Source organism: Rhodoferax sp. LS1R11 (genome assembly GCF_056521395.1).
On record NZ_JBWMAW010000004.1, the window covers coordinates 1 to 56,469 of the forward strand.

The window sequence follows — 56,469 nt, forward strand, 5'->3', positions numbered from 1 at the left end:
CTTGCGGTACTGCTCGTATCCTGAGCCTTGATCGGCGGCCATCGCCAAGGTTTGTTGTTTCATTGACATGTAACGTTTCACCCTCGGGTGGCGTGGACCTTAATCAGCATTGCCTTAGGGTAATCAGCGACCAGCTTTTCCGCCTTGCGCAAGGCATCACGGGTGTTTGCACTACCAATCAGGCGGTAAATGTCAATCAACCGCGTCTCAGCCACGCCGTCACTGGCTTGCGGGGTTCGCACAGGCGGTTTGACGCCTGGTGCAGCCCACACGTCAATCCCTGGGTATCCAAGCAGCAAAGTCGCCATGACGGGTACCCACAATCGGCGTTGAAAGTGTTTCACCAACCCATGCTTCATCTTCAGACCACCATTCAGCACGATATGTGACCTTCCCATAGGAAGTGACGTCATGGCTGTTGCGCTCATGCTACTTTTTGATCTTGGCAACTTGTTCCGCTACCAGTGAAGCAAGTTGATCGGGTCCCAAGCTTGACAAGCCTTTGCCGTTGACAAAGAGCGTCGGTGTTTTGGTGACTTCCAGGGCAGTGAGATCCTCTACGTCTTGCTTCAGTGCCGCCTCCACCTTCGGCGCTTGGGCATCCGTCAGCGCCTTTTTTATGTCCAGGCCCACTTCAGATGCGGCCTGGTAGGCCAGATCAATGTTCGGCTGGCCGTGGGAGGCCCAGGCGGGTTGTGCAGCCAGGACGGCCTCAAGGACTTGCCAGTATTTGCCCTGAAGTTTGGAGGCCTCCAGCAATTTAATGACTTTGTCAGAGCCCGCATGAAAGGGTGCGTACCGTAGCACCAGACGAACATCGTTCGGGTATTTCTTCATCACGTCTTTGACAATGGGATAGAACTCTCGGCATGTTTCGCAAGCCGGATCAAAAAATTCAACGATGGTGACGGGTGCATCGGCGGGGCCAAGAACAGGAGAATGCATACGAACCAAGCGATTTTCTGCATGACTAACTTTGTCCATTTGTGAATTTTTGACACGCTGGTTGTAGGAATACATGCCAAATGCAAAGAAGGCCACGACGATGACCAGAAGGATAGAGACGGTGAGTTTTTCGGATTTCATTTGGAAGTTTTTTTGAGAAAAAAAGTAAGCAAGCTCAGGACGGTGGTGAAGGCAATGACCGAAAGCCAGGGAATTTGTATGCCATCCAAAATTTCAAGCTTTTGGTCTGTGCACGACACACCGGTGCCACAGGGAATCCACCCTTTGGGAATGACCCCTGCAATCAGCAGGGTGTGGTAAGCGGCAACAGCCCAGCCACCCAACGCAAACGGCATGGCATACACGGCGCCGCGCCGGTCGTCGCTAAAGCATGCCAATCCGAGAATGATCGCCATAGGAAACATGAAAATCCGTTGGTACCAGCATAAATTGCAGGGTGGGATCATCATGACTTCGCCTATAAAAAGCGCCCCCATGGTTGCAACCACGGATACCAGCCATGCGAGCAGTAGCGTGTTCCACCCAGCTTTCATGACTCAGTCTCCGTTGTGCGATGACTTTGTCTGGATTGGATGGACATTAATAGAGCGACGACCGAAAGCCACCACAAGCGCGGGAAGGGAGTAAACCCAAATTGATACATAGCCAGCCATTCCAGGAGTTTCTTGCAATGCCAGCTTTATGGGCTGACCCGTTGCATTCCGTGCGTACAGACTCTTGTACGCTGACCGGCAGTGCTGATCAGCACGGCATTGGGGATATTGAATGCGTTCCGTTCGTTGGCCAATAGCAGCGTGAGGCGACGTGCACCCTGGCGACAAATGAACGCTAAAAACGAAAGATTAGCCCCCGGTCAGGACCGGGAAATCCATTGGGGGCGATCTGGTACTTTGAGAGGAGGAGATGTCCGAAGGCGTTCGGTACTGGCCTCAATCTCAGCTGAGGTCGAAAGCACCGAGTTACCCACAACAGATGTCACGGCAAATGAACAACCCGCGTGGCAAGTGCCACAGTCCAAATCGAGACCGCCGGGCTTGGCCTGATCCGGAGCGGAGCGTTCACTGGACAGCTTTTGATGCTGATGACCATGATGCCCCACATGCTGAATGGAAACCCCCTTTTCATGCTGACAATAAGCACTGGTTGCAGCCCATGTGAACTGCAACGGGATCATCATCAACAGAAGGATGGCTAGCCATTTGCGCATGGCTGAGATTGTAGTAGCTTCAGCTTTTGGCCGACTTCCCCACTCATGGAGCTTGTCAACATCTATTGAAGCTGATCTGGTTACACAACGTCGACATCTGTACGGTCGGTATCTTTGACAATGGGCGTTAACAAAAACGCAGGATGCTGATGCGTGAGCAGCAAGAACAATGCATAAACCGGGCCTGGCATATTTCGCTCATCGGTCAAACTCTCCAGCGCCTGCCAGGTCCGTGACTGCATCCCGCCCCTGCTGCCGGCTTGAACCGGGTAGCCCATGAGTTCTGCCGCTTCAACCTGATTCAATCCAGCATGCAGTCGTGCCGCCTTCAGTTCGGCACCGCTGGGCGTGGGCAATTCTATTTTGGTTATTTTTGACATGCGGGTCACGTGATTTTGAAGACGGTTCGAATTGTTTTTGAACCGGCTCTTTCCTCAAACACAGCCCATTGTTTGATGCCTTTCACAAGGACGGAGGTGCTGATGTCTTTAACAGAAGCTTTGGCCTTGAGTTTTACTGTCACCCAATCCTGAACGTGTGGAAAGAAGCTGCCTTGCTTGCCGGTTGGAATCAACATTTCCTTGTCGCCAACTTTGCCGACAGAGGTGACGAAGATTTCGGTTGCGGGCATTCATTTACTCCCGGTTGATGGGGATGTGACCAAGGCGCCATAAGCACGCCGTGTCTCGGGGGCCACCGACGCCAACACCTGCGCATACGTGGTCTTATGCCGCGCGAGCAACCGTGCCGAAGCCAGTGTTTTGGAGCGGCAGTACCAATGACAGGTGTGCTGCATCAAAAAAAGCTCAGCAGACAAGGTGAATGCCTTGTTTTTTGGCGTTTGATTCAGACTGTTGTTCGCGGCGTTGGCGATACCGTGCGCGTGGATGCTCAAGGCTTTGCGCACGTCAAACGTGGCGTCGGGAAACAGCTTGTCGGCAAAGGGAATGGCAAAAGCAAACTTGCTCACCCGCGCTTGTGCCTCGTCCACCTCGGCAAACTCCGCCACGAAACGATTGAACTGTGTGCTCAGTGCCGTCTCCGCGGTCGTCAAATGGTTCCAGACTTGCTCCTGGCGTTCGGGATCGTTCTCGCTCAGCGCCCGCAGGTAGCCCTCGGTCAGGCTTTCCATCAGCTTTTCAATCTGGTGTTTGCCGAGGTAACGACCTAGGAGGGCAATGCGTCGGTTCTGGTCTATTTTTTTGAGGGTAAAAGTACCCATGGCCATCAGGGCCAGCAGCGTAAAGAATTCCATTTTTTTCGATTAATACAAGGGTAGCATTGAGGTAAGACTGAAGTGTAGTGGTCAGGCCAGCGGCGCCAGCAAGGCTTCCAGGTCATCTTGGTTGAATTTGATGGCGGTCGCAGCATCAAAACCCAGCACCCCCTCTGTCAGGGCCTGTTTGCGCGCCTGCAGTTCCAGCATGCGTTCTTCAATGCTACCGTCCACCACCAGCTGGTAAACAAACACCGGTTGCTCCTGCCCCAGGCGGTGGGCGCGGGCCGTGGCCTGCTCCTGCACGGCGGGATTCCACCAAGGGTCCATATGAATAACGGTGTCGGCAGACGTCAGGTTCAGGCCAACCCCCCCCGCTTTCAGACTGACCAGAAAAACAGGTGCCTGTCCGGTCTGAAACTGCTGCACAACGGCGCCGCGTTGGCGGGTTGGTGTCTTGCCGGTGAGGCTCAGAAAAGGCAGGTTCAGGACCAACAACTCGTCGGCAATGAGGTCCAGCATTTCCGTGAACTGCGAAAACACCAGCACACGGCGGCCCTCCTCCACCATCACGGGCAGCATATCGCTCAACCAATCAAGCTTGGCACGCTCCATGGTTTCGGGTGTGTTGCGGCCCTTCAGAAGCCAGGGGTCGCAGCAGACCTGGCGCAGCTTGAGCAGCGCATCCAGAATGGTGATTTGCGCGCCTTTGAAACTCTGGCGTTTCAGGACGCGGCGCACTTGCTCATCGGCCGCCGCACGCACACCCTCGTAAAGCTCACGCTGCTGGCCCTGCAGTTGTACGCGAACAATGGCTTCGGTCTTGGGCGGCAGCTCGGCGGCCACGTCCATTTTTCGGCGCCGCATGATGAAGGGGCGCACGCGCTGGGCCAGCAGTTGGGCACGCAGGGTCTCGCCATTCTCTTCAATGGGCTTGCGCCAATTGCGGGCAAAGCTGCGCGCATCGCCTAAAAAGCCAGGCATCAAAAAATCGAACTGGGCCCACAGTTCACCCAAGTGGTTTTCCAGCGGTGTGCCGGTCAGGCACAGGTGGTGTCTGGCCTGCAAACGACGCAAGGCGCGGGCACTGCGGCCTGCGGCGTTTTTCACCATTTGCGCCTCATCGAGAATCAACAGGTGGTAGCACTGGGCGCGCAGCCGCTCCATGTCGCGCCACAGCAAAGGATAGGTGGTGAGCACCAGGTCATGTTCGCCGATGCGGACAAAGTCCTCGTCCCGGGCCGGGCCATGCAAGGTCAGCAACCGCAAGTCAGGCGCCATGCGCCGGGCTTCCTGTTGCCAATTGAAGATCAGCGAGGTGGGCACCACCACCAGAGCGGGCAAGTCCAGGCGACCCGCCTGCTTCTCCAGCAACACATGGGCCAGCGCCTGGGCGGTTTTGCCCAGCCCCATGTCGTCCGCCAGAATGCCACCCAGGTGCTGTTCCCGCAGGTATTGCAACCAAGCCACTCCATGCAATTGATAGGGGCGCAGTTGAACCCTCAGCCCCTGTGGCGCCAAGACGGGCTGGGGTATACCGGTGGTTTTGAGACGCTGCGCAAGGCTGCGCAGACCCTCTTCGCCCTGCAACTGCCACGACTTGTGCGCGCCTGCCGATTGGCTGCTCTGCAAGTTCGCGCGCAGTGCGTCCAGGCGCTGGGCGTCCCAGGCGTTCAGGTGTAGCGGGCCGGCCGGGTTGTGTGCCCGACGCGGATCGGTCAGCAGGTCCACCATGGCGCCAATGATGGCTTTCAGCGGCGCGGCGGGCGCATCGATACGCTTGCCGCCGGGGGCGCGCAGCACGATGACGGCCAAGTCATCAATATCCGCAATTTGCTGGGCGCTCAGCCAGCGGGCGTCACGCCGCAACAGATCGGCCAGCATCGGGGCCAGGTCCAGCGTTTGACCATCAATGTCAATACCCAGGCTCAACAACCAAGCGCCTTCTCGCGCCGGCAACTGCAGTTTTTCAATGTCGCGCGGTGCTGGCGCCAACTGGGCGCCCGGCTCTTTGCCAAGCAGCTCACCCGTGTCGGGGTTCACGACAAGTCGCCACGCCAAGACCGGCACACTTTCATGCGCGAAGCCGGGTTTCACCACCACCGCCCAGCCCAGGGCCTGAAGGCGTGGCACTTGTTCGGCCCAAAAATCGCCAAAAAAGTCTTCCTGCACCAGCGTCCAGCCATCCAGAAAAGTGGCGCCGCTTTCCGGATCGCGCCACTGAAAGGCGGATGCAGGAACCGGCGTCAGGCCCAACTCCCACACCAGGTCCATGGCATCCGACTCGGCAGCCAGATTGCGTCGCATCCACACGACCTCAGCATCGGCACCTGGCACCGATTGGGTCGTCGGGGGGCGTTTATGAAGCACCGAGTTAGGCGCGGGCGTTTGCCAGGGAACGCCTGTCTCCGTGACGTAGGTCCAGTCGATCTGGGCCAGGGTCACGCTGTCGCCCCGTGGCCCGAGTTTTCCAACAGGCATCAACCCCAGCAAACCGTCGCCACGACCTAGGGTTTGCAGTGTCAGGCACGGACGGAAATGGCCGAGCACAATGATTGAAGTGGTGTTTTTGGCAGGCCAGGAGGGGGGACTGCGGTCGGATGGCATGGGGCATATTATCCCGCGGGCAAAACGGACGCCCATAAAAAAGGACAGTTTGCACTGCCCTGATCTTTCAAACGCCGTGAAGCGACATGACGTTACATCAGTAGCTCGTCAAAGGCACGGCCACCGCATTTTTGTAGTTGTAGACCGTGACGGGGGCCTGCTTCAGGTTGCCTTTGTCGTCGTAGGCGTATGTACCAGCAACGCCTTTGTAGCTCGACTTGTGCATCTCTGCACCGACCTTGACCGGGTCAACCGAGTTGGCTTTCTGCATGGATTCGCCGATGAACATCATTTGGTCAAAAAACGAGACCGCGTAAACATCGGCATCCAGGTTGAAGCGCTTTTTGTATTTCGCCTTGAACGCCGGGCCATCGGTGGTTTTGTCGAGAATGGAGCCACCTTGTGCGCAGAACACGACGTCGTTCACCGCCTCGCCGCCAAGTTTGCCCATCTCCGGGCTGCACAAGGTGTCGCCACCCAGCAGTTTGGCGGAGAGTGCGAGTTGTTTCATCTGGCGGACCATGGGAGCAGCTTGGGGCGCATAGCCACCAAAGAAGATCACTTCGGGCTTCTTCGCCTTCAGGTTGGTCAGGATGGCGGTGAAGTCTGTCGCCTTGTCCGTGGTGAACTCTTGCCCCACAACGGTAAGACCCAGGTTCTTGGCTTCCTTGACGAACTCCTCTGCCACACCCTGACCGAAAGCGGTGCGGTCATCAATCACGCCGACGGACTTGACCTTGAGCACTTTGGCCGCGTAGGCCGCCATGCTGGAGCCAATTTGGGAGTCGCCCGCCACGATGCGGTACAGGTTTTTGTAGCCGCCCTGGGTAACTTTGGGGTTGGTGCCCACGGTGGACATCATCACGTCGTCGTTGCTGTAGACCCTTGAGGCGGGAATGGCAACACCGGAACAGTAAGGCCCCATGACGAACTTGACGCCACTGTCCACAAACTTCTGCGCCACGCTGACGCCAGACTTGGGGTCACACTGGTCATCTTCGGACTGCAACTCAAACTTGACGGTCTTGCCCGACACGGTAATTTTCTTGCGGTTGAGTTCTTCAATCGCCAGACGCACGCCGTTTTCATTGTCTTTACCAGCAAACGCATTGGAGCCGGAGAGAGGCCCACTATGACCAATTTTCACCACCAGATCGTCAGCGTACACACCGGCTGACAGTGCCAACAATACAGCACCACTGAGTGGCATCATTGCATTCTTGAATCGCATGAAAACTACTTTCAACTTAAATATATAAGTTAATATTATGCAAGGACCTCCCTAAGGCGTGCAACATAGGGGATACCCTATGTAATTTTCATCTCAGCACAGCAACTGCTTTCTGGCGCGGTACAAGCGTACAAAGAGGCTGGCTTCGCTGATGTCCAGGCGCTGGCACACCGCCTCTGACGACTCGTCCTGCAACACGCGGAATTCCATGACATCGCGCAGGCCTTTCGGCAGGGTGGCAATGCGCAGCATGGTCTGGTTCAGCAACTCGCGTTGCTCGGCCAACTGGTCGGGGCGCGCCTGTGTGCATTCAATCTGTTGCATGGCATCATCGCCTTCCCCGGTATCCCAGGCGTGGGAGCCGCGGCCCCATTGGCAGCGGTAGATGTGCAGTTGTTTGAGCGTGCCATTGCCAACCTGGTCGATAACGCCCTGAAATTTTGCCCTGCCAACGCCACCATCACGCTGGATGCCGTGCAAAGTGGCGCCTAGGTTCTCAGGTGTCGGTCAGCGACACCGGGCCCGGCATGGCGCCGGCCGACTTACCCCACCTCTTCGACCGTTTCTACCAGAGCCGGCAAAGTGTCGCCCCTGCCACAGGTGAAGGTGGCAAGGGCCTGGGATTGGCCATTGTCAAACGCATTGTGGAACTGCATGGCTGCGAGGTTCAAGTCAGCAGCTCGCCAGAAACCGGAACCCGGGTCACGCTCACCCTATCCGCCGCGACGTATTGACGCTCAGCAGCGGACTGCTTGGAACCGGTCAGCCGACCACGCGCTCAAAGCTGAATTGCCCCGGCGAGCGGATCGGGTCCACATTGACCGGAATGACGTCTTTGGGCAAAAATCTGCCTTCCAGCAGCAATTTGGACAAAGGGTTTTCAATCCGTTGCTGAATCGCACGTTTCAACGGCCGCGCGCCAAACACCGGATCAAAACCGACCTTGGCCAACTCGGCCAGCGCCGCAGGTGACACCTCCAGCGTCAGGTCCATCTTGGCCAGGCGGGCCTGCAACACCTGAATCTGGATACCCGCAATCTCGGCAATATGGGTCGCGTCCAACGCGTGGAACACCACGGTTTCATCAATGCGGTTCAGGAACTCGGGCCGGAAGTGGTTACGCAACTCACCCGTCACAGCTTCCTTGATGTCCTCCGGGTCCTGGCCCACCATGCTCTGGATCAGGTGCGAACCAATGTTGCTGGTCATCACAATCACGGTGTTCTTGAAGTCAACGGTGCGGCCCTGTCCGTCCGTCAACCGGCCATCGTCCAGCACCTGCAACAGCACGTTGAACACATCGGGATGGGCTTTTTCCACCTCGTCCAGCAGCAACACGCTGTAGGGCTTGCGACGCACGGCTTCGGTCAGGTAACCGCCCTCCTCGTAACCCACATAGCCCGGCGGCGCGCCAATGAGACGGGCGACCGAATGTTTCTCCATGAACTCGCTCATGTCGATGCGAATCAGGTGGTCTTCCGAGTCAAACAGGAAACCGGCCAATGCCTTGCACAGCTCGGTCTTGCCCACGCCTGTAGGCCCAAGGAACAGGAACGAGCCGGTGGGGCGATTCGGGTCGCTCAGGCCGGCGCGTGAACGGCGAATGGCATTGGCCACGGCGGTGATGGCTTCATCCTGCCCGACCACGCGCTGGTGCAGCTTGTCTTCCATCTGCAGCAACTTGTCACGCTCGCCCTGCATCATCTTGCTCACGGGAATGCCGGTGGCGCGACTCACCACTTCAGCGATCTCTTCCGCGCCCACCTGGGTGCGCAGCAGGCGCGCAGGTGCGCCCTCGCCCCGTGTTGCTTCTTTGGCCTGCACTTCCTGCAGGCGCTTTTCCAGTTCGGGCAGCTTGCCGTATTGCAGCTCGGCCACCTTGTTGAAGTCGCCCTTGCGGGTCAGCTCTTCGATCTGGAACTTGAGCTTGTCAATGTCTTCACGCACCTGGGCGCTGCCCTGCGCACTGGCTTTTTCGGTTTTCCAGATTTCGTCGTAATCGGCAATCTCTTTTTGCAGCGTGCCGATTTCTTCATTGATCAGCTCGAAGCGTTTTTGCGACGCCTCGTCCTTTTCCTTCTTGACGGCTTCGCGCTCGATCTGCAGTTGAATCAAACGACGGTCCAGCTTGTCCATCACCTCGGGTTTGGAGTCCATCTCGATCTTGATCTTGGACGCCGCCTCATCAATCAGGTCAATCGCCTTGTCCGGCAGGAACCGGTCGGTGATGTAGCGGTGGCTGAGCTCGGCGGCCGCCACGATGGCCGGGTCGGTGATGTTCACGCCGTGGTGCAACTCGTAACGCTCTTTCAAGCCACGCAAAATGGCGATGGTGGCTTCCACGGTGGGCTCACCCACCAGAATTTTCTGGAAGCGGCGCTCCAGCGCGGCGTCTTTTTCGATGTACTTGCGGTACTCATCCAGCGTGGTGGCGCCCACACAGTGCAACTCACCGCGAGCCAGCGCGGGTTTGAGCATATTGCCGGCGTCCATCGCGCCTTCAGCCTTGCCAGCGCCCACCATGGTGTGCAGTTCGTCAATGAACACAATGGTCTGGCCTTCGTCCTTGGCCAAGTCCTTGAGCACGTTTTTCAGGCGCTCTTCAAACTCACCACGAAACTTGGCACCCGCCAGCAGCGCTGCCATGTCCAATGACAAGACACGCTTGCCCTTGAGTGAGTCCGGCACCTCGCCAGCCACGATGCGCTGGGCCAAGCCTTCCACAATGGCGGTCTTGCCCACGCCGGGCTCGCCAATGAGCACGGGGTTGTTCTTGGTGCGGCGCTGCAGTACCTGAATGGCACGACGAATTTCATCGTCCCGCCCGATCACGGGGTCCAGCTTGCCCATGCGGGCGCGCTCGGTCAGGTCAATACAGTATTTTTTGAGCGATTCGCGCTGGTCTTCGGCATCGGCACTGTCCACGTTTTGTCCTCCACGTACGGCATCAATCGCGCTTTCCAGCGACTTGCGGGTCAGGCCGTTTTCCTTGACGATACGCCCGATGTCCTGCTTGCTGTCGGTCAACGCCAGCAGGAACAACTCGCCCGCCACAAACTGGTCACCGCGTTTGATGGACTCCTTCTCGGCGGCCTGCAGCAGCGTGACCATGTCGCGGCCCACCTGCACCTGCTCATGGCCCTGCACCTGGGGCAGTTTCTTCATGGCGGTCTCGGCAGCGGCCAGCAGTCCCGCCACGTTCACCCCGGCGCGCTGCAACAGGGCTTTGGGACCATCGTCCTGGCGCAGCATCGCCACCAGCACATGGGCGGGTTCGATGTAGGCGTGGTCATTGCCCAGCGCCAGCGTTTGGGCTTCGCCCAAGGCTTCCTGAAATTTGGTGGTGAGTTTTTCGATTCGCATGTCGGTCCCTTTGAATTAACCTGCAGCTTGAGGCTTGCAGCAGGTTTTCAAGGCCGTGGCCCGCGCCAATCTGTTGATAAAAGTCAAGAAAAGCGCAGGTTGGAACCTGCCGGCGCCTTCAGCCGTTGCGGGCTTTGATGCCCCATTTGGCAAGCGCGGCGTCATCCGTCACGCGCGCATCGACCCAGCGGGCGCCGTCGGGCATCTGTTCTTTTTTCCAGAACGGGGCTTGGGTCTTGAGGTAGTCCATCAAGAATTCGCAGGCCTGAAAACTCTCACCCCGGTGCGCCGAGGTCACCGCCACCATGACGATCTGGTCCAGCGGCTGCAACACACCAATGCGATGGATGACCCGGGCGCCAAAAATATCAAAGCGCTGGAGCGCCTCGTCAATCATGGCCTCGATGGATTTCTCGGTCATGCCGGGGTAATGCTCCAGCTCCATGCTGCTGATGCTGCCTGGTGTGCCCGCCGTGCGGTCACGCACCGTGCCGACAAAACTGCACACGGCGCCCACGTGGGGGTCATGGGCGCGCAAGGCGGCAATCTCGGTGCCAAGATCAAAGTCACCGGTTTGAATCACTACCCGGACCGCAGGTGCTTTGGTGTCAATCATGGGAGACTCAGCCGCCTGTGACTGGCGGGAAAAAAGCAACTTCAGCGCCCTCCACCAGGGCGGCCGACTCGTCGCTCATGACCTGATTGAGGGCCATGCGCACCGCGCGCCCCCGCGCCAGGCTCTCGGCATACACGCCCCCCAGGGCGATCAACTCGTCCCGCAACGCGGTCAGGTTCGCGGCCGTGGTGGCGCGCCGCTCACTGGACACCCCCACGGCCTCGCGGATGGAGGCAAAGTATTTGACTGTGACGTTCATCCCAGCATCTCCGAAAAGGGAATAAAGCGAACCAGATCGCCATGCGCAATGGTTTGGCCGGACGGATTGTCCACCACACCATCGCCCCACACGGCTGACGTCAACACACCAGAGCTTTGGTTGGGGAACAGATCAAGACCACCGGCGGCATTGCGTCTGACCCGCAGGAATTCACGACGTTTATCGGCTCTAGCCCAGGTGAAATGTGCGGGAGTAGCTACTGAATTAATAGCAACCTGCGAAACACCTTGCAGCTTGAGCAGAAAAGGCCGCACCAACAAGAGGAAGGTGATGAAGCTGGACACCGGGTTGCCCGGCAGCCCGATGAAATGGGTTTGATCGACCCGGCCATAGGCAAACGGTTTGCCGGGTTTGATGGCAATCTGCCACAGGTTCAACGCACCCAGGGCCTGCACGGCGGGCTTGATGTGGTCTTCTTCTCCCACCGACACACCGCCGCTGGTCAGAATCAGGTCATGACTTTGCGCCGCGTTCTTGAGCGCATCGACGGTCGCATCCAACCGGTCCGGCACGATGCCCAGGTCGGTCACCTCGCAGCCCAGGCGCACCAACAAAGCCCGTAAAAAGAAACGGTTCGAGTTGTAAATCGAACCGGGTTTCATCTGCTCAGGCGCCACCGCGCCCGGCATCATCAGCTCATCACCCGTCGAAAACAAGGCCACGCGAGGACGGCGGACCACCGGCAAGTGACTAAGACCAATACTGGCTGCCAGCCCAAGCGCAGCGGGCGAAAGGCGCTCTCCTTTTGAGAGCACGACAGCACCCAGCGCCACGTCTTCCCCTGCACGGCGAATCCACTGGCCCGCAGCGGGGGTGGCCTGCAAACGCACAGCGCCACCGTCCAGCACTTCGCACTCTTCCTGCATCACCACAGCGTCGGCGCCCGGGGGAATCGGCGCACCTGTGAAGATGCGGGCGGCGGTCAGCGGCCCCAGCGGCTCGCCAGCGGACCCCGCCGCGATGCGTTGCGTGACCTGCAGCACGGCAGGCTGCCCTTGTGACTGCGCCTGCAGCACATCCGCGCAGTGCACGGCATAACCATCCATCGAGCTGTTGTCCTGCGGCGGCACATGCAAGGCGGAGACCAGGTCTCGCGCCAGCACACGGCCATCGGCATCAAAGGTCGAGACCGATTCAACCCCGTCCAGCACCACGGCAAAGCCCAGCAACTCGGCCAAGGCTTCATCCAGGGGCTTCAAGGGTGAACGGGGTGCATTCATACAAAATTCTCCAGACGGTACTCAAACCGCTCTTGATGAGTCGTCAACCAGTGCGCAACCGCCCCGGGATCATTCAGATCCAGCACAGGCCGCAAGGTTTCATCGGGCAGCGCCTGGGGCGAGTCCGTGGCGATGGCAACGACAAAGTCGTCTTCCATGTAGCGCGCAGGTTTGTTGGACTCGGCGCGCCACACTTCGATCTTGAGCAGATCGGACTCCTTGAAGCCTTCAACCAGCACCCAGTCCACCCCCTCATACAGCTCGGCAATGAGTTGATGCACCGACAGTTGCATCGGGCGCTCAAACTCGCGCATCAGGGCCAACCGCTGGTCTGACGCCACTACGACCTCAAACGCCCCGGCCTCGCGGTGGCGAAAAGTATCTTTGCCAACATGGTCGATGTCAAACCGGTGGTGGGCATGCTTGACGACGGAGACGCGCAGTCCCATCAACCGGAAAACCGGAATCAGCCGCTCCACCAGGGTGGTTTTGCCGGAACCGGAATACCCGGCAAAACCGACCACCTTCATGCGCAGTGATGCGAAATGTAGGCTTTCACCGCATCCGCATCGGCAGCCATGCGGGTGACGCGTTTGGGCAAGTCTTCAATGCCTTCGAATTTGGCGGGCCGGTCGGGCTCACGCCCCAGTGCTTCGACGATGGTGGATGCAAACTTGATGGGCAAGGCCGTCTCCAGCACGATCATCGGAACACCGGGCTGCAGGTGCTCACGCGCCACTTTCACGCCGTCCGCGGTGTGGGTGTCGATCATCACGCCAAAACGCTCAAAGGTATCTTTGATGGTCGCCAGGCGGTTGGCATGGGTACTCTTGCCACTCGCAAAGCCATAGCGCGCAGCCGCCTGACCGAAGGCCGGGTCACCGGCCAGGTCAAAGCGGCCATCTTTGGCCAAAGCATCGCCAAACAGCGCCTTGACCCGGTCACCATCGCGCCCCAGCAGGTCAAAAACAAAGCGCTCGAAGTTAGAGGCCTTGGAGATGTCCATCGACGGGCTGGAGGTCTCGTGCGTATCTGCACTGCCGCGCACGCGGTACACGCCCGTGCGCAAAAATTCGTCCAGCACGTCGTTTTCATTGGTCGCCACCACCAGCTTGGCAACAGGCAAGCCCATCATGCGAGCCACATGCCCCGCGCAGACGTTGCCAAAATTCCCCGACGGCACCGTGAAGCTGACTTGCTCGGCATTCGACTGCGTCGCCTGAAAATAGCCGGCAAAATAGTACACCACCTGCGCCATCAAACGCGCCCAGTTGATGGAGTTGACCGTGCCAATCTTGTACTTGCGCTTGAAATCGAGATCGTTGGAGACCGCCTTGACCATGTCCTGGCAATCATCAAACACGCCGTCCACGGCGATGTTGTGGATGTTCTCGTCCATCAGGCTGAACATCTGCGCCTGCTGGAACGGGCTCATGCGGCCGTAGGGACTGGTCATGAAGACGCGCACGCCTTTTTTGCCGCGCATGGCGTATTCCGCCGCACTGCCCGTGTCGCCACTGGTCGCGCCAAAGATATTGAGTTCTTCACCCCGGCGTGCCAGCTCGTACTCAAACAGGTTGCCCAGCAACTGCATGGCCATGTCCTTGAAGGCCAGCGTGGGACCGTTGGACAGGGCCTCCAGCAGCAGACCCTCTTCGAGCTTCTTGAGCGGCACGATGGCTTGGGTGCCAAAAACTGCCTCGGTGTAGGTCTTGTTGCAAATGGCTTTGAGATCGGCCGAAGGAATGTCGTCAATGTAGAGCGACAGCACCTCGAACGCGAGTGCGGCGTAGCCCTGGTCGCGGTAGACCGCACGCCACTTCAGGAGCATGGAGGCGTCCACCTGCGGATAACGCTCCGGCAGGTACAGGCCCCCATCGGGGGCCAGACCTTCAAGCAGGATTTCGCAAAAATTTTTGCGGTCAGCGTGGCCGCGGGTGGAGATGTACTTCATCAGGCCAACTCTTCCTTGCGAATGCGGGTGATCGGCTCCAGCACAGTTGGCAGACCTTGCATGTGCACCAGCGCCTCGTTCATCTTGGCCTCGACACAGTCGTGCGTGAGGATGATGAGGTCCGTAGAGGTTGCGCCTTCGCCGCCCACCTCGTCAGCCTCGCGCTGCAACACCGCGTCAATGCTGATGCCCGCATCCGCCAGGATGCCGGTCACCTTGGCCAGCACACCGGCCTCGTCGGCCACGCGCAGGCGCAGGTAATAGCTGGTGACCACCTCGCCCATGGGCAGCAAAGGCAGATTGCTCATGGCATTGGGCTGGAAGGCCAGGTGCGGCACGCGATGCGCCGCATCCGCCGTGTGCAGGCGCGTGATGTCCACCAGATCCGCAATCACCGCGCTGGCTGTCGGCTCGGAGCCCGCACCTTTGCCGTAATACAGCGTCGTGCCCACGGCGTCGCCCTGGACCATGACGGCGTTCATGGCGCCTTCGACATTGGCAATCAGGCGCTTGGTCGGCACCAGGCTGGGGTGCACGCGCAACTCAATCCCCTTGTCGGTACGCTTGGTGATACCCAACAGCTTGATGCGGTAGCCCAACTGCTCGGCATATTTGATGTCGGCGGCGCCCAGCTTGGTGATGCCTTCCACATAAGCCTTGTCAAACTGCACCGGAATACCAAAGGCAATGGCCGACATCAGGGTGACCTTGTGCGCAGCGTCCACGCCTTCGATATCAAACGTCGGGTCCGCCTCGGCGTAGCCCAGGCGCTGGGCTTCCTTGAGTACCACGGCAAAGTCCAGGCCCTTGTCGCGCATTTCGGACAAGATGAAGTTGGTCGTGCCATTGATGATGCCCGCCACCCACTGGATGCTGTTGGCGGTCAGGCCTTCGCGCAGCGCCTTGATGATGGGAATGCCACCCGCCACCGCGGCTTCGAACGCCACCATCACGCCTTTGGCGGAGGCCGCAGCAAAAATCTCGGTGCCATGCACGGCCAGCAAGGCCTTGTTGGCCGTGACCACGTGTTTGCCAGCCGCAATGGCTTCAAGCACCAGCGTCTTGGCAATGCCGTAGCCGCCAATCAGTTCGATCACGATGTCAATGTCCGGGTTGGCGATCACGGCGCGGGCGTCGTTCACCACCTTCACGCTGTCGTCCACCAGGCTTTGCGCGCGCGCCACATCCAGATCAGCCACCACGGTGATCTCGATGCCACGGCCAGCCCGGCGCTTGATTTCTTCCTGGTTGCGCTTCAGCACATTGAATGTGCCCGAGCCCACAACACCAATGCCCAGAAGGCCAACTTGAATCGGTTTCATATAGTCTTTTAAGTTAAATTAGCCTGTAGCCCCCGTGCTACTTGCGCAGGCAGCTATCAATTAAATAGCAAATTAATTACTGTGCCGTTTGCGATAGCCTTCAAGGAATTTGGCAATTCGTGCAATGGCCTCACGCAGATCATCTTCATGGGGCAAAAACACAATCCTGAAATGGTCAGGATCCGGCCAGTTGAAGCCCGTGCCCTGCACCAGCATCACGCGCGTTTCCTTGAGCAACTCCAGGAAAAACTGCCGGTCATCGCTGATCGGATATACCACCGGATCGAGCTTGGGAAACATGTACAAAGCCGCGCTCGGCTTGACGCAGCTCACCCCCGGAATAGCCGTAATCAACTCATAAGCCAGATCCCGCTGGCGGCGCAGGCGTCCGCCCTCGCACACCAGGTCATTGATGCTCTGGTAGCCACCCAGTGCGGTCTGAATCGCCCACTGGCCCGGCACGTTGGAGCAGAGCTTCATGTTCGAGAGCATGTTCAGGCCCTCGATGTAGTCACTCGCGCATTTCTTGTCGCCTGACACCACCATCCAGCCTGCGCGGTAACCGCAGGAACGGTAGCTTTTGCTCAGGGAATTGAAGGTCAGTGTCAGCACGTCGGTCGACAAACTCGCCATGGCCGTGTGCTTGATGCCGTCATACAGCACCTTGTCGTAGACCTCATCGGCAAAAATCACCAGACCGAATTCACGCGCAATCCCGACAATGGCGACCAGCAACGCATCGGCGTACATCACCCCGGTCGGGTTGTTGGGGTTGATGACCACGATACCCTTGGTGCGCGGCGTGATCTTGGCACGGATGTCGTCCAGGTTGGGCATCCAGCCATTGGCTTCGTCACACAGGTAATGCACCGGCGTACCGCCGGACAGGCTGGTTGCAGCGGTCCACAAGGGGTAATCGGGCATCGGCAGCAACAACTCGTCACCCGTATCGAGCAAGGCGTTGGTGGCCATGGTGATCAGTTCACTGGCGCCATTGCCCAGGTAGATGTCGTCAAGCGTCACGCCCACGATGCCCTGCTTCTGGGTTTCGTGCATCACGGCCTTGCGGGCGGCAAAAATGCCTTTGCTGTCCGAATACCCGGCCGAATTGGGCAGGTTGCGGATCATGTCCTGCTGGATTTCTTCCGGCGCGTCAAAGCCAAACACCGCCAGGTTCCCCAGGTTGAGTTTGATGATCTTTTGGCCTTCGTCTTCCATCTGCTTGGCGGCATCCATGATGGGACCACGGATGTCGTACAGAACGTTGGCAAGCTTCGCAGATTTCTGAATGGTTTTCAAAGTCCCTCCGGGAGTCAGCAGTACAGGGCGAAACCTATAATTTGACCACATTTCCACGGTAGACCGCGGACTCCTGACGCACTGCAGCATCCGCAATCTAACTTTTACAACATGAAGATACAGCCCGACGTCATCTCCGTGCAGTCCATCAGAGGGTACGGCCCCGGCTGGATTGGCATCGGCAACGAAAAAATCACCACCAGCGTGATCATTGGATCCGGCGGAGAACGCTTCGACTGGGTCTGCGATCGCTTCGAGGACCTGACAGCTGAACACTTTGCCCAATTGGCCGCGCTGAACACCGAACTGGTGATTTTCGGTAGCGGCAACCGAATCCGCTTCCCGCAAGGTGCGTGGATCAAGCCGCTTATTGAACGCCAGATCGGGATTGAGACGATGGACACACAGGCGGCCTGCCGCACCTACAACATTCTTGCCGGTGAAGGACGCCGTGTCGCCGTCGCCCTGCTGCTCGAAATCAACGCCATTTAAAACTATCAGCCCTGCGCAGGGCTGACAACCGTTTTCAGAGTAAAATCATGGGTTGCAGTCGGGGGCTACGGAGAGCTGTCACAGGATATTGCCCACGACTTGAGAGAACGACGCATCCTGTCCAACGAGATTTAAGAACTATGGCGATTGTTGTCAATAAACCCATCCCTGAATTTGAATCCAATGCCACCAGTGGCATCAAAGTCTCCAACACGTCTCACCTCGGAAAAACGATCATCCTGTACTTCTACCCGAAGGACAACACCCCGGGCTGCACCACTGAAGCCATGCAGTTTCGCGACAAGTACAAAGACTTTGTCAAAGCTGGCGCCACCGTGTTTGGCGTGTCACGCGACAACATGAAGTCTCACGACGAATTCAAGGCCAAGCTGGAATTACCGTTTGAATTGATTGCCGACACCGAAGAGAAAATGTGCCATATGTTTGGCGTCGTCAAAAACAAAATCATGTACGGCAAAAAGGTGAAGGGCATTGAGCGCAGTACCTTTTTGATTGGCGCCGACGGCATGCTCAAAGAAGAGTGGCGCGGCCTGAAAGTGCCAGGCCATGTCGATGACGTTTTGATAGCCGTCAAGGCATTGCACAAAACCGCCGCACTGGTCTGACGAGGTATTTGGGCGGTGTGCGGCAAGGCCGCACACATTGACTTTTGGTTTATGCATAATGGCTACATGCCGTTGAAAATGACCATCGTGCCCCCCATCAAAGCCGCCCTGGTTTCAAGGCGGCTTTTTCGTTTCTGAAGCCCGGACCTTATCCACTTTTTGCGAGCAACACACCCTATGCCATTGCCCACTGCCCCCGCCAAACGTGCCGCACTGCTGTCTGATCAGGACTACGACGTGCCAGCCCGGAATCAGCCCAAAGCACGCAAAGCCGAGACCCCGACGGCAAAGGAAGCGCCATCTGCCAAACCCCTGGCCCGCAGCGCGCCAGAGCATTTAAGTGAGACCAGCAATCCCTCGGCCTATTTGGAAAAAGCGCCGGTTGAAGCCCGCGCCAAGACAGCCCGGGCAACCCCTTCCGTGGTGAGCAAACGCCAACCGGAGCCCGATGCGCCCGCCGAAATCAGGACAAAGAAGGTCAAACACACGGGTCCCACCAAACTGTTTGTACTGGACACCAACGTCCTGCTGCACGACCCTATGTGCCTCTTCCGCTTCGAAGAGCACGACATATTTCTTCCCATGATTGTTCTGGAAGAACTCGACGCCCATAAAAAAGGCATGACAGAGGTCGCTCGCAACGCACGTCAGACCAGTCGCACGCTGGACGCGCTGGCCGGCAATCAAGGTGCAGACATCACGACAGGCTTGCCTTTGAACAGTACCGGACACCGTGAAGCCGGAGGAAAGCTGTTTTTCCAAACGACCCTGTTGAACTACACCTTGCCAACCAGCCTGCCACAAGGCAAGGCAGACAATCAGATTCTGGGCGTCGTTGAAGCCTTGCGCCAACAACATGCCCCGCGTGAAGTGGTTCTGGTTTCCAAAGACATCAATATGCGTGTCAAATCACGCGCATTGGGACTCGCCACCGACGACTACCAGAATGACAAGACACTGGAAGACGGTGACTTGCTCTACGCCGGCGCCATCGCCCTGCCTGCGAATTTTTGGACGACTCATGGAAAAACAGTGGAAAGCTGGCAGCAAGGAGCCCACACTTTCTACCGGATCACGGGACCGATTGTTCCCAATCTTTTGATCAATCAGTTTGTGTACTTTGAATCCCCGGGAGAGCCGAGTTTGTATGCGCGGGTTACGGAAATTCGCGGCAAAACAGCTGTTTTCAAAACGCTGAAAGACTTCACACATCTAAAGAACTCGGTATGGGGAATCACAACTCGAAATCGTGAACAGAACTTTGCGATGAATCTGTTGATGGACCCCGAAATTGACTTCGTGACCTTAACCGGCACCGCGGGCACAGGCAAGACCTTGATGGCCCTGGCATCCGGATTGACGCAGGTGCTGGATGACCGCCGTTACACGGAAATTATTGTGACCCGTGCCACGGTCAGTGTTGGCGAAGACATCGGGTTTCTGCCTGGCACAGAAGAAGAAAAAATGGGCCCCTGGATGGGTGCGCTCGATGACAACCTGGAGGTTCTCGGAAAAACCGATACCAGCGCTGGCGAATGGGGACGTGCAGCCACCAGTGAACTGATTCGGAGCCGTATCAAGATAAAAAGCATGAATTTCATGCGCGGTCGCACCTTCCTCAACAAGTACGTCATCATCGACGAGGCCCAAAATTTAACCCCTAAACAGATGAAAACCTTGATTACCCGAGCTGGCCCGGGTACAAAGATCATCTGCATGGGCAATCTGGCCCAGATTGATACACCTTACTTGACGGAAGGCTCCTCCGGATTGACATTTGCTGTGGACAAATTCAAAGGCTGGCCGCACGGCGGGCACATTACCCTCGCTCGTGGCGAGCGCTCAAGGCTCGCTGACTTTGCCAGTGAAGTTTTGTAGACTCAATAGTCCCCGCTGCCACCGCGGGCAAGGGACTCAAACTTGGTAATGTTATTCAGGAACGTGAGCTTCACCGTGCCGGTGGGGCCATTTCGCTGTTTGGCAATAATGACCTCGGCCACGCCAGGTTCTTTGCATGCATCCTTGGTGTAGTACTCATCCCGATAAATAAACATGATGATGTCTGCGTCCTGCTCAATGGCACCTGACTCGCGCAAATCACTCATCATGGGGCGTTTGTCCGGGCGTTGCTCTACGCTTCGATTCAACTGAGATAGAGCGATTACTGGACATTGCAACTCACGGGCCAACATTTTCAAGCCTCGGGAGATCTCGCCCAGTTCCGTCGCGCGGTTTTCGCCGTCGCCAGATGAGCCACTCATCAACTGCAAGTAGTCAACCACGATGAGGCCTAACTTACCGCATTGGCGCGACAGGCGTCGTGCGTTCGCGCGCAATTCGCTGGAGGTCAACCCCGCCGATTCATCAATATGCAGGGAAATAGTGCGCAGCTTCTCTATCGCTTCAGTTAGACGTGGCCATTCTTCATCGGTCAGTTTGCCAGTGCGCAAGTGCCCCTGGTCAATTCGCCCGATCGAACCCACAATACGAACTGCCAGTTGGGCGGCGCCCATTTCCATCGAAAATACAGCAACCGGTAGCCCCTCATTCAAAGCAACGTGTTCTGCAATGTTGATGGCCAGGGCCGTTTTCCCCATGGAGGGGCGCGCAGCCAGAACGATCATGTCACCCGCTTGAAAGCCGGACGTCATCCGATCGAGGTCATAAAAACCAGTTGGTACGCCTGTCACGTCGTTAGCGTTGTCAGCCATTTCCTGGATTCGATCCAGCAGATCAACGACCAAGGTATCCATACCCTGAAAGCCTTGCTTTGTGCGTGCGCCCTCTTCACCAATGTTGAAGATTTTTTGTTCAGCCTCATCCAGGATGGCAGCTACCGGCCGACCTTTTGGATTGAAGGCATTGGTCGAAATCTCATCACTGGCACTCACCAGTTTACGCAAGATGGAACGCTCGCGGACGATTTCCGCATATCGGCGAATATTGCTGGCGCTCGGTACATACTGTGCAAGCGAATTGAGGTAGCCCAACCCGCCGATTTCCTCCGCCTTACCGTGCGTTTGAAGTTGCTCGAACACGGTGATAACGTCCGCAGGCTTCGAGCCATTGATCAAGGTCCCAATGGCACCAAAAACAAGACGATGCTCATATCTGTAGAAATCACCATCAGTCAACAAGTCGCCTACTCGGTCCCATGCTCCATTATCCAGAAGCAACCCTCCCAACACGCTGGATTCAGCCTCAATTGAATGCGGGGGAATGCGTAATTGTGCCACCTGTCGGTCTTGACCGAAGTCATCACCCGTACCCGAAAATACTGCAGCCATTGAGATTTCCTTTTAGCCATTGATCCTACGCAAGCGCCTGCTGGGCGTCGAGTGAAAGGCTGGGCATAATTTGCCCATTTCCTGTGTACAAGCTGTGGGTAGCGCGGGATAAGTAACGCCACCAATACAAAAGCCGCCAAGGCTTGCACCCCGGCGGCTTTTTATCGGAGCAACAGGCAATTAAGCTGTTTCGCCGTATACAGAGACCGTGATGTCAACCACTACGTCTGTGTGCAGTGCCACACTAACCGTGCTGTCACTGACAATTTTGATGGGTCCATTAGGCATACGGACTTGAGCTTTACTCACTTTGAAGCCATTTTTCGTCAGCTCTTCAGCGATGTCAGCATTGGTTACCGAGCCAAACAAGCGGCCATCAACGCCAGCTTTTTGTGTCAACTTGCAGGTGGTGCCGGCAAGCTTTTCACCCACAGCCTGCATTTCCACCAATTTGGCGGCCGCAGCCTTTTCAAGTTCGGCGCGTTTGACTTCGAACTCTTGTTTTGCGGACGCCGTGGCGCGACGAGCGCGGCCAGTAGGAATCAGAAAATTGCGGGCGTAACCATCTTTAACACGAACGATTTCACCGAGGTTGCCAAGGTTCACGACCTTGTCGAGCAGAATAATTTGCATGGTCGTATTCCTTAGATCTTGTGCTGATCGCTGTAAGGCAACATCGCGAGGAAACGCGCGCGCTTGATAGCGGTGTTGAGCTGACGCTGGAAAATGGCACGAGTACCAGTCAGGCGAGCGGGAATGATTTTACCGTTTTCGGCAATGAAATCACGCAAGGTGTCGATGTCTTTGTAGTCGATCTCTTCGACGCCAGTCACTGTGAAGCGGCAAAAGCGCTTGCGCTTGAACAGCAAATTTTGGGCTGGGCGCTTGGGGCGCTTATCTTTGTTATTGAAACGTTTTGGTCCGGCCATGATGGACTCCTTAATTTTTTACAAATTCGTTAATCTTGCTGAAACTCTTGAATGTGAAGCACAACGTGCTTGCCATTTCGAGGAGTCGCCAGAAAACCGTTGAATCTCCAGGTACTGCCAACCGCTTGTTTAACAAGCCGTTCAGCCATAGCACCAAAAGCAACCGCCTTCATCGCTGCCTTAACTTGTCTTGCCTGACCGGCCTCTTGAACCTCAGACTCATGTTCGAGCCGCATATTCAAGGCAGGTAATCCAGCAGGCGTGTAACGCAGAGCCTCAAACTCAGCGATGCAAGCAGTTAGAACAAGTTGATTGGCAATTTGACTCACACTCTCCGTCAGCAGCTTTGTCTTTACGCTTGGTACTCAGCCTGTTGGGCTTTGCGGGCGTCTTCGCGTTCTACGGTTTTCATCATGGAAGATGGGCCCGTATCGGCTTTTTTCTTCAAAACTGTCAAATGACGCAAAACTGCATCATTGAATTTGAACGCGTGTTCCAATTCAGCCATCACAGCTTGATCCGCTTCGATATTGACACAGAGGTAATGAGCTTTGGCCAGCTTATTGATCATATAGACCAATTGGCGACGACCCCAGTCCTCGACACGATGGACTTTACCGCCGCCAGCAATGATCATGCCCTTGTAACGCTCAAGCATGGCAGGAACTTGCTCGCTCTGATCCGGATGGATCATGAGAATAATTTCGTAATGACGCATTGATACTCCTTATGAATGGCCCGATTTGAGCAGAAAAAGCCACCCTCAGCGTCTAATTGAGGTGTGGCAAGGCGAAGCCCATGATTATATGCCATCGTAAGGTGATCTGTGCACCCGCTTTACCGTCGGTTGTTGTGGGGAAGGCAGCATGCTCATCACCACAATCACAATTGATCCGGCCAACACGCCAAATACCCCAGCCGAAACGGGCTGAATCCCGAACCATAATCCGCTACCACTCAAACCCAAAGCCATCCTAACGGGCGCTGAATTGACACCCATGTAATAAATAGTCAACCCAAGCCCTGCCATCATGCCGCTGGTAGCCGCCGCGCGTGACGTTCTGCGCCAAAATATCCCCAAAACCATCGATGGCACGAATGCGGCACCGGCCAAAGAAAAAGATGCGGAAACGAGGTAAAGAATGTCGGCTGGACGCTGGGCCGCAACATAGGCAGCGGCCAAGGCAACCACCAAAAGTGCGAATTTGGACAGCATCACACGACGCACCGCGCCAGCTTGGTCAGTCTCTCCACGATAGAAGAAATCGTGTGCCAAAGCATTTCCTATGGTCAGCAACAATCCATCTGCTGTGGACAAGGCTGCAGCGAGCCCCCCTGCAGCCACGAGACCAGAGACCACATAGGGCATGCCACCTAGCTCCGGCGTTGCCAGCATCACTACATCGGCCTCCATCCTGAGCTCTGCAAACTGAAGAATATGGTCACCATTGACATCGTTAACAGAGATCAATGTAGGATCAACTTTTGACCATTGCGCGATCCATACTGGCAATGAATCAAAGTTTTGACCAACAAGATGACTCATGATTTCGTACTTGACAAGGACAGCAAGCGCTGGCGCAGCAAGGTAAAGCAGCGCAATAAAAAACAGAGACCAGGCGACGGAGGTTCTCGCCTCGGCAACCGTACGTGTGGTGTAAAAGCGGGTCAGTAAATGCGGAAGTCCAGCCGTACCAACCATGAGGCAGAACATCAGAGCCAGAAAATTTCTTCGGGAAAGATCAAACTCCTGTTTTTCAGACTCACTTCCACTCGGATTGCCCGCAAATGGTTTGGCATGCTCCGGCATGCCAGCCAATGGTTTTGCATGATCCAGATTGTCATGCATCGCACGTGTCCAAAGGTCTCGCGCCGAAACAGTGTCTTTGGGCAAGGCGGCCAGTTCACGCCTGGCCGCAACGATGATCGACTCCTCGGCTCGGTGTTCATTCAAAAACCGAATTTTCTCTCGTTGCGCTGCGCGCTCCTGATCAAGAGATGCTTCTACATTTATTAGCTTTTTTTCGTAGTCACTTGCACGCCGGGTAAATTCGTCGATAACCCGTTTTTCGGCGGGAGAATGCGTCAACTGCAGTTCCAATGCCGTGATCTTTTGCAGCTGCTGACCATAGACGAATGGAGCCAAAGGGTTGCCAAGCTGCTTGTAAGCCAACCATGAAACGGGAATAAGAAACGCAAGTATCAGCACCACGTACTGAGCCACCTGAGTCCAGGTCACAGCCCGCATGCCTCCTAAAAATGAGCATACGAGCACGCCGCCGAGTCCAAGCAAAATTCCAATTTCGAACTGCACGCCTGTCAAACGGGAGGTAATTAAACCGACACCATATATCTGTGCCACAACGTAGGTAAAGGAACAGAGGACGGCGGCAAGTGCGGCAATCATCCTGGGCCAGCGACCACCATAGCGAACACCAAAATAATCGGGAATCGTGTACAAGTCGAGTCGCCTCAAATAGGGCGCCACGAACAGGGCGAGCAGGCAAAATCCACCGGTCCAGCCAAGAACATAGACAAGTCCGCCAGGCTGTGATCCCGTGCCTGAAAAACCCTGTAAATACAGCCCCCCAGCCATACTAATGAAAGAGGCTGCACTCATCCAATCAGACGCGGTTGCCATGCCGTTGTAAACGGCTGGTATGTTGCGGCCAGCCACGTAGTACTCCGCGGCATCCGACGTTCGGTTGTAAATGCCAATCACGGCATAGAGGCCGACCGTAGAAAACAGAAAAATTGCGCCGACCCACGCCCTTTTTAACCCCCAGCGCTCGGCCATGGCGAGTGCCAGCAAAAACAATAACAAGCCGCCAACATAAATAGCGAACCGGACATGCAAGCGCCGTTTGTACTTTGAATAAGCAACTTCACCATCGACCGCTTCAACGTTCTGTTTGTTGGCGATCCAGGCAAAAGCGGCGACGATGGCAATGAAGATGAACACACTTCCTTGGGAAGCAAACCAATAACCAACCGGCCATCCGTTAATCACACGCTGTAAATCGTGTGCGAAGAAGACGACACCGAATGAAGCAGCAAACCATAGCGACAGAAGCCATGCATGCAACCTCAGACTGCCGACGAACGGTATCGGCTCGTTAGCGGTCAGAACTGGTTTTCTCATTCCCACATCATGGCATCCCGCAGAGCCATCAGACATAGGTGTTTGCTATTGGCTGGCGAGCTGCTTCCAAGTCGCAATCACAGAGTCTGGATTCAACGAAATTGAAGAGATTCCCTTCTTGGCTAACCACTCTGCAAAATCCGGATGATCACTGGGGCCCTGTCCGCAGATACCAATGTACTTGCCTTGCGCCTTGCATGCATCAATTGCAAGACTGATTAAAGCGGTCACAGCCGGGTCGCGTTCGTCGAAGTCCGCGGCAAGCAACTCGAGGCCTGAATCGCGGTCAAGCCCAAGGGTGAGCTGCGTCAAGTCATTGGAGCCAATCGAAAAACCGTCAAAGTATTGAAGGAACTCGGTTGCCAATATTGCATTGCTTGGAATTTCACACATCATGATGATCTTGAGATCATTTTCGCCCCGTTTCAGGCCATGGGCGGCCAGCAGTTCGATGACTCTCTTTGCTTGCCCAAGGGTCCGGACAAAAGGCACCATCACTTGAACATTGCTCAACCCCATGTCATGGCGGACTCGCTTTAGCGCTTCACACTCCATGGCAAAAGCCTCTCCAAAATCAGCACTGATATACCGGGCGGCGCCACGAAAACCAAGCATCGGATTCTCTTCTTCAGGCTCGTAACGACTTCCACCAATCAACTTGCGGTACTCATTACTTTTGAAATCTGAGAGGCGGACGATGACAGGCTTGGGCCAGAATGCAGCTCCAATCGTAGCGACACCTTCAGCAACGCGGTCCACATAAAAAGCTCGTGGCGATGCATGACCTCGCGCCACGGATTCAACCGCCTTTTTCAGATCCGCATCAATATTTGGATAGTCCAAAATCGCTTTGGGATGGACTCCAATATTGTTGTTAATGATGAACTCAAGTCGCGCCAGACCGACGCCTTCATTGGGTAGTTGGCAAAAATCAAAAGCCAATTGAGGATTACCCACATTCATCATGATCTTCACCGGGACTTCTGGCATGACACCTCGCTGAACCTCAGTGATTTCAGTTTCAAGCAATCCATCATAAATAAAACCGGTATCGCCTTCCGCGCAACTCACGGTGACTAACATGCCATCTTTAAGCACCTCGCTGGCATGACCGCAACCAACAACTGCAGGAATCCCCAGTTCACGTGCAATGATTGCAGCGTGACAGGTCCGTCCTCCCCGGTTGGTCACAATCGCCGCAGCGCGTTTCATCACCGGCTCCCAGTTTGGATCAGTCATGTCGGTAACAAGCACATCACCAGGCTGCACTTTGTCCATTTCACTGATGTTATGAACGATGCGAACAGGACCGGTGCCAATCTTTTGACCGATTGCCCGCCCCTCCACAATCACTGCACTTTTCCCTTTGAGCTTGTAGCGATATTCGGCTTTTCCGGCTGCCTGGCTTTTCACGGTCTCTGGACGCGCCTGCAAAATGTAAAGTTCGCCATCCAAGCCATCTTTACCCCATTCAATGTCCATGGCCCGGCCATAGTGTTTCTCAATCACCAAAGCATAAGAGGCCAGTTTTTCAACGTCAGCGTCCGTCAATGAATAGCGATTGCGCAACTCAGTGGGGACGTCAGTGGTCTTGACTAACTTGCCGCTGGTGGCCTTTTCCTGCGGGGTAGTGAACTCCATCTGGATCAACTTGGAGCCCAGACTGCGTCGTATGACAGCCCGCTTGCCAGCTTTGAGCATAGGCTTATGCACATAAAACTCATCGGGATTGACGGCACCCTGCACGACTGTCTCACCAAGTCCGTAGCTCGAAGTGATGAAAACCACGTCCTGAAAGCCAGACTCAGTATCGATCGTGAACATAACGCCAGCGGCGCCCAAATCTGAACGCACCATACGCTGGATACCTGCGCTCAATGCAACATGTTCGTGCGCGAAGCCTTTGTGCACGCGATAGCTGATGGCGCGGTCGTTATAAAGACTGGCGAAAACCTCCTTGATCTTGTGAAGAATTTCTTCAATTCCAATCACATTCAAGAAAGTTTCTTGCTGTCCCGCAAACGAGGCATCAGGCAAGTCTTCGGCTGTCGCGGATGAACGCACGGCAAATGAAGCTTGTGGATTGCCAGAACTCAAAGTGGCAAAAGCATCGTGAATTGCCTGCTCCAAATCAGCGGGGAAAGGCTGTGCCTCCACCATCGCACGAATTTCAGCACCTACTTGCGCTAACGCTCGAACATCTTCAGTATCCAAGGCGCTCAAACGCGCATTGATCCTGCCCCCCAAATCACCAAAAGAAAGGAAGTCCCGAAAGGCATGCGCCGTTGTCGCAAAGCCAGTTGGCACCTTGACGCCGGACGGCAGGTGCGAAATCATTTCGCCGAGACTGGCGTTTTTACCGCCAACCGACTCGACGTCACTCATTCTCAAGTTTTCAAACGGTACAACCAAGGCGGTCGAATCGAAAAGTGCAGACATGGGAAAGCTCCAGAAGTTAAAAACGGATCAATGCATCTGGCCAATCGCTCTGGTGAATTGGTGATGCCCACGCAAACTGTCTGACTTGGTTGTTGTTGTAATCGGTCAGGGCGTCGCATGGAGGAATTGGTTTGGCTTAAGTATGATTGTAGGCGGCTAAGCAACGTACCGATGCTTCAGTCCTTGCAGTTTACTGAAAACCAGACAGCCCTAAAAGACCAACCAACATGTCCAATCGAACCGTTTTTTTTGTTTCTGACGGCACGGGTATCACTGCCGAGACTTTCGGCAACGCAATCCTGGCCCAGTTTGAAACCAAATCCCGCCACATTCGCCTGCCCTTTGTTGACTCTGTCGACAAGGCTCACCAAGCAGTTCGGCAAATCAACCATGCAGGATTGGTTGACGGGAAAAAACCGATTGTTTTTACAACGCTGGTCAACATGGATGTACTGAAAGTCATTACAGATGGCTGTCAGGGAATGCTGCTCGACATGTTCGGGACCTTTGTTCACCCACTCGAAACCGAACTAAAACTCAAGTCGAATCATCGGATAGGCCGCTTCAGTGACGCCAGCAAAAGCAAGGAATATCAGTCTCGCATTGAAGCCATCAACTTCTCACTGGCTCACGACGATGGGCAAATGAACCGCGACCTTGAACAATCCGACGTTATTTTGGTAGGCGTCAGTCGCAGCGGAAAAACGCCAACATCGCTGTATCTGGCCATGCAATATGGCCTCAAAGCATCCAACTACCCGCTCATCCCGGAAGACTTTGAGCGCCAACATCTTCCTCCAGCACTTACAGCACATAAAAACAAACTCTTCGGTCTGACAATTCAACCCGAACGATTGAGTGAAATTCGAAACGAAAGACGTCCCAACTCCAAATATGCATCACTTGAAAACTGCAGGATGGAAGTCAGTGAGGCTGAAGCCATGATGCGGCGGTCTGGCATTCGCTGGCTATCCACAACAACAAAATCGATCGAAGAAATTGCAACCACCATACTGCAAGAAGTTAGACCGGAGCGCTTGGTTTATTGACCCCAAAAATTGGGGCCATAAGAATCAAAGTGCCCTATTCGTATTGAAGAGCAGGACCAAATCCGATATGCCTGGTTCTGCATTCATGGGTTATCGTGCTTTTGTGACTTCTTCCCGCGCGCATACGACTGTAATTCAGCAACCCTAACGAACAGGCAATGGCAAGGTGATAAGACTGATATTGGAAGGCTGGCGCAGTGAATTACAAGTCAATTCCCGAACTCAAGAGTGTCAGCATCGGGGCCTACCGAGGAAAATTGAGATAGGAAGTAAGGGTAACGGCTATGGGATAGCAACCCAAAATCGTCTTACATTCGCCCTTACATTGGGAACCAAATAAAAAACCCTGCTATCTATTCAATAGCAGGGTTTTTTTGTATTACCTGGGGTGGCTGATGGGGCTCGAACCCACGACAACAGGAATCACAATCCTGGACTCTACCAACTGAGCTACAGCCACCGTAAGCAAAGATTATAGCTGGTCTCGCCTACTTTTCGCCAGACGTTTGCAAATCTAGTCGGGCAGATGTAGTCTTCTCCGCAAATATCTGTGCTTTGACGCGCTCTTTAAGAAGTCCGTAGTAGGCTTGAGCCTCCGCACCGAGCCACCACTTGGCAACCTGGTTACGGTCTTTGGCAACTGTGCCTTCTGTTGATGCCAGCCGTGGCAGAACCTTGTTGACTTTCAACACCACGTAGCCCTGGGGACCCAAATCAACGCTGGAGAATGCCGGCAACGAAGAAGTATCTGCACGCAATGCAGAACTCAAGACCTGTGTCGGAATATTCTGCGCATTCTCCCGTGAGATCACTTGGGTTGCAGACATCACCGCTGACCCAGGCAGAGCTTTCCATACGGCTAGTTTTTCCAAAGCATCCTTCTTTGCCAACTCGGCAGCACGTACGGCAATGACTTGATCCCTTACCAAGTTGCGGACCTCCGCAAACGGCAGTGTTCTCGCGGGGGTATATTGAATTACACGTGCCGCCGCCAATTGGTTGGGAGCCGTCTCAATAGCTTCCGTATTCCGCTTCTTCTCAGTCGCATCAGTACTAAAAATAACAGTCAAAAATTTGGGATTCGCCAAAACACCAGTTACGCCAGCACCTGGCTTTCGGGTCAGATTGGTCGCTGTCTTTACCTCAAGCTTTAGTTTCTCAGCAATCGGCTTGAGACTGTCAGACTGTTCGTAAACACCATTTGTAAAAGCCTCTGCAGTTTCTGCGAACTTGCGCTGTGCTTGCTGCGTCTTCAAATCGGACTCAATCCCGGCACGCAATTCTTCAAAGCTGCGTTGCTTGGGAACCTTGATACCCGTGAGCTTGATAATGTGATAGCCAAAATCGGATTCAATGACATCACTGATATCACCTTGCTTCAGCAAAAATGCAGCATCTTCAAATGGTTTTACCATGGCACCGCGTGCAAAAAAATCCAGATCACCACCATTGGCTGCAGAACCAGCATCCTGAGATTCTTTTTTTGCAATTTCCGCAAAGGCCTCTGGCGATTTGCGCACTTGTTTCACCAGATCTTCTGCCTTGGCCTTAGCCTTTTGGCGCTCAACAGGTGATGCATCTTTCGTTGCATTGATCAGAATATGACTCGCACGTCGCTCTTCGTTGCCGCTAAGACGAGCAGCGTTTTGATCGAAATATGATTTGAGGTCAGCTTCACTGATGACAACGCCCTTTTTGACTGCATCCAAGTCAAGAGTCACATACTCAATATTGGCAAGTTCGGGGGCCTGGAAGTAAGCCTGATTCGCTTTGTAAAAAGCTTCCATTTCCGTTTCTGTTGGGCTCACTTTTTTAGCATAGTCAGCCGGGGAAAAATTTGCAATCTGCACCTCGCGCTTTTCAAAGAATGCATTGAGTGAAATATCTGCTAAAGCCGGAGATGAGAAACCTGTGTCCGTGAGTCCAGCCTCAACCCGGCGGATCGAAATGTCTCTTCGCACTCTGGCCTCGAACCCCTCGGGTGTCATTCCTTGGCTTGCAGCCAGATCCCTGTACTTCACCATATCCAGTTTGCCGCTTGGTAGACGCAACGAAGCAATGGTAGGGTTCTCCTGCAAGTCTTGGGCGAGACGCGCATCGCTGGTGCTCAAAGTCAATTTATCAGCCGTCTGGGCCAACACCCGCTCACGAACCATTCGTTCCAGCGTTGCATAGCGGGCTTCAGGTGAGTCCAAAAGTTTAGCGTCCAGTGTGGGCATGGAGGAGCGCAGTCGATCAGACTCCAATTTGTGTGCCGCATCCCATTCACCCCGGGTGATTTCATCACCACCAACCCGTGCAACGGCTTCCCCGTTTTCACGAGATCGGTTGTATCCATCTATCCCGAACAAAACAAAAGAAGGAATGATCAACAGAAACATGACAAACATCATGACCTTCGTGTGCTTACGAACAAAATCGAACATGCGTTAACACTCCCAGGGAAAACAAAAAAGGCGAACATATTTGTTCGCCTTTGGGTAGATGGTGGGTGATGACGGGCTCGAACCGCCGACCTACGCCGTGTAAAGGCGCCGCTCTACCAACTGAGCTAATCACCCATTTGATTCAATTCTAATTCAAAGCGTCCTTAAGAGCTTTACCGGGACGAAATTTAGGAATTTTTGCTGCCTTAATTTTGATTTCTACACCTGTCCTCGGATTTCGGCCTACACGAGCAGCCCGCTTTCCAACCGCAAACGTGCCGAAACCAACCAATGAAACGGGATCACCATTTTTTAAGGTTGCCTTGATCGCACCAATCGTCGCCTCCAACGCTCGAGTCGCCGCCGCTTTTGAAATATCAGCCTGTTTTGCGATGTGCTCAATTAATTCGGTTTTATTCACAAAGAACCTCTAATGTGGGGACAAGATGCTTGGATTCGCCGCTTAAATCTGAAACTTAGCTTCGAATCGATTCAAAAAATGCTCGGCAAATAGCACAGCTAAAAACTATACGTCCAGAAAACGATTAAGAATTCTAGTCGTTTTTTTCACCTCTGGGCTTGCATATTCCGCAGACCTTCTGGATTAAATAAGAGAAATTTCACGAAAAAATCTCGCACCATTTACAGTGCGCATGAAATCGCCTGCCCCAGATCTTGTGTACTTGCAAAGCCGCCGATATCAGGTGTACGCGGAGCGCCACTTGCCGGATCAAGCACCCTTTCAATTGCCGAGAGTACGGCATCGTGGGCCTCTTTGTGACCCAAAAAGTCCAGCATCATGGCACCACACCAGATCTGGCCTATGGGATTGGCGATGCCTTTGCCAGCAATGTCGGGGGCAGAGCCATGCACGGGCTCGAACAAAGAGGGGAACTTTCGCTCAGGGTTGAGGTTGGCGCTGGGCGCAATACCAATGGTTCCGGTACAGGCCGGACCTAGATCGCTCAATATGTCCCCAAACAGATTGCTCGCGACAACGACGTCAAAAAAATCTGGTCTTTGAACAAAATGCGCTGTCAGGATGTCAATGTGAAATTTGTCCAACAACACTTCAGGATAGCTCTTTGACATTTCAGCCACGCGCTCGTCCCAGTAAGGCATCGTGATGGCAATGCCATTGGATTTGGTAGCACTGGTCAAATGTTTTTTGGGGCGCGACTGGGCCAACTCAAACGCAAATTTGACGACACGATCCACACCAATGCGGGACATGACCGTCTCCTGCATGACGATCTCTCGATCAGTGCCCGGGTACATGCGCCCCCCGATGCTGGAATACTCACCCTCTGTGTTTTCACGAACAATGAACATGTCGATTTCGCCGGGCTCACGCCGACTGCCGTCACGCCGCACAACCGGCGCGATGATGCCCGGCATCAGTCGGGCTGGCCGGAGGTTCACATACTGGTCAAACTCACGGCGAAACAACAACAGCGAGCCCCACAGCGACACGTGATCGGCAATTTTTTCGGGCCAGCCCACTGCGCCGAAGTAAATGGCGTCGTGCCCACCAATTTGATCTTTCCAATTGTCGGGAAGCATCTGCCCATGCTTTTCATAGTAATCCCAACTGGAGAAATCAAAGTAATCGAACTGCAGGTCGATTCCGAACTTGTCCGCAGCAGCCTGCATCACCCGAACACCTTCCGGCATGACCTCTTTGCCGATGCCATCGCCCGCGATCACGGCAATTCTTTTCTGACTCATGAATCAATCCTTTGCGTTTGAATATCAAAATGATCCGGGCAGCACACGGCTTAGTGGCGTCATGCAACGCGCGATCGGCGCACCACGAGCGCGACACCCACGGCCGTCAATGCCGTGCCCAAGAGGGTCAACATCGAGATAGGCTCCGAAAACAACAGCCAGGCCAACAAGGCCGTGCAAGGGGGCACGAGGTACATCAGGCTGGTAACGGAGGAAGCTGCACCGCGCTGAATCAGCAGATAAAGCAATGAACTGCCGCCCAGTGTCAACGCAAGGACCGACCACGCCATGGACCACATCAGGTCCTGCGTCCAGTTCATCATTTCCACCTCCGCCAAGGCGATGGGTAACGTCATCAAAAGTGCTGCACCCAGCTGAACGACATTGGCTGTTCGTACGTCACAGGGACCAACAAACCGCTTTTGGTACAAAGTGCCGACGGTAATGCTGAACAAGGCGCCCACAGCAAAAGACAGATTCAGCCAATCCGCCTCGCCACCCTGACCAAACTTGCGTGCCACCACCATCGCCAACCCGAGAAACCCCAATATCAGCCCGGCCCATTGACGCGATGACACTCGACCTCCATTGGCTGACAACCAAAGCGCCGTCAACACCGGTTGCAAACCCACAATCAACGCCGAGAGCCCGGACCCCATGCCTGCTTTGACAGCCGCCCAAACACCCCCCAGATAACCCGCGTGCATGAAGACGCCGGTCACGGCAAGATGAGCCCATTGAGAACGGCTACTCGGCCACTTGACGCCCGCCAGCAAAATCCAAGGCAAAAAGCACACCATGGACAGCGCATACCGCACCGACAGAAACTTCATGGGAGGGGAAAAAGGCATGCCATACCGGGCAACAATAAAACCAGTGCTCCAGATCAGCACAAACAAGGCGGGCATGGCCTTGACAAAGGCCCGATCGCCAGACACCGTCACTTCACCCTGGCCCGAATTTCAGGTAGCGCTTTTTGCAGGTAGTACACCATGGACCAGACGGTCATCACGGCAGCCATCCAGATCAACCAAACACCCCATTGACGGGTATCAATAGCGCCAAACAGCACACCGTCAAACAACAGAAACGGGATGGCCACCATTTGAACGACCGTCTTCAGCTTGCCAATCATGTGAACGGCAACGCTCTTGGAAGCCCCAATCTGGGCCATCCATTCCCGCAAGGCGGAAATCGCTATTTCCCGTCCAATGATGATGAGTGCGACAAAGACGTCTGCGCGGCCCAGGTGCACCAACACCAGCACACTGGCGCAAACCAGAATTTTGTCCGCCACCGGGTCCAGAAACGCACCGAACGACGACACCTGATTAAGCCGACGCGCCAGATAGCCGTCCAGCCAATCCGTGGCAGCCGACACGACAAACAAAATCGTAGCGAACAAATTCCGGCTGACAGGATCAATCGGCAGATAAAACACCCCGACGATCAACGGAATCGCAGCAATGCGAGCCCAGGTCATGATGGTCGGAATAGTAAAAAACATGGCTAGATTGTGGCACGGCTTAAAGTTGTTTTCACCTGCGTCAGTCAGTGGAGCGCGCGGTAGATTTCTTCAGCCAGATCTCGGGATATGCCTTCGACGGTGGCGATGTCTTCAACACCCGCCAACGCCACGCCCCGCACACCGCCAAAGCGCTGCAACAAGCGCGCGCGTCGCTTGGGGCCAATTCCCGGGATTTCCTCAAGCTTGCCTCCATCCACCCTCACCTTGGCGCGCTGGGCGCGCATGCCGGTGATGGCGAATCGATGGGCCTCGTCGCGAATCTGTGCCACCAACATCAAGGCAGCGGAGTCTTTGCCCAAGTACACCTTGTCCCGGCCATCCGCAAAGACCAGCTCCTCCAACCCAACTTTGCGCCCTTCCCCCTTTTCAACGCCCACGATCAGCGACAGGTCCAGCCCCAGTTGCTCAAAGACCTCCCGCGCCATGGAGACCTGTCCTTTGCCGCCGTCCACCAATACCAGATCCGGCAAGCGACCGGTTCCGGCTGGCATTTGCCCCGTCCTCTGGGCTTCCTGCAAGGTTTCCGCCAGCTTGCCGTAGCGGCGCAACAGCACCTGGCGCATGGCTGCGTAATCGTCTCCCGGCGTGATGCCGTCGATGCCATATCGGCGGTACTCGGCGTTCTGCATTTTGTGATGGTGAAACACGACACAAGACGCCTGGGTAGCCTCCCCCGCGGTGTGCGAAATGTCAAAACACTCGACCCGAAGCGTCTCCAGATCGTCCAGCGCCAGATCCAGCGCGTCCGCCAAAGCGCGGGTACGTGCTTGCTGGGAGCCTTCTTCCGCCAGCAGGCGGGCCAATTGCAGGGCCGCATTGGTTTGCGCCATCTCCAGCCACTGGCGTCGCTGTTCACGCGGTTGGTGAACGGCCGTCACCCGCACGCCCGCCTGAGTGGAGAGCGCCTTGATCAAGGCTTTGTCGACAGGCTCACTGACCACCAGAGAGGGCGGCACAGGTACATTCAGATAATGCTGCGCCACGAACGCGTTCAACACGAGAGATTCAATCGATGGGACGTCCGTAGCCGCCTCGTTGTCGACCTCATCCTCGCTGAAAAATACAGTCGCTTCGTCCACATGCGACGGGAAATAGGGCCGGTCCCCCAAGTGGCGCCCGCCACGAACCATGGCCAGGTTCACGCAAGCACGACCGCCCTGCACTTTCACGGCCAGAATATCCACATCCCGATCCGACACGTTGTCCACCGATTGCTGATGCAGCACATTGGACAAAGCTGCGACCTGGTTGCGCAACTCGGCGGCCTGCTCAAACTCCAGCCGATCCGAGTGGGCCATCATCCGGGCCTCCAAGGCCTCCATGACCTGACGGGCATCTCCGCGCAGGAAGCGCTCGGCATTGGCGACGTCCTCGGCGTAGTCCTGTACGGAGATGTGACCCACACAGGGCGCCGAACAGCGCTTGATCTGGTACAAAAGACAAGGTCGGGTGCGGTTGTTGAACACCGGCTCTTCACAGGTCCGCAGCCGAAACACCTTCTGCATCAGTAAAATGGCTTCCTTGACCGCCCAGGCACTGGGGTAGGGGCCGAAATAGTGGTGCTTTTTCTCTACCGCGCCCCGGTAATAGGAAACCCGCGGGAAACTGGTACCCAAACTGGCGGTGCTGCTGGCGCCCGTGATCTTCAGGTACGGGTAACTCTTGTCATCGCGAAACAGGATGTTGTACTTGGGGTTGAGCGTCTTGATCAGGTTGTTTTCCAGCAGCAGCGCCTCGGCCTCCGAGCGCACCACCGTCGTTTCCATCCGCACAATCTTGCTCACCATGTGGCCAATGCGCGTCCCGCCGTGGTCCTTCTGGAAATAGCTGGACACCCGTTTTTTCAGATTGATGGCCTTGCCGACATACAGCACGGCCCCTTGCGCATCAAAGTAGCGGTAAACGCCGGGCAAAGCCGGCAAACTGGACACGTCACTTAACAACTGCTCGGGGTGACGTGGTGCAACGGGAAGCGCATCGGGCGACGACATCGCAGGCGGATTGGAGTCGGGCAAATCTGGCATAGGTCCGTATTGTGGACAATCTCCGGGGTGAAAACAGGAAACCTTTGGGACATCTTTTGCAGGGTCATCGATAACTACGGTGACATTGGCGTTTGCTGGCGGCTCGCAGCCGATTTGGCGGGGCGTGGCGAGCGGGTGCGTCTGTGGGTAGACGATCCCACGGCGCTGAGCTGGATGGCGCCACTGGGCGCTGATGGGGTCGAAGTCAGGCCCTGGACCGAGCCGTTCACCACCCGGGAGGTGATGCCCGGCGACGTCTGGATAGAAGCCTTTGGCTGTGAAATTGCTCCTGAATTCATAGCTAACTATGCACGCCAGACGAGGGCTACAGCCTCAAAATCTATATGGATCAACCTGGAGTACCTGAGCGCAGAAGGATTTGTCGAACGCAGCCACGGCCTGCCCTCCCCCGTGATGAGCGGCCCAGGTGCTGGGCTCACCAAGCATTTTTTCTACCCGGGCTTCACCGCAGCCACAGGCGGACTGCTGCGTGAGCCCGACCTCGCAGAACGTCAGGCCCATTTTGACCCTGCCGCCTGGCTTGCACAGCAAGGCGTCCCATTCAAAGGCGAACGCCTGATCTCGCTATTTTGTTACGAACCACCTGCGCTGAGTGCGTTGCTGGACAAGCTGGCCCAAGACCCCCACCCGACCCGTCTGCTGGTCACTCCCGGACGGGCTGCGACTGCCGTCAAAGCCTGCATTTCAGATAAAAACAGGCTGCAGCCCTTATGGAACGTGGGGGAGGCGCTATCATTTTCATATCTCCATCCACTGACGCAACGCGAATTTGACCACCTGCTCTGGACTTGCGATCTCAATTTTGTGCGCGGAGAAGACTCCCTGGTGCGCGCCATTTGGGCCAACAAGCCGTTCATCTGGCAAATTTACCCGCAACACGACAACGCGCACCATGACAAGCTGGAGGCGTTTCTGAACGAGTTGGACGCGCCCGCCTCTTGGCGATGTTTTCATCAGGCCTGGAATGGCGTGCGGGATCGACAGGATTCGGATCAGACGGGCCTGCCCGACCTTGAACTCGGCGCCTGGCAACAAACGGTCACAACCGCGTGCAGTCGGCAACTCCAGCAAGTGGATCTTGTGACCCAGCTCATGGAGTTCGCGTTAAAAAACCATTAAAATCGAAGACTTTGCGAAATTCGACCGGGCTTCTGTCCAGTCCATGCCGCCCCCGCCGCTGGATCAGCGGCCAACCTTCACACAATCGCTATGAAAATCGCTCAAGAAATTCGCGCCGGCAACGTCATCATGCACGGCAAAGACCCCATGGTCGTGCTCAAGACCGAATACAGCCGCGGCGGCCGCAACTCGGCCACCGTGCGCATGAAGCTCAAAAGCCTGATCGCCAACTTTGGCACTGAAGTCGTCTTCAAGGCCGATGACAAGCTGGACCAAGTCATTCTGGACAAGAAAGAGTGCACCTACTCCTACTTTGCCGAACCCATGTATGTCTGCATGGACACCGAATTCAACCAGTACGAAGTCGAAGCCGAAAACATGGGCGACTCACTGAACTACCTCGAAGACGGTATGGAAGTTGAAGTCGTGTTCTATGACGGCAAAGCCATTTCGGTCGAACTGCCCACCAGCGTCGTGCGCGAAATCACCTGGACCGAGCCCGCAGTCAAGGGCGACACATCCGGCAAGGTTCTCAAGCCAGCCAAAATCTCCACCGGTTTTGACTTGGGCGTGCCAATTTTTGTTGCCCAAGGCGACAAGGTCGAGATCGACACCCGTACCGGTGAGTACAAAAAACGCGTCTAACCGCTTATCTTGAAGCACCTTGGCGTGCTTCACTTGACGAAAAAGGCTTCCACTGGAAGCCTTTTTTATTGGGCAATCGTACTTTCCGTACCAGGCGAGGCTACGAACACAGCAAGGGGCGCAAGTTCTCCAGCATGTCTCGCACCATCGCATCGAGGTCATAGCGGGCTCGCCAACCCCAGTCTGTTTGCGCCGCCTGGTCGTCGATGGAGCGCGGCCAACTGTCGGCAATCGCCTGCCGGAAATCAGGCTCACACTGCAGGCTGAACCCAGGCACATACTGCGCGATGGCCGCCGCGATCTGAACGGGTGTGAAACTGATGCCCGCCAGGTTGTAGGAGCCGCGTTCACGCACCGCTCCAGTCGGCGCCTCCATCAACTCCAGCGTCGCACGAATGGCGTCTGGCATGTACATCATGGGCAGTGCGGTTGTTTCGGCCAGAAAACTGGTGTATTTGCCGCACTGGAGTGCCGCGTGAAAAATCTCGACTGCGTAGTCTGTTGTACCGCCACCGGGTGGCGTTTTCCAGCTGATCAGGCCAGGGTAACGCAGGCTGCGCACGTCCACCCCATGGTTGCGGTGGTACCAGGCACACCAGCCCTCGCCGGCCAGTTTGGAAATGCCGTAGATCGTCGTGGGGTCCATCACCGTTTTTTGCGGCGTCTGGTCACGCGGGGTTGAGGGCCCGAATGCGGCGATCGAGCTGGGCCAGAACACGCGTTGCAGCTTGTGGGTGCGCGCGACCTCCAGCACATTGAGCAAGCCTTTCATGTTCAGGTCCCAAGCCCATTTGGGGTGCTGTTCGCCGCGGGCTGACAAGGCCGCCGCCAGCAAATAGATGTGCGTGATGCGGTGGCGCTCCACCAGAGCAATCAGCGCGCTGGCTTCGGTGGCGTCCAGCACCTCATGGCGCAACCCGAGTACACGCCCTTCCGGCACGAGATCACTCGTGACCACTGCGTCCGGCCCATGCCGTTGCACCAGGGCCTGCGTCAGCTCGGTGCCGATTTGACCATTGGCGCCAATGATGAGGATTCGCGTCTCCATCATGGCGCCCCGACGAGCAGCCCCAGCTCCCGTCCTGCCTGCGCAAATGCGGCGACTGCGTGCTCCAGGTCGACTCGCTCGTGCACCGCACTGATCTGGACCCGAATGCGTGCCTGCCCTTTGGGAACCACCGGAAAGAAGAAACCCACCACATAGATCCCCAACTCCAGCAGGCGCGCGGCTAGCTGCTGGGCCTTCACGGCGTCATACACCATGATGGGCACAATCGGATGCTCACCGGGCTTGATGTCAAATCCGGCCTGCGCAATGGCCGAGCGGAAGTAGCGCGTGTTGTCAGCCAGTTTGTCCCGTAAGGCGGTCGACCTTTCCAGCAAGTCCAGCACGGCAATCGACGCGCCCACGATGCTGGGCGCCACCGTGTTCGAGAACAGGTAAGGCCGTGAGCGCTGGCGCAGCAGGTCAATCACTTCACGACGACCGCTGGTGAACCCGCCTGACGCACCACCCAGCGCCTTGCCCAAGGTGCCGGTGATGATGTCCACCTGGCCCAACACACCGCGTTGTTCGTGGGTACCCCGGCCGGTAGCGCCCATAAAACCGCTGGCATGGCACTCGTCAACACCCAGCAAAGCACCATGTTCGTCACACAAGGTACGCATTTTGTCCAACTGGGCCACCGTGCCGTCCATGGAAAACACGCCATCGGTAAACACCAGTTTGTAGCGTGCGCCCTCATTTGCTGCCAGTTCAAGGCAGCGCGCGAGGTCGGCCATGTCGTTGTGTTTGTAGCGGTACCGTTTGGCCTTGCAAAGTCGAATGCCATCAATGATGGACGCGTGGTTCAACTCATCGCTGATGACGGCATCCTCTTCCCCCAGAAGGGGTTCGAACAAGCCCCCATTGGCGTCAAACGCGGCGGCGTACAGAATGGTGTCTTCGGTGCCCAGAAAACGGGCCAGGCGGGCTTCCAGGGTTTTGTGAATATCCTGGGTTCCGCAAATGAAACGCACAGAACTCAGGCCATAACCATGCGTGTGCAGCGCCTCGGCGGCGGCGGCCACCACGTCCGGATGAGAGGACAGCCCCAGGTAGTTGTTGGCACACAGGTTGATGACCTCGCGCGTGGATCCGTCCGGCAGCACCGTACGGATTCTGGCGCTCTGCGGCGTCGTGATCACCCGCTCCGTCTTGTAGAGACCGGCATCGCGGATGCCCTGCAGCTCCTGGCTCAGGTGGGCATAGAAATTGGGGATGGCACTCATGTCACACTCCTTGAAGTAGGTTTATCCGGCACAATGGCTTATTCGCAATTGACGTAAATTGTGCAGCATATCGAACAATATTTCAATATACAGAACAAATTATGCTCAACCGCCACGCCAAACCCGCCAGCACCGAGCCGCCCCGGGTCGGTGACACACTGGCCACGCTGCGCCAGGCCCAGTCGCTGTCGCTGGACGAGTTGTCCCGCAAAGCGGGCGTCTCCAAGTCCATGCTGTCGCAAATCGAGCGCGCCCAGGCCAACCCGACGGTCGCGGTCGTCTGGCGGCTGGCCAACGCCCTCGGGGTGCCGCTGGGGGAACTGCTGGGCAGCACCAGCGTGCCAGTCGAGCCCGCGATTGAGGTGGTCCCGGTGCACGCGACGCCCACCCTGCGCAGCCCTGATGGCTTGTGTGAACTCCGCATCCTCGGGCCCATCCATCTGGCGGGTCAGTTTGAGTGGTATGCGCTGTCCGTTCAAGTGGGCGGGGTGTTGGAGTCGCAGGCCCATGAACTGGGTGCCAACGAGCACCTGACGGTCTTGACCGGCACGCTAGAAGTCAGCGCGGGAGAGCATACCCAGCGCATCAAGCCCGGCGACACCGCCCGTTATGCCGTGGATCGGCCCCACAGCATTCGCAACAGCGGGAAAACACCTGCCAGCGCGTGGCTGGTTGTGGTTCATCCGACCTGAAACCGGCCGCAAAACCGGTGTAGGCTGGCGCCATGAGCCCCACTCCCGATCCAACCGAGCCTCCGGCCTTGCTGGCGGAGAGCCAACCCGCGTCCAACTTGGCCTTGCGCCGTGTCGCGATCGACACCTACCGTGAAAACGTGGCCTACCTGCACCGCGATTGCGCGGTGTATCGGGCAGAAGGGTTCCAGGCCTTGTCCAAGGTGGAGGTTCGTGCCAATGGGCGACGCATCCTGGCGACCCTGAATGTGGTTGACGACAAGGCCATCGTCGGCTGTCATGAACTGGGGCTGTCGGAGGACGCTTTTTTGCAGCTGGACATTCAGGACAGTCACACGGCATCGGTATCGGTATCGCAGGCCGAACCGCCCGCCTCCATCGGCGCACTGCACCGGAAAATTGCCGGTGAGCGGCTGGACCGCGCTGATTTTCCGGGCATCGTGCGTGACATCGCCGACCTGAGGTATTCCAAAATTGAACTGACCGCGTTTGTGGTTGCCACCAACCGGGACGAACTCGACCGCGAAGAGGTGTATTTTTTAACCGAGGCCATGGTAGCCAGCGGCCGCAAGCTGGACTGGCATGAGCCGCTGGTGGTCGACAAACACTGCATCGGGGGCATTCCGGGCAACCGCACTTCCATGCTGGTGGTGCCTATCGTGGCGGCCCACGGCTTGCTGTGCCCCAAAACGTCGTCCCGCGCCATCACATCGCCAGCAGGCACGGCCGACACCATGGAAGTACTGGCCCGTGTTGAACTGCCCCTGGCGCAACTCGACGGCATTGTGCGTGAGCACCGGGGGTGCCTGGCCTGGGGCGGTACAGCCAACCTGTCACCGGCTGACGACGTGCTCATCTCGGTGGAGCGTCCTCTCGCCATCGACTCACCGGGGCAGATGGTGGCCTCCATCCTGTCCAAAAAAATTGCAGCGGGATCGACCCATCTCGTGCTCGACATCCCCATCGGCCCGACCGCCAAAGTGCGCTCCATGCCCGAGGCCCAACGGCTGCGCAGGCTGTTCGAGTACGTCGCCCGACGCATCCACCTGTCGCTGGATGTCGTCATCACCGATGGCCGTCAGCCCATCGGCAACGGCATCGGCCCGATGCTGGAGGCCCGCGATGTGATGCGGGTGCTGGAGAACGACCCCAGGGCACCGGTGGATCTTCGTCAAAAATCTCTCCGACTGGCGGGCCGTTTGATCGAGTGCAACCCGGATGTGCGAGGCGGCGACGGCTTCGCCATTGCACGCGACATCCTGGACTCGGGCCGCGCCTTGGCCAAGATGAACGACATCATTGCCGCACAGGGTAAAAAGCCGTTTGATCACAACAACCCGCCACTGGGCGCTTTGACGCTGGACATTTGCGCCACCGAGGCGGGCGTGGTCACCGGCATCGACAACCTGCAAATCGCGCGCATTGCCCGACTGGCAGGCGCACCCAAAGTAATTGGTGCAGGGGGTCGACCTGTTTCGCAAGCTGGGGGATACCGTTGCCCATGGCGATGTGTTGTACCGCATACACGCGGGCTTTCAGAGTGACCTGGCCTTTGCCCGGCAAGCCTGCCGCAAGTCGACCGGCTACACCCTTGGCCAAGCCAATGAGGTTCCCCATGTCTTTGTTGAATTCTGATGAACACCAACTCCTTTACAAAACCTGTCCTGCTGCATTTTGAAGATGAACGCGGCAGTGCCGAACGCATCGCGCTGGCCGCCGGTCTGGACCTGGCACAGGTCGAGCGTCATCGTTTTCCTGATGGCGAAATCAAGCTGCGCCTGCCAGACAAGCTGCCGGGCAAAGTCGTCGTTCTGCGCACCCTCAATGACCCCAATGAAAAGTTGGTTGAATTGTTGCTGACAGCGCAGACAGCACGCCAGCTTGGCGCCATTCACCTGACCCTGGTTGCGCCTTACCTGGCCTATATGCGCCAGGATATTGCCTTTCACCCCGGGGAGGCCATCAGCCAGCGCATTGTCGGGCGCTTTCTGGCGGAACAATTCAGTGCAGTGATCACCGTGGACCCGCATTTGCACCGGGTCGCCACGCTGCAGGAGGCCGTACCGGTGGCCAACGCCATTGTGCTCAGTGGAGCGCCTCTTTTGTCAGACTTGATTGCAAACCGGCGTCAGCGCCCGTTGCTGGTGGGCCCGGACGAAGAGTCGCTTCAATGGGTGGCGATGGCGGCGATGCGCCATGGGCTGGACTATGCGGTGTGCCGCAAGGTTCGCCATGGCGACCGGGCTGTCCATGTTGCGCTGCCGGACTACGCGGTCGCCGGCCGCCAGATCGTGCTGTTTGACGACGTAGCCAGCACGGGGCACACCGTCGCCCAGGCCGCACGTTTGCTGCTGGCCGCCGGGGCGCTCTCGGTGGATGTGGCGGTCACCCATGCGCTTTTCGCGGGCGACGCCATGCAGACCATGCAGGATGCCGGCGTTGGAGAGGTCTGGAGTACCGACTGCATCAGCCACCCCAGCAATGCCATCAGAATGGCAACGTCCATCGGTGAGGCCCTGGTCACCTTGCATGCAGCGGTGTAACACCCGGCGCAATCTCATCGACGCACACTTGTGTCCAATCGCAAGAGAGGAAAAATAGCAGTCATTCGCCTCACATCGTGGCAGGGGGCCATCCAACTTCACTTGATTTTTGTCAAGCCCGTAAATGGCCTGATTGACTAGTATGTCACTGGAGATTTCAACGACATGGAGAACCCAAATGAATGACATGGCTACCACACACAAAGACAAACTGATGAACGACCTGCGCGTGGTGATTTCTGACGCGGAAGAGGTCTTGCGCATAACGGCCGATCAGGCGGGTGAAAGCGTCGCGGCTCTGCGCAGCCGGGTCCAGACCCGGATGAACCAGGCCAAAGACGACCTCGTTCATTTGCAGGAAGTGGCCGTAGCCAGAGCCAAGGCGGCAGGCCACGCAACGGACGAGTTTGTTCACGAAAACCCCTGGAAATCCGTCGGCATCGCCGCGGGTGTGGGGGTCGTCGTCGGCTTGCTCATGAACCGCCGCTAGCCCTTGCCTCGCATGGCCAACGCTGCTCCGCAAAGTACTCTTTTCGCCTCCCTGCGCCGCATGCTGGGCACCCTGCTTGAGATGGCTCAAGTGCGCCTGGAGTTGCTGGGCACCGAGGTGGAGTTTGAAAAACGACGCCTGTTGGAAGGCTTGCTTTGGGGTGCCGTTGGCTTGATGGTGCTGGGTGTCGGCCTGGTGCTGGCTTGCGGCTTTGTCATCCTGCTGTTATGGGAAGGTTACCGGCTGCCTGCACTGGGTGTCATGACGCTGTTGTTTCTGGGTATGGGCGCATGGCTCTTGCATGACGCCAAAAAGCGTTTGCACCAGCGCGAGCACGTGTTCAGCCAAAGCGTTGCCGAGTTAAGCCGTGATCGCGCAGGGCTGCAGGCCGCAGACTCACATGAATAACAACGATCTGCTCATGCGCCAGCAACACTTGCTGGCGCGCAGTTCGCAGTTGCGCCTCACGCTGGCGGAGCAGGCTCAGGTCCTGGTCGCACCACTGGCCTTGGCAGACCGGGTGCGCCATGGCGTGCAGTGGCTCTACCGCCATCCGCATTGGCCGCTGGGCGCCGTGCTGGCGCTTGCGGTTCTGCGACCGCGACGCGCGCTCACCTGGGGTGGCCGCATGTGGTGGGCCTGGCGAATGTACCAACGCGTCCTCAAGTCATCAGCTTCTCTGCCTGCCAAATCAGGACCCTGAATTGGGTCCGGTCTGATGGAGCGATCGGCCTCTCACGGGTCGATTTGACCTGTTTTTCGCTCACAATGTCATCTATGAAAAAAACCGAGCACATCACCGAACGACGCCTGGCCGATGCCTGGGCCGAACTGCAAAACCACTCCGACCTGGGTAACCCCCTAGAGGCTGATGCCTACCGACTGGCCTTTGCCGACCCAGAATTTTTATTGCGTCGGGAAACACGGGGCATTCGCTTTCAGCTCGAAATGCTCAAGCCCGATCTCGACCAGGCAGAGCAAGGTATCGAGAACACCATCGTGGTGTTTGGCAGCGCGCGCTTTCCCTCGCCCGAAGACGCACAAAAAAACATGCAGCAGGCGCAATTGAGCGGCAATGCAACGGATTTGGGCATTGCACAACGACAGTTGCGCAATGCCCATTTCTACGACCAGGCACGCCTGTTCGCCCGCCTGGTGGCGGACTACAGCATGCACCGCAAGCCCGAGGAGCGTCTGTTCATCTGCACGGGTGGCGGCCCCGGCATCATGGAGGCCGCCAACCGCGGAGCACATGAAATGGGCGCCCCAAGCGTCGGCCTGAACATTGCGCTACCCCATGAGCAAAGTGCCAATCCGTATGTCACGCCCAACCTGAGCTTCAAGTTTCACTACTTTGCGCTGCGCAAAATGCATTTCATGATGCGCGCCAAAGCGCTACTCGCCTTTCCGGGCGGATTTGGTACCCTGGACGAGTTGTTTGAAGTCATCACCTTGGTGCAAACGCGCAAGGCCAAGCCGGTTCCCATTGTGCTTTTTGGTACCGACTACTGGAAACGGCTCATTAACCTGGATGTGATGCTGGAGGAAGGCGCCATTTCACCCGAAGACCTGAAACTGTTCCACTACGTGGACGAGCCCCAGGCGGCATGGGACGTTATCCAGAAGTTTTATGGTCTGTAGGGCGTAAACGCCAGGCGGACCGGGCGCCAGCGCCCACCGCAGCCCCGGCGGTGGCAAATAGCACGGGTATCACCATCGCCGACATCACGATGGTCCATTCGCGCAGATGGGCCGCAAAGAGCGCCAGTGCAAAACGGGACGCGGCTGACCTCAAGGGGCGTCGGACTCACCCGCGGTCAGCCTCCAGGTCCGCATCAAAGTCCTTGTCCGTGGGAATCAGGGCCTGCACTTGTGTCTCCGGCAAGGCCTCCACTTTTTTCAAGGCACGCCCCATCGCACGGCTGCGGGTTTCGGCGCTGTCCAGCGTCTTGAGCACGGTCTCGGTTTGCGACTTGACCTTGGCCAGCACGTCACCAAACTTGCCAAACTCGGTTTTGACCGCGCCCAGCACCTGCCACACCTCACTGGAACGCTTCTCCAGCGCCAGCGTACGAAAACCCATTTGCAGGGAACTCAGCATGGCCAGCAAGGTAGTAGGTCCCGCCAGAGTGATGCGGTGATCGCGCTGTAAGGCCTGCATCAGCCCCGGCCGTCGCAGCACCTCGGCATACAGGCCTTCGGTGGGCAAAAACAGAATCGCAAAATCGGTGGTGTAAGGAGGCTCCACGTATTTGTCGGCCATCGATTTGGCCTCCAGCCGGATGCGGGTCTCCAGTGCCTTGCCTGCCGCTTCCGCCCCCAGCACGTCGGCCCGGCCTTGCGCATCAAGCAGGCGCTCGTAGTCTTCATTGGGAAACTTGGCGTCAATGGGCAACCAGAGCGGGTCGCCGTGCTCTGACTTGCCCGGCAGTTTGATGGCGAAGTCCACCACGTTTTTGCTGCCCGGGCGGGTGGCCACCTGCGCCGCATACTGGTCAGCCACAAACACCTGCTCCAGCAAAGACGCCAACTGGGCTTCTCCAAAAATACCGCGCGTTTTGACGTTGGTCAGCAAATGTTTGAGGTCGCCCACGCCTTGCGCCAGGGTCTGCATTTCACCCAGGCCCTTGTGCACCTGCTCCAGCCGGTCCGCCACCTGCTTGAAGCTTTCGCCCAGGCGGGTTTGCAGGGTGGTCTGCAGCTTTTCGTCCACCGTGGCGCGCATCTCATCAAGCTTGGCCGAGTTGGAGGTTTGAAGCTGCGCGAGTTGCTTCTCCAGTGTCTCCCGCACCTCGTTCATGCGCCGGGCATTGGACTCACTCAAGCCCGACAACTGGTTGGTCAGGGTGTCAGACAGTGTTTTTTGCAGCAAGGCCAGTTGCTGGCCGAAGGCGTCGATCTGGGTATTTTGCGTGCGGGTGGCCTCGGCCCCCTGTTGCACCAACGATTGCTGGAAGGTGGCCAGGTTCTGCGTCAGCTCCTGGCGCCCCCCGCGCGAGGACTCACTGATTTCACGGCGCAGTTCACGCTCCAGGCGCTCCAGACGCTCGGCGCCGCCCTGTACCGCCGCGAGCAGCTCTTTTTTTCCCCGCTCAGCGTCTTGTGCGGACTGACCGTCAGGGCGGCGAAGCGCAAGCCACACCAGAAACAGCACATTCATGACACCCAAGGCCAGCACCCACCACCACACCATATCGTTCAAACCGGTTTCTCCAAATCTCTATTGTTGTTCATCACAAGTACAGATTCATTTTATGAAGTAAATTGGCCTCTAGCCCTTGAAGGACGTGCACTAGCAGCTATAAATTTTATAGCATTCTAGACTTTGAATTCATCCACGGCTTGCTGGAGTTGTTCAACCTGCAGGGACAAGGCCATGGCGGCCGACGCAGCGTGAACCACCAGGTTGGCATTTTGCTGGGTGACAGCGTCCATCTGCATCACCGACTGGGCCACATGCTCGGCACCACTGCTTTGATGGGCCGAGGCCACTGAGATGTCGCCCAGAATCGCCGTCACCTGATGGACCGCCTGCACAATTTCCTGCATGGTTTTGCCCGCATGGTCGACCAGCCGGGTTCCGCTTTCGACCTGATGCACCGAGTCACCGATCAGGCCTTTGATCTCCTTGGCCGCATCGGCGCTTCGTTTTGCCAGCGTACGCACTTCGCTGGCCACGACGGCAAACCCCCGGCCCTGCTCCCCGGCGCGTGCCGCCTCCACCGCGGCATTGAGCGCCAGAATATTGGTCTGAAAGGCAATGCCCTCAATCACCTCGATGATGTCCACAATTTTTCGCGAACTTGCGCTGATGGCATCCATGGTCACAACCACATCACCCACCACCTCACCGCCACGGCGGGCGATGTCCGAGGCGCCCAGCGCCAGCGCACTGGCTGAATGCGCGTTTTGCGCATTTTGGCGAATGGTGCTGGTCAAGTCCTCCATGTTGGCGGCAGTTTCCTGAAGAGAGGAGGCCTGTGCCGCCGTGCGTTCAGACAAGTCAGCATTGGCAGCCGCGATTTGCTGTGAAGCCACCGACAAGGGCTCGGTCGTCTCCTTGATTCGCGTGACCAGATCGGTCAGGGTGTCCTCCATGGTTCCCATCGCCCCCAGCAGACGACCAAACTCACCGCCACGTGTCGACTCAAAATCCTGGCTGAGATCACCTGAGGCCACGGTCTCGGCAATATGGATCGCCTCATCCAGCGGCACAACAATGCTGCGCACCAGACCATAGACGGAACCGATACCCACCCCAAGGGCCAGGAGGCCCAGGGCCATCATCAGTTGGCGGGTGGACTGAGCACCACGCTCACCCTGCACCACCTGCGATTGCACCCATGCTTTCTGCCCCTCAGACAGAGCGGCCACACTGCGCAACAGGCCTTCATGAGCCGGCAGCAGGTCAGCCGTCCATGCTTTGGCGGCCTCGTCACGACTTCCCTTCCCCAGCAGCCCCGCCACCTTGAATGAAGTGTCATGGAACAACGCAACGTCATCGCGGACCTTGGCCACCAGAGGTATTTCACCCGGGGAAGCCTCTAGTCGGGCAACCGAGGCCAACGCGCCATCCAGCGCCTTGTGGTGGGATGCAATCTGGTCAGGGGCATTGGCTACATTGCCAGCGTTGGCAAGGGCAAACAACTCAAGCAAGGCTTTGGTTCCGCCTTGTGCCGCGGCGTCCATGTCAGCCCGGCCTTGCACCTTGGTCAATGCCGCACTGAGAAGCTTCTCGCTGGCGTCAGCGCCATAGTTCAGCCGCGTCAGCCCAACACTCAGCAGCAAAACCATCAAAAATAAAACCAGTCCGAAGCCAGCCCCCAGTCGGGTGCTGACTTTGATGTTGCCCATGGACATAAGTCTCCATTCATCGCAGGGTGAAATTGATCGAAACCGTCAGTTTCGCGTCACTCACTGAGTTTTTCGATGTGGAAAGTACGTGGACCAGTACAAATCAGAAGCAGGTCGCACCGCTTTACCACCCGCTGGCGTCAACCTCGCGCAACAAGCGCATCCCCAGCAAGGGGTAGCGCGATTTTTCCGTGTTGATGTTGCGAAACGAGCAGCGGGAATAAAGAGACCACGTGTGCCACGAGCCACCACGACGCACCCGCATCGACCCTGTCTCAGGCCCGGTGGGGTCGTTCACTGGCGAGATGGCGTAGTAGTCTTCGTCATAGGTATCGGACACCCATTCCCAGGCATTGCCCACCATGTCGTGCAGGCCAAAGGCATTGGGTGCAAAGCTACCCACGGGGGAAGTGAAGGCATATCCATCATGCCCTTTCAATGCAAAGTTCTTCCATTGCGGCCAATTCGTGGCGGTATCGGCATCAAACGTGTTGGCAGCACTCCACAGGGTTTCCGGTTGGTCACCACTCGGGTAACGTGTCCGGGTGCCGGCCCGGCAGGCGTATTCCCACTCGGCTTCGGTCGGCAGTCGGTATTTCTTTCCCTCCGTCCTGGTCAGCCAGCGACTCATGGCCACGGCATCATTCCAGGTGACATTCAACACCGGCTCATCATCGCCTTGTACGAATCCGGGGTAGCCCCAGGAGTACCTGACATCTCGCCCCTCAAAAGCATCGCCGCGCTCAGATTTTGCGGGGTCATAAGCCGGGTTGTAGCCATAGCCGCCCGTACCGTCCGCAATCGATTCAGGCACATAGCCGGAGGCCTCCAGAAACCGGCGGAACTGCCCCACCGTGACCTCATGCTGCCCCATAAAAAAAGCCCGTGTTATCCGCACACGGTGCGCCGGGGCTTCGTCGTTGAGCGCCGTGAAGCGATCCTGTGTGTATTGGGCATAGTCTTTCGACAGTGATTGCGCAGACTCGTCACTGCCCATCAGAAACTCGCCTGCGGGCACCCGCACAAACTTCATGCCCAGCGAGTTCTCAATGGCCGTGGGTTGTCCAAGGGGGTCAACAACCGAGCAGGCGGGCAAGAACAAGGTCAAGGCGGCCAGCAACATGGCAATCTTTGCCGATTGACATGCTAATCGGCAGCGCTGGTCAAGACGTGGGCGGGGCAGTGTGTTTTTGTTCATGAAACGTCAAGAGCCTCGGGTGTTCGGCGATGATATCGACAATTCACCCTTTTCAAGGAGTTTCCATGTCCACGGTTGCCAACCTGGTTATGGCCCTTATTGGCCTGCTGCATGTCTATATTCTGGTGCTCGAAATGTTTTGGTGGGAGACGCCCAGAGGGCTGAAGGCCTTCGGACAAACACCAGCCCAAGGGCTGTAGGCATGACGCGCCCCCACGCCAACCCGCACTCAGGGCAATAGATGGCTGAACCACTTAAAAACCAGTTTGGCGCTGAGGTGCCCCGCGCGATTGCCGCCATGATTGAGGCCGTCTGCCCCACCTTTGACAGCGCGGCCTTTGTGACTGACGCCTTGGCGGGCTTTGACGCACTGGAACTCATGCCACGCGGCAAGAAGATTGCCCAGGCGTTACACCGTCATTTACCTTCTGACTACCCGCAGGCGGCAGCCATCCTGCTTGCGTCGCTGACTCAACCCCATTCGCGGGACATGAGCCAAAGCCTGGCGTCATTTCTTTACCTGCCCCACACCGTGTTTGTCGCGCAATATGGGTTGAATCACTTCGAAATTTCCATGCGGCTTCTGCATGCGTTGACTCAGGTTTTTACGGCAGAGTTCAGCATTCGCCCCTTTCTTGAAACGCATACAGAGGCCACATTGCGGCAACTGCGGGTTTGGGCCACAGACCCCAGCGCCGCTGTACGGCGCCTGGTGTCAGAGGGAAGCCGGCCACGTCTGCCTTGGGCACCCCGCCTTCGCCAGTTCCAAATCGATCCGTCACCCGTACTTGCTCTGCTTGAGTTGCTGAAAGACGACGCGGACCTTTACGTTCGCCGCTCAGTAGCCAACAACCTGAACGACATTGGCAAGGACCATCCCGAAATACTGATTCAGACCGCACGCGCCTGGTCATTGAACGCCAGCGCGGAAAGACAATGGATCATCCGCCACGCCTTACGCTCCGCAGTCAAGCGCGGGGACAGCGGTGCGCTGACGCTGATGGGGTTCGGCGACCTGGCTCAGGTGGCGGTGAGTCAGGCCACCTTGACACCCGGACAGACCGCGATGGGCAGCCACGTGGTGATCGCGTTTGAATTAAGCAGTACCGGCACAACGCCCCAGCGGGTGCTGGTGGACTATTGTGTCCACTATGTCAAAGCCAATGGAGAGGCCAAACCCAAGGTTTTCAAGCTCACCGCGTTGACGCTGGCGCCAGGTCAGACCGTCCCGCTTCGCAAGGCCCTGTCACTGGCTGAAATGACAACCCGCAAGCACTATCCAGGCGTTCATGCGGTGGACCTGATCATCAATGGTCAAGTCCACCCCTTGGGGAAATTCGAAATCCTGTCGGCCTGAGTTGCGGCTCACGCCATGGCCTTACTTGATCACCACCGGGTTCAGCGGCGTCAAAGGTTGGTTCGCCGTGAGATAGCCGATCAGGTTGTCCGCCGCCAGATTGGCCATGGCCAGACGCGTTGGCATGGTGGCGCTGGCAATATGGGGCGTCAGCACCACGTTGGGCACCGTCAACAGGTCCGGATGCACCTGGGGCTCGCCTTCGAATACATCGAGACCGGCCGCGGCAATGCGCTTTTCGCGCAAGGCGCTGGCCAGCGCAGCATCATCCACAATGCCACCGCGTGCTATGTTGATGAGGGTTGCCGTGGGCTTCATCAGTGCCAGTTCTGCGGCACCAATGGCGTGGTGGGAAGCCGCTGAATAAGGCAACACGAGCACCAGATGATCGGCCGTCTGGAGCAACTCTTCCTTGCTGACAAAGCGGGCCTTGCATTCAGCTTCAGTCGCTTCGTCCAGCCTTGAACGATTGTGATAGATGACGTTCATGCCAAACCCGTGAGCCCCGCGCCGGGCGATGCCCTGCCCAATGCGCCCCATACCCAAAATACCGAGTGTGGAGCCATGAATATCAGCACCGGCGAACATGTCATAGCGCCATCGCGTCCACAGTCCGGCCCGCAGAAAATGTTCGCTTTCAGCCATGCGACGAGCCGTGGCCATCAGCAACGCAAAACCAAAGTCAGCGGTGGTTTCAGTCAGCACATCAGGCGCATTGGTGCCCAGCACGCCAGCCGCCGTCATCGCATCGACGTCAAAGTTGTTGTAGCCAACCGCCATGTTGGCGCAGATTTTCAGGTCAGGGCAAGCAGACAGCACCTCTTGATCAATGCGTTCGCTCCCGGTCGTGAACACGCCTTGCATGCCGCGTAGTTTTTCAATGAGCCGGGCCTTGGACCAGACCTCATCAGCCTGGTTCGACTCCACATCGAAATGCAGACTCAGTTTGACGAGCACTTCCGGGAAAATGGCGCGGGAGACGAGGATTTGAGGACGATTCATATAGATTTTCCTTAGCGAAACCAGACAAAAGTCATGATGAAGAACAATGGGATCAGGACAGCGCCAGACCAGGCCATGTAGCCAAAGAAGCTGGGCATTTTGACGCCACGATCTTCAGCAATGGCCTTGACCATCAGGTTTGGGGCATTGCCGATGTAAGTGTTGGCCCCCATGAACACGGCGCCGGCCGAAATGGCAGCCAATGTGGGGGCCAACACGTTCATCAGCACGTGGGGATCGCCCCCTGCGGTGTTGAAGAACACCAAATAGGTCGGGGCGTTGTCAAGGAAGGAACTCAGCACACCACTGGCCCAGAAATACATGGCAGGGTCCGGTGTCCCGTCAGGCCGGGTTACGGCCGAAACGATGGCACTGAATGGACCGTTCACCCCCGCCTTGAGCATCGCAATAACCGGAATAATCGTCAAAAAAATACCGGCAAACAGTTTGGCAACCTCCTGCATCGGACCCCAGGAAAACTGATTGTCCTTGTGAACCTGGCCGGGAGTGATCATGAGCGAAATAAAGGTCACGGCAATCAAACCAGCATCCCGCACCAGCCCCGGCAAACCGACCGCCGTGCCCAGCACGTTGAAAACAAGGTCTGATTTCCAGAAACCGCTGAGCAGCACCAGTCCGGCAATGACACCCAGCAACCAGAAATTGCGTGCGCCATCAAATCCGATGCGCTTGGTGTCCGGCGTTGGATCCACCGGAAGAATTTCCTCACGGCGGTGGTAATACCACCAGTCCAGGGTATAGAAAATCGCAAGCAAGGCACCAATCAGAAAGGTAGTTTCCGGAACAATGTGCCTGGCGGTCCAGAAGAAATCGACCCCTTTCAGAAAACCCAGGAAAAGTGGAGGATCCCCCAACGGAGTTAGCGAACCGCCGGCATTAGAGACGATAAAGATAAAAAACACCACCACATGGGCTTTGTGTGCCCGGTTGTCATTGGCCCGTATCAACGGTCGGATCATCAGCATCGATGCCCCGGTGGTTCCCATCACGCTCGCCAGGATCGAACCAATCAACAGAATCGCCGTATTCAGGCCCGGACTACCGTGCAGGTTTCCGCGAATAAAGACCCCGCCCGCGACTGTGAACAGTGCAGTGAGCAGCAGAATAAAGGGCAAGTACTCAGCCAAGAGGGCGTGAACAAAGTTGGCAGACGCGACACCCGGCCCAAACACACAGGCAAATGGCACCAGGAAAACCAGCGACCAGGCAGCAGTCAATTTTCCAAAGTGGTGGTGCCAAAAGTGCGGTGCCAGAAGTGGCATCAACGCAATTGACAGCAGAATACCGGCAAAAGGCACACCCCAGAACGGAGAGAGGCGACTCCCATCGAGTTCCGCCGCTGATGCCAGATTGGGTAAAAATGCCAGCAAAGAGGCAATAGCGAAGAAGAGGAAGCGTCTCATATTTTTTTGTCTCCAGCCCATTTGCGCTAGAGCTTAACGGATCGTTCTGCCTGCCAAATATCAAAAACCTGACGCATGAAGCCAGTATCTGCCTGGCATGGCGTTGTCGTGTGGTATTTCTCCTTTAGTCAAGCCAGTGCGTGAACTCGGCAACCGGGACGCGGGGCGTGTGAAAAGTATTCACTACCTCGGTTTCGTCCGCATAGCCCAGCGCCATACCGCAAACCAGCATCTCGTCCGCGCCTGCGCCAATGTGCGGCAGGATGATCTTGGCAAACCCATTCCAGGCGGCCTGCGGGCAGGTGTGCAAACCGCGCCCACGGGCTGCCACCATGATGTTTTGCAGAAACATGCCATAGTCCACGAGGGAGCCCCGCCCCATCACGCGGTCCAGTGTGAACATGAGCCCCACAGGCGCGTCAAAGAATTTGTAGTTGCGCTGATGCTGCAAGTGCATTTTGTCTTTGTCGGCCTTGCCAATACCAAGCAAACCATACAGGCCCCAGCCGTTTTCACGGCGGCGGTCAATATAAGGGCTGACCCATTTTTCAGGGTAGTAGTCATACTCTTCCCGATAATCGGCAGCCAGACCCGAATTCTCCCGAATGGCATCATGGGCTGAACAAACCTTGTCTACCAGGGTTGCACGGCTTGCGCCTTGCAGCACATATACCTTCCAGGGCTGGGTGTTGGTGCCCGAGGGTGCGCGGCTGGCCACCTGCAACAACTCGGCAAGGGTTTCCCGCGAAACTTCTTGCTGCGTGAAAGCACGAGCAGACATACGCGACGTGATGGCCGCATCGACAAGGGTTTGGGTCATAAAAGGGTTTCCAGAACAGTTTTCAGTTGGGTTGGCAGCGCTACGGGGCGCCGGGCTTTTTTATCGACATAGACATGAACGAAATGGCCTTTGGCGGCAGTCAGCGGTGCGCCCTGTGCAAACAAGCCCACCTCATAGCGCACACTGCTTGAACCCAGCCTGGCAACACGAATACCTGCATCCACCACTTGGGGAAAAGCCAATGGGGCAAAGTAATTGCACTGGGTCTCAATTACCAGACCGATGGTCTCACCACCATGTATGTCCAGCACGCCTTGCTCAATCAGGAAGGCATTCACCGCGGTATCAAACCAGCTGTAATAAACGACGTTGTTCACGTGTCCATAAACATCGTTGTCCATCCAGCGCGTGCTGATAGGGCGAAAAATGCGATAGGCACTGCGTGGCTCGGGTTGTGGCTTGGGGGGATTAAGTTCGCTCATGTTGGTAGATTTTGCCAGTGGCGTTGCCACTTGTTCCAGTAAGTCAGTGCAACCCGGTAGGTATTGAGTTGCACCTGCACCGTGTCCTCGATTTTCACGCCATACCCACCCGCCATCACGAAGGCCGATGGGATTCGCCTTTGAAAACACCAGTCAAAAACACGCCGGTCGCGCGCCTCCAGGCCGTCGTAACTGAGTTTCAGCCGCCCCAGACGATCGCCTTCGAAGGGGTCGGCACCAGCCAAAAATATGACCAAGCCAGGATCAAATCGTTCGGCCAGGGTTTCCAGAGCAGATTCCAGGGCCACAAGGTAGTCAGCATCAGTGCACCCATCGGGCAAGGCGACATCCAGGTCCCCAGCCTCCTTGCGAAATGGAAAGTTCTTCTCGCCATGCAGGGACAGGGTAAAAACGCTGTCGTCGTGGCGAAAGATGCTCGCGGTGCCATTGCCCTGATGAACATCCAGATCAACAATTGCGACCCTCAGTGCGGACCGGTGCGCGCCCGGACGGCGACCCCACTCAGCCTGCATGAGCCGGGCAGCCACCGCAACATCATTGAATACACAGAACCCGCTGCCCTTGTCGGCATAGGCATGATGGGTTCCGCCCGCCAGATTAGCAGCAATGCCCTGCGTC

General features: G+C 56.7%; 57 protein-coding genes, 2 tRNA genes and 1 pseudogene (1 of these 60 only partly in view). 17 read left to right on the top strand and 43 right to left on the bottom strand.

The genetic code is table 11. The features are described 5' to 3' along the window. Positions 1–77 precede the first annotated feature (77 nt). The 10 genes from AC097N_RS06585 to AC097N_RS06630 all read right to left on the bottom strand — a co-directional run bounded on the left by AC097N_RS06585 (position 78) and on the right by AC097N_RS06630 (position 7,551). Positions 78–413 carry a hypothetical protein gene (locus tag AC097N_RS06585; protein WP_479580102.1) on the bottom strand — a complete coding sequence of 112 codons (336 nt, stop codon included), beginning with the start codon at positions 411–413 and terminating at the stop codon, positions 78–80. A gap of 16 nt (positions 414–429) precedes the next feature. Continuing rightward, positions 430–1,086 carry a DsbA family protein gene (locus tag AC097N_RS06590; protein ID WP_479580103.1) on the bottom strand — a complete coding sequence of 219 codons (657 nt, stop codon included), beginning with the start codon at positions 1,084–1,086 and terminating at the stop codon, positions 430–432. Further along, positions 1,083–1,499, bottom strand: a complete 417-nt coding sequence (locus AC097N_RS06595) for a disulfide bond formation protein B (RefSeq protein ID WP_479580104.1) — start codon at positions 1,497–1,499, stop codon at positions 1,083–1,085. Before AC097N_RS06595 ends, AC097N_RS06590 begins: the two co-directional genes overlap by 4 nt. Before the next feature lie 320 nt (positions 1,500–1,819). Continuing rightward, a complete protein-coding gene (gene czcI / locus AC097N_RS06600) occupies positions 1,820–2,173 on the bottom strand; it encodes a cation efflux protein, CzcI family (RefSeq protein ID WP_479580105.1) in 354 nt (117 codons plus the stop codon). Between the two features lie 80 nt (positions 2,174–2,253). Next, positions 2,254–2,553 carry a helix-turn-helix domain-containing protein gene (locus AC097N_RS06605; protein ID WP_479580374.1) on the bottom strand — a complete coding sequence of 100 codons (300 nt, stop codon included), beginning with the start codon at positions 2,551–2,553 and terminating at the stop codon, positions 2,254–2,256. A 5-nt stretch (positions 2,554–2,558) separates the two neighbouring features. Then, positions 2,559–2,804, bottom strand: coding sequence for a hypothetical protein (locus tag AC097N_RS06610; RefSeq protein ID WP_479580106.1), 246 nt, complete (start codon positions 2,802–2,804; stop codon positions 2,559–2,561). Beyond that, positions 2,805–3,428, bottom strand: a complete 624-nt coding sequence (locus AC097N_RS06615; RefSeq protein WP_479580107.1) for a hypothetical protein — start codon at positions 3,426–3,428, stop codon at positions 2,805–2,807. A gap of 51 nt (positions 3,429–3,479) precedes the next feature. Continuing rightward, positions 3,480–5,996 carry a DEAD/DEAH box helicase gene (locus AC097N_RS06620; RefSeq protein ID WP_479580108.1) on the bottom strand — a complete coding sequence of 839 codons (2,517 nt, stop codon included), beginning with the start codon at positions 5,994–5,996 and terminating at the stop codon, positions 3,480–3,482. Between the two features lie 97 nt (positions 5,997–6,093). Beyond that, entirely contained in the window at positions 6,094–7,227 is a 1,134-nt protein-coding gene (locus AC097N_RS06625; RefSeq protein WP_479580109.1) for a branched-chain amino acid ABC transporter substrate-binding protein, read from the bottom strand. 93 nt (positions 7,228–7,320) lie between these two features. Next, positions 7,321–7,551: an RNA polymerase sigma factor gene (locus AC097N_RS06630; RefSeq protein ID WP_479580110.1), complete on the bottom strand. Its 231-nt coding sequence runs from the start codon at positions 7,549–7,551 to the stop codon at positions 7,321–7,323. Here AC097N_RS06630 and AC097N_RS06635 point away from each other — a divergent pair. Together AC097N_RS06635 and AC097N_RS06640 are read left to right on the top strand one after the other, a co-directional pair. Further along, positions 7,546–7,719 carry a hypothetical protein gene (locus tag AC097N_RS06635; protein WP_479580111.1) on the top strand — a complete coding sequence of 58 codons (174 nt, stop codon included), beginning with the start codon at positions 7,546–7,548 and terminating at the stop codon, positions 7,717–7,719. The two genes, AC097N_RS06630 and AC097N_RS06635, sit on opposite strands and share 6 nt — an antisense overlap. A gap of 8 nt (positions 7,720–7,727) precedes the next feature. Then, positions 7,728–7,961 carry an ATP-binding protein gene (locus AC097N_RS06640; RefSeq protein ID WP_479580112.1) on the top strand — a complete coding sequence of 78 codons (234 nt, stop codon included), beginning with the start codon at positions 7,728–7,730 and terminating at the stop codon, positions 7,959–7,961. A gap of 28 nt (positions 7,962–7,989) precedes the next feature. Here AC097N_RS06640 and clpB read toward each other — a convergent pair whose 3' ends face one another. From clpB to AC097N_RS06680, 8 genes are all read right to left on the bottom strand, one after another. Next, the gene (gene clpB / locus AC097N_RS06645) at positions 7,990–10,590 is read right to left on the bottom strand and encodes an ATP-dependent chaperone ClpB (protein ID WP_479580113.1); all 2,601 of its coding nucleotides are present in this window, start codon (positions 10,588–10,590) and stop codon (positions 7,990–7,992) included. A gap of 118 nt (positions 10,591–10,708) precedes the next feature. Then, positions 10,709–11,206: a molybdenum cofactor biosynthesis protein MoaE gene (locus AC097N_RS06650; protein WP_479580114.1), complete on the bottom strand. Its 498-nt coding sequence runs from the start codon at positions 11,204–11,206 to the stop codon at positions 10,709–10,711. Positions 11,207–11,213: 7 nt separating this feature from the next. Continuing rightward, a complete protein-coding gene (locus AC097N_RS06655) occupies positions 11,214–11,465 on the bottom strand; it encodes a MoaD/ThiS family protein (protein ID WP_479580115.1) in 252 nt (83 codons plus the stop codon). After that, on the bottom strand, positions 11,462–12,706 hold the full coding sequence (locus AC097N_RS06660) for a molybdopterin molybdotransferase MoeA (protein ID WP_479580116.1): 1,245 nt from the start codon (positions 12,704–12,706) through the stop codon (positions 11,462–11,464). Before AC097N_RS06660 ends, AC097N_RS06655 begins: the two co-directional genes overlap by 4 nt. Continuing rightward, on the bottom strand, positions 12,703–13,236 hold the full coding sequence (gene mobB, locus AC097N_RS06665; protein WP_479580117.1) for a molybdopterin-guanine dinucleotide biosynthesis protein B: 534 nt from the start codon (positions 13,234–13,236) through the stop codon (positions 12,703–12,705). Before mobB ends, AC097N_RS06660 begins: the two co-directional genes overlap by 4 nt. Further along, positions 13,233–14,660, bottom strand: coding sequence for a threonine synthase (gene thrC, locus AC097N_RS06670; RefSeq protein ID WP_479580118.1), 1,428 nt, complete (start codon positions 14,658–14,660; stop codon positions 13,233–13,235). Before thrC ends, mobB begins: the two co-directional genes overlap by 4 nt. After that, the gene (locus AC097N_RS06675; RefSeq protein ID WP_479580119.1) at positions 14,660–15,982 is read right to left on the bottom strand and encodes a homoserine dehydrogenase; all 1,323 of its coding nucleotides are present in this window, start codon (positions 15,980–15,982) and stop codon (positions 14,660–14,662) included. Before AC097N_RS06675 ends, thrC begins: the two co-directional genes overlap by 1 nt. Positions 15,983–16,054: 72 nt before the next feature. Beyond that, entirely contained in the window at positions 16,055–17,281 is a 1,227-nt protein-coding gene (locus AC097N_RS06680; protein ID WP_479580120.1) for a pyridoxal phosphate-dependent aminotransferase, read from the bottom strand. 111 nt (positions 17,282–17,392) lie between these two features. Here AC097N_RS06680 and AC097N_RS06685 point away from each other — a divergent pair, with 111 nt between their 5' ends. The 3 genes from AC097N_RS06685 to AC097N_RS06695 all read left to right on the top strand — a co-directional run bounded on the left by AC097N_RS06685 (position 17,393) and on the right by AC097N_RS06695 (position 20,277). After that, complete coding sequence (locus tag AC097N_RS06685) at positions 17,393–17,773, top strand: Mth938-like domain-containing protein (protein ID WP_479580121.1); 381 nt, start codon at positions 17,393–17,395, stop codon at positions 17,771–17,773. Between the two features lie 140 nt (positions 17,774–17,913). After that, entirely contained in the window at positions 17,914–18,399 is a 486-nt protein-coding gene (locus tag AC097N_RS06690; RefSeq protein WP_479580122.1) for a peroxiredoxin, read from the top strand. 177 nt (positions 18,400–18,576) lie between these two features. Then, the gene (locus tag AC097N_RS06695) at positions 18,577–20,277 is read left to right on the top strand and encodes a PhoH family protein (RefSeq protein WP_479580123.1); all 1,701 of its coding nucleotides are present in this window, start codon (positions 18,577–18,579) and stop codon (positions 20,275–20,277) included. A gap of 2 nt (positions 20,278–20,279) precedes the next feature. Here AC097N_RS06695 and dnaB read toward each other — a convergent pair whose 3' ends face one another. From dnaB to ppsA, 7 genes are all read right to left on the bottom strand, one after another. After that, on the bottom strand, positions 20,280–21,686 hold the full coding sequence (gene dnaB / locus AC097N_RS06700; RefSeq protein WP_479580124.1) for a replicative DNA helicase: 1,407 nt from the start codon (positions 21,684–21,686) through the stop codon (positions 20,280–20,282). 180 nt (positions 21,687–21,866) lie between these two features. After that, on the bottom strand, positions 21,867–22,319 hold the full coding sequence (gene rplI, locus AC097N_RS06705) for a 50S ribosomal protein L9 (protein ID WP_479580125.1): 453 nt from the start codon (positions 22,317–22,319) through the stop codon (positions 21,867–21,869). An 11-nt stretch (positions 22,320–22,330) separates the two neighbouring features. Continuing rightward, positions 22,331–22,615, bottom strand: coding sequence for a 30S ribosomal protein S18 (gene rpsR / locus AC097N_RS06710; RefSeq protein WP_011464487.1), 285 nt, complete (start codon positions 22,613–22,615; stop codon positions 22,331–22,333). Between the two features lie 29 nt (positions 22,616–22,644). Beyond that, positions 22,645–22,935: a primosomal replication protein N gene (gene priB / locus AC097N_RS06715; protein ID WP_479580375.1), complete on the bottom strand. Its 291-nt coding sequence runs from the start codon at positions 22,933–22,935 to the stop codon at positions 22,645–22,647. 32 nt (positions 22,936–22,967) lie between these two features. Further along, positions 22,968–23,333: a 30S ribosomal protein S6 gene (gene rpsF, locus AC097N_RS06720; protein ID WP_479580126.1), complete on the bottom strand. Its 366-nt coding sequence runs from the start codon at positions 23,331–23,333 to the stop codon at positions 22,968–22,970. 84 nt (positions 23,334–23,417) lie between these two features. Further along, positions 23,418–25,793: a VC_2705 family sodium/solute symporter gene (locus AC097N_RS06725; protein WP_479580127.1), complete on the bottom strand. Its 2,376-nt coding sequence runs from the start codon at positions 25,791–25,793 to the stop codon at positions 23,418–23,420. Between the two features lie 9 nt (positions 25,794–25,802). Beyond that, positions 25,803–28,196, bottom strand: coding sequence for a phosphoenolpyruvate synthase (gene ppsA, locus AC097N_RS06730; RefSeq protein ID WP_479580128.1), 2,394 nt, complete (start codon positions 28,194–28,196; stop codon positions 25,803–25,805). Positions 28,197–28,423: 227 nt separating this feature from the next. Here ppsA and ppsR point away from each other — a divergent pair, with 227 nt between their 5' ends. Next, positions 28,424–29,245: a posphoenolpyruvate synthetase regulatory kinase/phosphorylase PpsR gene (gene ppsR / locus AC097N_RS06735; RefSeq protein ID WP_479580129.1), complete on the top strand. Its 822-nt coding sequence runs from the start codon at positions 28,424–28,426 to the stop codon at positions 29,243–29,245. Positions 29,246–29,629: 384 nt separating this feature from the next. Here the strand turns inward: ppsR and AC097N_RS06740 are convergent. The 8 genes from AC097N_RS06740 to uvrC all read right to left on the bottom strand — a co-directional run bounded on the left by AC097N_RS06740 (position 29,630) and on the right by uvrC (position 36,951). Beyond that, a tRNA-His gene (locus tag AC097N_RS06740) sits at positions 29,630–29,705 on the bottom strand. 28 nt (positions 29,706–29,733) lie between these two features. Then, on the bottom strand, positions 29,734–31,671 hold the full coding sequence (locus AC097N_RS06745; RefSeq protein ID WP_479580130.1) for a SurA N-terminal domain-containing protein: 1,938 nt from the start codon (positions 31,669–31,671) through the stop codon (positions 29,734–29,736). A gap of 59 nt (positions 31,672–31,730) precedes the next feature. Continuing rightward, positions 31,731–31,806 (bottom strand) — tRNA-Val (locus AC097N_RS06750). A gap of 13 nt (positions 31,807–31,819) precedes the next feature. Then, positions 31,820–32,092, bottom strand: coding sequence for an HU family DNA-binding protein (locus AC097N_RS06755; RefSeq protein WP_479580131.1), 273 nt, complete (start codon positions 32,090–32,092; stop codon positions 31,820–31,822). 221 nt (positions 32,093–32,313) lie between these two features. Beyond that, complete coding sequence (locus AC097N_RS06760; protein ID WP_479580132.1) at positions 32,314–33,399, bottom strand: tartrate dehydrogenase; 1,086 nt, start codon at positions 33,397–33,399, stop codon at positions 32,314–32,316. Positions 33,400–33,458: 59 nt separating this feature from the next. Beyond that, entirely contained in the window at positions 33,459–34,307 is an 849-nt protein-coding gene (locus AC097N_RS06765) for a DMT family transporter (protein ID WP_479580376.1), read from the bottom strand. Positions 34,308–34,339: 32 nt separating this feature from the next. Continuing rightward, positions 34,340–34,906: a CDP-diacylglycerol--glycerol-3-phosphate 3-phosphatidyltransferase gene (gene pgsA, locus AC097N_RS06770; RefSeq protein ID WP_479580133.1), complete on the bottom strand. Its 567-nt coding sequence runs from the start codon at positions 34,904–34,906 to the stop codon at positions 34,340–34,342. A 44-nt stretch (positions 34,907–34,950) separates the two neighbouring features. Next, a complete protein-coding gene (gene uvrC, locus AC097N_RS06775) occupies positions 34,951–36,951 on the bottom strand; it encodes an excinuclease ABC subunit UvrC (protein ID WP_479580134.1) in 2,001 nt (666 codons plus the stop codon). Positions 36,952–36,978: 27 nt separating this feature from the next. Here uvrC and earP point away from each other — a divergent pair, with 27 nt between their 5' ends. Beyond that, positions 36,979–38,091 carry an elongation factor P maturation arginine rhamnosyltransferase EarP gene (earP, locus tag AC097N_RS06780; RefSeq protein ID WP_479580135.1) on the top strand — a complete coding sequence of 371 codons (1,113 nt, stop codon included), beginning with the start codon at positions 36,979–36,981 and terminating at the stop codon, positions 38,089–38,091. A gap of 90 nt (positions 38,092–38,181) precedes the next feature. Beyond that, complete coding sequence (gene efp / locus AC097N_RS06785) at positions 38,182–38,736, top strand: elongation factor P (protein ID WP_479580136.1); 555 nt, start codon at positions 38,182–38,184, stop codon at positions 38,734–38,736. Between the two features lie 100 nt (positions 38,737–38,836). Here the strand turns inward: efp and AC097N_RS06790 are convergent, their stop codons facing one another. Continuing rightward, a complete protein-coding gene (locus tag AC097N_RS06790) occupies positions 38,837–39,784 on the bottom strand; it encodes an NAD-dependent epimerase/dehydratase family protein (RefSeq protein ID WP_479580137.1) in 948 nt (315 codons plus the stop codon). Further along, positions 39,784–41,007, bottom strand: coding sequence for a glycine C-acetyltransferase (gene kbl / locus AC097N_RS06795; RefSeq protein WP_479580138.1), 1,224 nt, complete (start codon positions 41,005–41,007; stop codon positions 39,784–39,786). Before kbl ends, AC097N_RS06790 begins: the two co-directional genes overlap by 1 nt. A 101-nt stretch (positions 41,008–41,108) precedes the next feature. Between kbl and AC097N_RS06800 the strand changes: the two genes are divergently transcribed. The 7 genes and pseudogenes from AC097N_RS06800 to AC097N_RS06830 all read left to right on the top strand — a co-directional run bounded on the left by AC097N_RS06800 (position 41,109) and on the right by AC097N_RS06830 (position 46,373). Next, positions 41,109–41,699 carry a helix-turn-helix domain-containing protein gene (locus tag AC097N_RS06800; protein ID WP_479580139.1) on the top strand — a complete coding sequence of 197 codons (591 nt, stop codon included), beginning with the start codon at positions 41,109–41,111 and terminating at the stop codon, positions 41,697–41,699. Between the two features lie 98 nt (positions 41,700–41,797). Next, positions 41,798–43,334, top strand: a pseudogene (locus tag AC097N_RS06805) (thymidine phosphorylase family protein). Beyond that, positions 43,334–44,242, top strand: a complete 909-nt coding sequence (locus AC097N_RS06810) for a ribose-phosphate diphosphokinase (protein ID WP_479580140.1) — start codon at positions 43,334–43,336, stop codon at positions 44,240–44,242. The pseudogene AC097N_RS06805 and the gene AC097N_RS06810 overlap by 1 nt, the downstream one beginning before the upstream one ends. Before the next feature lie 178 nt (positions 44,243–44,420). Next, the gene (locus AC097N_RS06815) at positions 44,421–44,732 is read left to right on the top strand and encodes an ElaB/YgaM/YqjD family protein (RefSeq protein ID WP_479580141.1); all 312 of its coding nucleotides are present in this window, start codon (positions 44,421–44,423) and stop codon (positions 44,730–44,732) included. 12 nt (positions 44,733–44,744) lie between these two features. Next, positions 44,745–45,140: a phage holin family protein gene (locus AC097N_RS06820; protein ID WP_479580142.1), complete on the top strand. Its 396-nt coding sequence runs from the start codon at positions 44,745–44,747 to the stop codon at positions 45,138–45,140. Continuing rightward, positions 45,133–45,435, top strand: a complete 303-nt coding sequence (locus AC097N_RS06825; RefSeq protein WP_479580143.1) for a YqjK-like family protein — start codon at positions 45,133–45,135, stop codon at positions 45,433–45,435. Before AC097N_RS06820 ends, AC097N_RS06825 begins: the two co-directional genes overlap by 8 nt. 74 nt (positions 45,436–45,509) lie before the next feature. Further along, positions 45,510–46,373 (top strand): LOG family protein, encoded by an 864-nt coding sequence (locus tag AC097N_RS06830; protein WP_479580144.1) that lies wholly within the window; start codon positions 45,510–45,512, stop codon positions 46,371–46,373. Between the two features lie 166 nt (positions 46,374–46,539). On the opposite strand, the gene rmuC is transcribed toward AC097N_RS06830, so the two are convergent. The 3 genes from rmuC to AC097N_RS06845 all read right to left on the bottom strand — a co-directional run bounded on the left by rmuC (position 46,540) and on the right by AC097N_RS06845 (position 50,709). Next, positions 46,540–47,925, bottom strand: a complete 1,386-nt coding sequence (rmuC, locus tag AC097N_RS06835; protein ID WP_479580377.1) for a DNA recombination protein RmuC — start codon at positions 47,923–47,925, stop codon at positions 46,540–46,542. A gap of 125 nt (positions 47,926–48,050) precedes the next feature. After that, positions 48,051–49,586 carry a methyl-accepting chemotaxis protein gene (locus AC097N_RS06840; RefSeq protein WP_479580145.1) on the bottom strand — a complete coding sequence of 512 codons (1,536 nt, stop codon included), beginning with the start codon at positions 49,584–49,586 and terminating at the stop codon, positions 48,051–48,053. 124 nt (positions 49,587–49,710) lie between these two features. Then, positions 49,711–50,709, bottom strand: a complete 999-nt coding sequence (locus AC097N_RS06845; protein ID WP_479580146.1) for a formylglycine-generating enzyme family protein — start codon at positions 50,707–50,709, stop codon at positions 49,711–49,713. Between the two features lie 140 nt (positions 50,710–50,849). On the opposite strand from AC097N_RS06845, the gene AC097N_RS06850 reads away from it, so the two are divergent. Both AC097N_RS06850 and AC097N_RS06855 read left to right on the top strand, forming a co-directional pair. Next, the gene (locus tag AC097N_RS06850; RefSeq protein ID WP_479580147.1) at positions 50,850–50,984 is read left to right on the top strand and encodes a DUF1304 family protein; all 135 of its coding nucleotides are present in this window, start codon (positions 50,850–50,852) and stop codon (positions 50,982–50,984) included. Between the two features lie 41 nt (positions 50,985–51,025). Further along, positions 51,026–52,141: a DNA alkylation repair protein gene (locus AC097N_RS06855; RefSeq protein WP_479580148.1), complete on the top strand. Its 1,116-nt coding sequence runs from the start codon at positions 51,026–51,028 to the stop codon at positions 52,139–52,141. A gap of 21 nt (positions 52,142–52,162) precedes the next feature. Here the strand turns inward: AC097N_RS06855 and AC097N_RS06860 are convergent, their stop codons facing one another. From AC097N_RS06860 to AC097N_RS06880, 5 genes are all read right to left on the bottom strand, one after another. Continuing rightward, positions 52,163–53,143 (bottom strand): 2-hydroxyacid dehydrogenase, encoded by a 981-nt coding sequence (locus AC097N_RS06860; RefSeq protein WP_479580149.1) that lies wholly within the window; start codon positions 53,141–53,143, stop codon positions 52,163–52,165. Positions 53,144–53,154: 11 nt separating this feature from the next. Continuing rightward, positions 53,155–54,567 carry a sodium:proton antiporter gene (locus AC097N_RS06865; protein WP_479580150.1) on the bottom strand — a complete coding sequence of 471 codons (1,413 nt, stop codon included), beginning with the start codon at positions 54,565–54,567 and terminating at the stop codon, positions 53,155–53,157. 124 nt (positions 54,568–54,691) lie between these two features. Further along, positions 54,692–55,387 (bottom strand): nitroreductase, encoded by a 696-nt coding sequence (locus tag AC097N_RS06870; RefSeq protein ID WP_479580151.1) that lies wholly within the window; start codon positions 55,385–55,387, stop codon positions 54,692–54,694. Further along, positions 55,384–55,830, bottom strand: coding sequence for an acyl-CoA thioesterase (locus AC097N_RS06875; protein ID WP_479580152.1), 447 nt, complete (start codon positions 55,828–55,830; stop codon positions 55,384–55,386). The genes AC097N_RS06870 and AC097N_RS06875 overlap by 4 nt, the downstream gene beginning before the upstream one ends. Further along, a protein-coding gene (locus tag AC097N_RS06880; RefSeq protein ID WP_479580153.1) for a histone deacetylase family protein crosses the window boundary here: on the bottom strand, positions 55,827–56,469 show its 3' portion. The gene runs 308 nt beyond the window's last position; 643 of the gene's 951 nt are visible here — the last part of the coding sequence; its start codon lies beyond the right edge, outside the window — the gene reads right to left on this strand; its stop codon occupies positions 55,827–55,829. The genes AC097N_RS06875 and AC097N_RS06880 overlap by 4 nt, the downstream gene beginning before the upstream one ends.

Bases quoted from the DNA above. Each gene is read 5' to 3' on its own strand.
- AC097N_RS06585 (WP_479580102.1), bottom strand. From the start codon at position 413: ATGACGTCACTTCCTATGGGAAGGTCACATATCGTGCTGAATGGTGGT.
- AC097N_RS06590 (WP_479580103.1), bottom strand. From the start codon at position 1,086: ATGAAATCCGAAAAACTCACCGTCTCTATCCTTCTGGTCATCGTCGTG.
- AC097N_RS06595 (WP_479580104.1), bottom strand. From the start codon at position 1,499: ATGAAAGCTGGGTGGAACACGCTACTGCTCGCATGGCTGGTATCCGTG.
- czcI (WP_479580105.1), bottom strand. From the start codon at position 2,173: ATGCGCAAATGGCTAGCCATCCTTCTGTTGATGATGATCCCGTTGCAG.
- AC097N_RS06605 (WP_479580374.1), bottom strand. From the start codon at position 2,553: ATGTCAAAAATAACCAAAATAGAATTGCCCACGCCCAGCGGTGCCGAA.
- AC097N_RS06610 (WP_479580106.1), bottom strand. From the start codon at position 2,804: ATGCCCGCAACCGAAATCTTCGTCACCTCTGTCGGCAAAGTTGGCGAC.
- AC097N_RS06615 (WP_479580107.1), bottom strand. From the start codon at position 3,428: ATGGAATTCTTTACGCTGCTGGCCCTGATGGCCATGGGTACTTTTACC.
- AC097N_RS06620 (WP_479580108.1), bottom strand. From the start codon at position 5,996: ATGCCATCCGACCGCAGTCCCCCCTCCTGGCCTGCCAAAAACACCACT.
- AC097N_RS06625 (WP_479580109.1), bottom strand. From the start codon at position 7,227: ATGCGATTCAAGAATGCAATGATGCCACTCAGTGGTGCTGTATTGTTG.
- AC097N_RS06630 (WP_479580110.1), bottom strand. From the start codon at position 7,551: ATGCAACAGATTGAATGCACACAGGCGCGCCCCGACCAGTTGGCCGAG.
- clpB (WP_479580113.1), bottom strand. From the start codon at position 10,590: ATGCGAATCGAAAAACTCACCACCAAATTTCAGGAAGCCTTGGGCGAA.
- AC097N_RS06650 (WP_479580114.1), bottom strand. From the start codon at position 11,206: ATGATTGACACCAAAGCACCTGCGGTCCGGGTAGTGATTCAAACCGGT.
- AC097N_RS06655 (WP_479580115.1), bottom strand. From the start codon at position 11,465: ATGAACGTCACAGTCAAATACTTTGCCTCCATCCGCGAGGCCGTGGGG.
- AC097N_RS06660 (WP_479580116.1), bottom strand. From the start codon at position 12,706: ATGAATGCACCCCGTTCACCCTTGAAGCCCCTGGATGAAGCCTTGGCC.
- mobB (WP_479580117.1), bottom strand. From the start codon at position 13,236: ATGAAGGTGGTCGGTTTTGCCGGGTATTCCGGTTCCGGCAAAACCACC.
- thrC (WP_479580118.1), bottom strand. From the start codon at position 14,660: ATGAAGTACATCTCCACCCGCGGCCACGCTGACCGCAAAAATTTTTGC.
- AC097N_RS06675 (WP_479580119.1), bottom strand. From the start codon at position 15,982: ATGAAACCGATTCAAGTTGGCCTTCTGGGCATTGGTGTTGTGGGCTCG.
- AC097N_RS06685 (WP_479580121.1), top strand. From the start codon at position 17,393: ATGAAGATACAGCCCGACGTCATCTCCGTGCAGTCCATCAGAGGGTAC.
- AC097N_RS06690 (WP_479580122.1), top strand. From the start codon at position 17,914: ATGGCGATTGTTGTCAATAAACCCATCCCTGAATTTGAATCCAATGCC.
- AC097N_RS06695 (WP_479580123.1), top strand. From the start codon at position 18,577: ATGCCATTGCCCACTGCCCCCGCCAAACGTGCCGCACTGCTGTCTGAT.
- dnaB (WP_479580124.1), bottom strand. From the start codon at position 21,686: ATGGCTGCAGTATTTTCGGGTACGGGTGATGACTTCGGTCAAGACCGA.
- rplI (WP_479580125.1), bottom strand. From the start codon at position 22,319: ATGCAAATTATTCTGCTCGACAAGGTCGTGAACCTTGGCAACCTCGGT.
- rpsR (WP_011464487.1), bottom strand. From the start codon at position 22,615: ATGGCCGGACCAAAACGTTTCAATAACAAAGATAAGCGCCCCAAGCGC.
- rpsF (WP_479580126.1), bottom strand. From the start codon at position 23,333: ATGCGTCATTACGAAATTATTCTCATGATCCATCCGGATCAGAGCGAG.
- AC097N_RS06725 (WP_479580127.1), bottom strand. From the start codon at position 25,793: ATGTCTGATGGCTCTGCGGGATGCCATGATGTGGGAATGAGAAAACCA.
- ppsA (WP_479580128.1), bottom strand. From the start codon at position 28,196: ATGTCTGCACTTTTCGATTCGACCGCCTTGGTTGTACCGTTTGAAAAC.
- ppsR (WP_479580129.1), top strand. From the start codon at position 28,424: ATGTCCAATCGAACCGTTTTTTTTGTTTCTGACGGCACGGGTATCACT.
- AC097N_RS06745 (WP_479580130.1), bottom strand. From the start codon at position 31,671: ATGTTCGATTTTGTTCGTAAGCACACGAAGGTCATGATGTTTGTCATG.
- AC097N_RS06760 (WP_479580132.1), bottom strand. From the start codon at position 33,399: ATGAGTCAGAAAAGAATTGCCGTGATCGCGGGCGATGGCATCGGCAAA.
- AC097N_RS06765 (WP_479580376.1), bottom strand. From the start codon at position 34,307: ATGCCCGCCTTGTTTGTGCTGATCTGGAGCACTGGTTTTATTGTTGCC.
- pgsA (WP_479580133.1), bottom strand. From the start codon at position 34,906: ATGTTTTTTACTATTCCGACCATCATGACCTGGGCTCGCATTGCTGCG.
- uvrC (WP_479580134.1), bottom strand. From the start codon at position 36,951: ATGCCAGATTTGCCCGACTCCAATCCGCCTGCGATGTCGTCGCCCGAT.
- efp (WP_479580136.1), top strand. From the start codon at position 38,182: ATGAAAATCGCTCAAGAAATTCGCGCCGGCAACGTCATCATGCACGGC.
- AC097N_RS06790 (WP_479580137.1), bottom strand. From the start codon at position 39,784: ATGGAGACGCGAATCCTCATCATTGGCGCCAATGGTCAAATCGGCACC.
- kbl (WP_479580138.1), bottom strand. From the start codon at position 41,007: ATGAGTGCCATCCCCAATTTCTATGCCCACCTGAGCCAGGAGCTGCAG.
- AC097N_RS06800 (WP_479580139.1), top strand. From the start codon at position 41,109: ATGCTCAACCGCCACGCCAAACCCGCCAGCACCGAGCCGCCCCGGGTC.
- AC097N_RS06810 (WP_479580140.1), top strand. From the start codon at position 43,334: ATGAACACCAACTCCTTTACAAAACCTGTCCTGCTGCATTTTGAAGAT.
- AC097N_RS06815 (WP_479580141.1), top strand. From the start codon at position 44,421: ATGAATGACATGGCTACCACACACAAAGACAAACTGATGAACGACCTG.
- AC097N_RS06820 (WP_479580142.1), top strand. From the start codon at position 44,745: ATGGCCAACGCTGCTCCGCAAAGTACTCTTTTCGCCTCCCTGCGCCGC.
- AC097N_RS06825 (WP_479580143.1), top strand. From the start codon at position 45,133: ATGAATAACAACGATCTGCTCATGCGCCAGCAACACTTGCTGGCGCGC.
- AC097N_RS06830 (WP_479580144.1), top strand. From the start codon at position 45,510: ATGAAAAAAACCGAGCACATCACCGAACGACGCCTGGCCGATGCCTGG.
- rmuC (WP_479580377.1), bottom strand. From the start codon at position 47,925: ATGGTGTGGTGGTGGGTGCTGGCCTTGGGTGTCATGAATGTGCTGTTT.
- AC097N_RS06840 (WP_479580145.1), bottom strand. From the start codon at position 49,586: ATGGGCAACATCAAAGTCAGCACCCGACTGGGGGCTGGCTTCGGACTG.
- AC097N_RS06845 (WP_479580146.1), bottom strand. From the start codon at position 50,709: ATGTTGCTGGCCGCCTTGACCTTGTTCTTGCCCGCCTGCTCGGTTGTT.
- AC097N_RS06850 (WP_479580147.1), top strand. From the start codon at position 50,850: ATGTCCACGGTTGCCAACCTGGTTATGGCCCTTATTGGCCTGCTGCAT.
- AC097N_RS06855 (WP_479580148.1), top strand. From the start codon at position 51,026: ATGGCTGAACCACTTAAAAACCAGTTTGGCGCTGAGGTGCCCCGCGCG.
- AC097N_RS06860 (WP_479580149.1), bottom strand. From the start codon at position 53,143: ATGAATCGTCCTCAAATCCTCGTCTCCCGCGCCATTTTCCCGGAAGTG.
- AC097N_RS06865 (WP_479580150.1), bottom strand. From the start codon at position 54,567: ATGAGACGCTTCCTCTTCTTCGCTATTGCCTCTTTGCTGGCATTTTTA.
- AC097N_RS06870 (WP_479580151.1), bottom strand. From the start codon at position 55,387: ATGACCCAAACCCTTGTCGATGCGGCCATCACGTCGCGTATGTCTGCT.
- AC097N_RS06875 (WP_479580152.1), bottom strand. From the start codon at position 55,830: ATGAGCGAACTTAATCCCCCCAAGCCACAACCCGAGCCACGCAGTGCC.